Origin of the sequence: Paraburkholderia sp. GAS334, assembly GCF_050436625.1 — a bacterium.
Taxonomy (GTDB): Bacteria; Pseudomonadota; Gammaproteobacteria; order Burkholderiales; family Burkholderiaceae; genus Paraburkholderia.
Window position 1 is genome coordinate 1 of sequence record NZ_JBNDMO010000030.1, and the last position, 52,151, is coordinate 52,151.

The 52,151-nt window shown below is 60.5% G+C and carries 37 protein-coding genes and 3 pseudogenes; 26 read left to right on the forward strand and 14 right to left on the reverse strand.

What is annotated here, in order from left to right; genetic code table 11:
* Positions 1-220 precede the first annotated feature (220 nt).
* On the reverse strand, positions 221-1,186 hold the full coding sequence (locus P3T21_RS32315; protein ID WP_429260012.1) for a LysR family transcriptional regulator: 966 nt from the start codon (positions 1,184-1,186) through the stop codon (positions 221-223).
* A 163-nt stretch (positions 1,187-1,349) separates the two neighbouring features.
* Between P3T21_RS32315 and gltP the strand changes: the two genes are divergently transcribed.
* From gltP to P3T21_RS32330, 3 genes are all read left to right on the forward strand, one after another.
* Positions 1,350-2,675, forward strand: a complete 1,326-nt coding sequence (gene gltP / locus P3T21_RS32320) for a glutamate/aspartate:proton symporter GltP (RefSeq protein WP_429260013.1) — start codon at positions 1,350-1,352, stop codon at positions 2,673-2,675.
* A gap of 58 nt (positions 2,676-2,733) precedes the next feature.
* Positions 2,734-4,008, forward strand: coding sequence for an aminotransferase class V-fold PLP-dependent enzyme (locus P3T21_RS32325; protein WP_429260014.1), 1,275 nt, complete (start codon positions 2,734-2,736; stop codon positions 4,006-4,008).
* Positions 4,009-4,516: 508 nt separating this feature from the next.
* Positions 4,517-4,993 carry a GlcG/HbpS family heme-binding protein gene (locus P3T21_RS32330; protein WP_429260015.1) on the forward strand — a complete coding sequence of 159 codons (477 nt, stop codon included), beginning with the start codon at positions 4,517-4,519 and terminating at the stop codon, positions 4,991-4,993.
* Between the two features lie 88 nt (positions 4,994-5,081).
* On the opposite strand, the gene P3T21_RS32335 is transcribed toward P3T21_RS32330, so the two are convergent.
* The gene (locus tag P3T21_RS32335; protein WP_429260016.1) at positions 5,082-5,504 is read right to left on the reverse strand and encodes a VOC family protein; all 423 of its coding nucleotides are present in this window, start codon (positions 5,502-5,504) and stop codon (positions 5,082-5,084) included.
* Positions 5,505-5,762: 258 nt separating this feature from the next.
* On the opposite strand from P3T21_RS32335, the gene P3T21_RS32340 reads away from it, so the two are divergent.
* The 4 genes and pseudogenes from P3T21_RS32340 (at position 5,763) to P3T21_RS32355 (ending at position 8,100) form a co-directional block, all read left to right on the forward strand.
* Positions 5,763-6,068 (forward strand): DUF4148 domain-containing protein, encoded by a 306-nt coding sequence (locus tag P3T21_RS32340; RefSeq protein ID WP_429260017.1) that lies wholly within the window; start codon positions 5,763-5,765, stop codon positions 6,066-6,068.
* A gap of 216 nt (positions 6,069-6,284) precedes the next feature.
* Complete coding sequence (locus P3T21_RS32345) at positions 6,285-6,713, forward strand: (R)-mandelonitrile lyase (RefSeq protein ID WP_429260018.1); 429 nt, start codon at positions 6,285-6,287, stop codon at positions 6,711-6,713.
* A 72-nt stretch (positions 6,714-6,785) separates the two neighbouring features.
* Positions 6,786-6,980, forward strand: a pseudogene (locus P3T21_RS32350) (hypothetical protein); the annotation flags it as partial.
* Positions 6,981-7,158: 178 nt separating this feature from the next.
* Complete coding sequence (locus tag P3T21_RS32355; RefSeq protein ID WP_429260019.1) at positions 7,159-8,100, forward strand: aldo/keto reductase; 942 nt, start codon at positions 7,159-7,161, stop codon at positions 8,098-8,100.
* A gap of 104 nt (positions 8,101-8,204) precedes the next feature.
* Here the strand turns inward: P3T21_RS32355 and P3T21_RS32360 are convergent.
* The 3 genes and pseudogenes from P3T21_RS32360 to P3T21_RS32370 all read right to left on the reverse strand — a co-directional run bounded on the left by P3T21_RS32360 (position 8,205) and on the right by P3T21_RS32370 (position 10,351).
* Positions 8,205-8,504, reverse strand: a pseudogene (locus P3T21_RS32360) (ArsR/SmtB family transcription factor).
* Positions 8,505-8,521: 17 nt separating this feature from the next.
* Entirely contained in the window at positions 8,522-9,112 is a 591-nt protein-coding gene (locus P3T21_RS32365; RefSeq protein WP_429260020.1) for an AraC family transcriptional regulator, read from the reverse strand.
* A 306-nt stretch (positions 9,113-9,418) separates the two neighbouring features.
* Entirely contained in the window at positions 9,419-10,351 is a 933-nt protein-coding gene (locus P3T21_RS32370) for a LysR family transcriptional regulator (protein ID WP_429260021.1), read from the reverse strand.
* A gap of 442 nt (positions 10,352-10,793) precedes the next feature.
* Between P3T21_RS32370 and P3T21_RS32375 the strand changes: the two genes are divergently transcribed.
* The 3 genes from P3T21_RS32375 to P3T21_RS32385 are packed head-to-tail and all read left to right on the forward strand — an operon-like array spanning position 10,794 to position 15,046.
* Positions 10,794-12,419, forward strand: coding sequence for an MFS transporter (locus P3T21_RS32375; protein WP_429260022.1), 1,626 nt, complete (start codon positions 10,794-10,796; stop codon positions 12,417-12,419).
* Between the two features lie 12 nt (positions 12,420-12,431).
* Positions 12,432-13,508 (forward strand): HlyD family secretion protein, encoded by a 1,077-nt coding sequence (locus P3T21_RS32380; protein WP_429260023.1) that lies wholly within the window; start codon positions 12,432-12,434, stop codon positions 13,506-13,508.
* Positions 13,505-15,046, forward strand: coding sequence for an efflux transporter outer membrane subunit (locus P3T21_RS32385; RefSeq protein ID WP_429260024.1), 1,542 nt, complete (start codon positions 13,505-13,507; stop codon positions 15,044-15,046). The genes P3T21_RS32380 and P3T21_RS32385 overlap by 4 nt, the downstream gene beginning before the upstream one ends.
* Before the next feature lie 361 nt (positions 15,047-15,407).
* Here the strand turns inward: P3T21_RS32385 and P3T21_RS32390 are convergent, their stop codons facing one another.
* Positions 15,408-16,067 (reverse strand): response regulator transcription factor, encoded by a 660-nt coding sequence (locus P3T21_RS32390; protein WP_429260025.1) that lies wholly within the window; start codon positions 16,065-16,067, stop codon positions 15,408-15,410.
* Positions 16,068-16,700: 633 nt separating this feature from the next.
* Between P3T21_RS32390 and P3T21_RS32395 the strand changes: the two genes are divergently transcribed.
* The 5 genes from P3T21_RS32395 to P3T21_RS32415 all read left to right on the forward strand — a co-directional run bounded on the left by P3T21_RS32395 (position 16,701) and on the right by P3T21_RS32415 (position 23,010).
* Complete coding sequence (locus P3T21_RS32395) at positions 16,701-19,526, forward strand: 2-oxoglutarate dehydrogenase E1 component (protein WP_429260026.1); 2,826 nt, start codon at positions 16,701-16,703, stop codon at positions 19,524-19,526.
* Positions 19,527-19,615: 89 nt separating this feature from the next.
* On the forward strand, positions 19,616-20,458 hold the full coding sequence (locus tag P3T21_RS32400; RefSeq protein WP_429260048.1) for an oxidoreductase: 843 nt from the start codon (positions 19,616-19,618) through the stop codon (positions 20,456-20,458).
* Between the two features lie 330 nt (positions 20,459-20,788).
* On the forward strand, positions 20,789-21,730 hold the full coding sequence (locus tag P3T21_RS32405; RefSeq protein ID WP_429260027.1) for a LysR family transcriptional regulator: 942 nt from the start codon (positions 20,789-20,791) through the stop codon (positions 21,728-21,730).
* A 45-nt stretch (positions 21,731-21,775) separates the two neighbouring features.
* Complete coding sequence (locus tag P3T21_RS32410; protein WP_429260028.1) at positions 21,776-22,255, forward strand: hypothetical protein; 480 nt, start codon at positions 21,776-21,778, stop codon at positions 22,253-22,255.
* A 353-nt stretch (positions 22,256-22,608) separates the two neighbouring features.
* Positions 22,609-23,010: a DUF3331 domain-containing protein gene (locus P3T21_RS32415; protein ID WP_429260029.1), complete on the forward strand. Its 402-nt coding sequence runs from the start codon at positions 22,609-22,611 to the stop codon at positions 23,008-23,010.
* Between the two features lie 229 nt (positions 23,011-23,239).
* Here P3T21_RS32415 and P3T21_RS32420 read toward each other — a convergent pair whose 3' ends face one another.
* Genes P3T21_RS32420 through P3T21_RS32430 form a run of 3 tightly spaced genes read right to left on the reverse strand, consistent with a single transcriptional unit; the run spans position 23,240 to position 27,489 of the window.
* A complete protein-coding gene (locus P3T21_RS32420) occupies positions 23,240-24,778 on the reverse strand; it encodes an efflux transporter outer membrane subunit (RefSeq protein WP_429260030.1) in 1,539 nt (512 codons plus the stop codon).
* Complete coding sequence (locus P3T21_RS32425; protein WP_429260031.1) at positions 24,775-25,851, reverse strand: HlyD family secretion protein; 1,077 nt, start codon at positions 25,849-25,851, stop codon at positions 24,775-24,777. The genes P3T21_RS32420 and P3T21_RS32425 overlap by 4 nt, the downstream gene beginning before the upstream one ends.
* A 12-nt stretch (positions 25,852-25,863) precedes the next feature.
* Positions 25,864-27,489, reverse strand: a complete 1,626-nt coding sequence (locus P3T21_RS32430; RefSeq protein ID WP_429260032.1) for an MFS transporter — start codon at positions 27,487-27,489, stop codon at positions 25,864-25,866.
* 678 nt (positions 27,490-28,167) lie between these two features.
* Here P3T21_RS32430 and P3T21_RS32435 point away from each other — a divergent pair.
* Positions 28,168-28,368 (forward strand): copper chaperone, encoded by a 201-nt coding sequence (locus P3T21_RS32435; RefSeq protein WP_429260033.1) that lies wholly within the window; start codon positions 28,168-28,170, stop codon positions 28,366-28,368.
* A 238-nt stretch (positions 28,369-28,606) separates the two neighbouring features.
* On the opposite strand, the gene P3T21_RS32440 is transcribed toward P3T21_RS32435, so the two are convergent.
* The 5 genes from P3T21_RS32440 to P3T21_RS32460 all read right to left on the reverse strand — a co-directional run bounded on the left by P3T21_RS32440 (position 28,607) and on the right by P3T21_RS32460 (position 33,128).
* Positions 28,607-29,116, reverse strand: a complete 510-nt coding sequence (locus tag P3T21_RS32440; protein WP_429260034.1) for an OmpA family protein — start codon at positions 29,114-29,116, stop codon at positions 28,607-28,609.
* A 98-nt stretch (positions 29,117-29,214) separates the two neighbouring features.
* Positions 29,215-30,483: a diguanylate cyclase domain-containing protein gene (locus tag P3T21_RS32445; protein WP_429260035.1), complete on the reverse strand. Its 1,269-nt coding sequence runs from the start codon at positions 30,481-30,483 to the stop codon at positions 29,215-29,217.
* On the reverse strand, positions 30,480-31,178 hold the full coding sequence (locus P3T21_RS32450; protein ID WP_429260036.1) for a YfiR family protein: 699 nt from the start codon (positions 31,176-31,178) through the stop codon (positions 30,480-30,482). The genes P3T21_RS32445 and P3T21_RS32450 overlap by 4 nt, the downstream gene beginning before the upstream one ends.
* Before the next feature lie 1,051 nt (positions 31,179-32,229).
* Positions 32,230-32,541 carry a high-potential iron-sulfur protein gene (locus tag P3T21_RS32455; protein WP_429260037.1) on the reverse strand — a complete coding sequence of 104 codons (312 nt, stop codon included), beginning with the start codon at positions 32,539-32,541 and terminating at the stop codon, positions 32,230-32,232.
* A 338-nt stretch (positions 32,542-32,879) separates the two neighbouring features.
* Positions 32,880-33,128: a pentapeptide MXKDX repeat protein gene (locus P3T21_RS32460; protein ID WP_429260038.1), complete on the reverse strand. Its 249-nt coding sequence runs from the start codon at positions 33,126-33,128 to the stop codon at positions 32,880-32,882.
* Positions 33,129-33,671: 543 nt separating this feature from the next.
* Here P3T21_RS32460 and P3T21_RS32465 point away from each other — a divergent pair.
* The 10 genes and pseudogenes from P3T21_RS32465 to P3T21_RS32510 all read left to right on the forward strand — a co-directional run.
* Positions 33,672-35,252, forward strand: a complete 1,581-nt coding sequence (locus P3T21_RS32465) for a multicopper oxidase domain-containing protein (RefSeq protein ID WP_429260039.1) — start codon at positions 33,672-33,674, stop codon at positions 35,250-35,252.
* A gap of 10 nt (positions 35,253-35,262) precedes the next feature.
* The gene (locus P3T21_RS32470; protein WP_429260040.1) at positions 35,263-36,918 is read left to right on the forward strand and encodes a multicopper oxidase domain-containing protein; all 1,656 of its coding nucleotides are present in this window, start codon (positions 35,263-35,265) and stop codon (positions 36,916-36,918) included.
* Positions 36,919-36,935: 17 nt separating this feature from the next.
* Positions 36,936-45,461 carry a choice-of-anchor Q domain-containing protein gene (locus tag P3T21_RS32475; RefSeq protein WP_429260041.1) on the forward strand — a complete coding sequence of 2,842 codons (8,526 nt, stop codon included), beginning with the start codon at positions 36,936-36,938 and terminating at the stop codon, positions 45,459-45,461.
* Between the two features lie 15 nt (positions 45,462-45,476).
* A complete protein-coding gene (locus P3T21_RS32480; protein ID WP_429260042.1) occupies positions 45,477-45,995 on the forward strand; it encodes a hypothetical protein in 519 nt (172 codons plus the stop codon).
* 42 nt (positions 45,996-46,037) lie between these two features.
* Entirely contained in the window at positions 46,038-46,856 is an 819-nt protein-coding gene (locus tag P3T21_RS32485; protein ID WP_429260043.1) for an outer membrane lipoprotein-sorting protein, read from the forward strand.
* A 27-nt stretch (positions 46,857-46,883) separates the two neighbouring features.
* Positions 46,884-47,720: a hypothetical protein gene (locus tag P3T21_RS32490; RefSeq protein WP_429260044.1), complete on the forward strand. Its 837-nt coding sequence runs from the start codon at positions 46,884-46,886 to the stop codon at positions 47,718-47,720.
* Positions 47,721-47,722: 2 nt separating this feature from the next.
* On the forward strand, positions 47,723-49,417 hold the full coding sequence (locus P3T21_RS32495; protein ID WP_429260045.1) for a cytochrome C: 1,695 nt from the start codon (positions 47,723-47,725) through the stop codon (positions 49,415-49,417).
* A 289-nt stretch (positions 49,418-49,706) separates the two neighbouring features.
* Positions 49,707-51,092, forward strand: coding sequence for a cytochrome C (locus P3T21_RS32500; RefSeq protein WP_429260046.1), 1,386 nt, complete (start codon positions 49,707-49,709; stop codon positions 51,090-51,092).
* A 78-nt stretch (positions 51,093-51,170) separates the two neighbouring features.
* A complete protein-coding gene (locus P3T21_RS32505; protein WP_429260047.1) occupies positions 51,171-51,842 on the forward strand; it encodes a c-type cytochrome in 672 nt (223 codons plus the stop codon).
* 97 nt (positions 51,843-51,939) lie between these two features.
* A pseudogene (locus tag P3T21_RS32510) lies at positions 51,940-52,151 on the forward strand (c-type cytochrome biogenesis protein CcsB); the annotation flags it as partial.

The window sequence follows — 52,151 nt, forward strand, 5'->3', positions numbered from 1 at the left end:
AAACCGCAATGAGCCATGCTGCTCGTTGGACCATGCTGTGGATAAACCCCACAACGCGGCGGTCGCCATGATGCAATCCGTTTGGATGCACTTCGTCCGGGAGTCGAGCGTTGGCGCTATGTCTCATCGTGCCGACACGACGGTGAAAGCCGGTCGAAACAGTTGGCTCGTTGCTGAGGAGCAGCAAACGCGCGGGCGCGCGTCAAACGTTGAAATTTCCCTACGACGACTTCCTGGCTGGCGTGCTCCTCTTGCGCAGCGCGAACGTAGTCCCCGTTTGTCGGCCCGAATCGAGCAAGTTCAAGCTGAAATCGCAACACTGGGCAGCGAGTCGCGCAACATCGGCATTAAGCGAGTGCGACTGGCCCGCGCGGTGTAACGCCACATACGAGACGGGCGGCAGGGCAGGTTGAGTCTGAACGATCCTCAGCGCGCCACGCGTGACCATATGGCTCAGGCACGACTTGGGCAGGTAGCTCACGCCAAGGCCCGACAGAGTGAGTCCAATCTGCGCAATCAGACTGTTGCTCGCGAGAATTCGTTGCATGCTCACGCCGTGTTCCTGCAGAAAGCGCGTGTAGATAAAGCCCGTTCCAGACAGGCCGCCCTGCAGGATCAGTGGGAACTGAACAATGTCCGCGAGCGGAATCGCGGTCTTCCTGGCGGTAAGCGAAGGGGCACACATCCACGCGTTGTCGACTTCGCCAACCCGCGTAGTCGCGAAGGATTCCGTGCTATGGATTTGCGGGACCACGATGATATCGATCGTGTCGGCGGCGAGCCGCTCGCGGAGCGTTGCGTTTAAATCCACCTCGGCTTCGACGGTAAGCTTCGGATACGCTCCCTGGATCGCGGAGATCAGGCGCGGTAACCACGTCAGCGCCGTCAGTTCGGTCACGCCGATCCGGATTTGTCGTACCAGCGCTTCCTTCGAGACGACCTGTTCGACGATCTGGTCGCGCCGGTCGAGCAGTTCCTTCGCGTACCCGAAGAACTGTTCACCTTTCTCTGTCAGCCTCGCGCTGCGGTGCACGCGGTCAAACACGGTCAGGTCAAACGCGCGTTCAAGTTCCTGGATCCGCTTCGATACCGCTGACTGCGTCGTATTGAGCCTGTTTGCCGCTGCCTCGAACGATCCCAACTGAACGATCCAGTAGAGCGCTTCCATCTGTTTGAACGTCATCATTGCGTCGTTTCTCGCGCATGAGGAAAAACGATAGTTTCTCATACAAAAAAATCGCTTTTTTTGCTTCTTTTGGCTACTTATGGTTTGTCTCATCGCGTGGCTCGGGATGCCTGCTGTCCGCGACGTCAGGTTGCACAGATTTTGACCCCAGTCTGGAGAGAATATGGATTCCGTCGTCGAAAACCCGCCTGCCGTGCACGTCGCTCGCAAGCCGCGAGTCAGCCTCGCGTGGCAGATCCTTATCGGCCTCGCAATCGGCATCGTGGCCGGCCTCCTGCTGAACCATTACCCAGACATGCGCGAAGAGGCGATTACAGGGTATTTGCAACCCGCCGGCGACATCTTCATCAAGCTGATCAGGATGATCGTCGTGCCGATCGTTTTCACGAGCATGGTGATCGGAATCGCCGGCGTCGGGGACGGCAAGTCGTTGGGACGAATTGGCCTCAAAACTCTCCTGTACTTCGAGGTGGTCACGACGATCGCGATCGTGCTCGGGCTCGTCGTCGGCAATGTGCTGCAGCCGGGCGTCGGCACGGACATGTCGCAACTCGGGCATACAGACATTTCGCGGTATCAGCAGGCGACGCAGCAGGTGCAAGGGCATCACGGACTGATGGCCCTCGTGCTCGGCATCATTCCGGACAACGTGATCGCTTCAATGGCGAAGGGCGACCTGCTCCCGGTGATCTTCTTTTCGGTTCTGTTCGGTCTCGGCCTGCAGTCCGTGCCGGGAGAGTTCCGCAAGCCGGTGATCGCTACGCTGAAGGGCGTGTCGGAAGCGATGTTCAAGGTCACGAACGTGGTGATGCGTTATGCGCCGATCGGGGTATGCGCGTTGATCGCGGTCACGGTTGCGAGCTTCGGTTTCGGTTCGCTGCTGCCGCTGCTGAAACTGGTCGCTGTGACTTACCTTGCGATCGTCCTGTTCGCACTCGTCGTCCTCGGTGTGACAGCGCGGCTGTTCGGCTTTCGTCTCTTCACGCTACTACGGGTCATCAGGGATGAACTGATTATCGCGTTCTCGACGTGCAGCTCGGCAACGGTGCTGCCGCAACTGATGAAGAAGATGGAAGACTTTGGCGTCCCGAAGAGCATTACGACCTTCGTCGTGCCGACCGGCTACACGTTCAATCTCGACGGCGCGTCGATCTACCTCGGCATCGGAACGCTGTTTGTCGCGCAACTCTATGGCATTCATCTCGGCTGGCAGGAACAGATCGTCCTGACGCTGACGATGGTGGTCACGTCAAAGGGTGCGGCTGGCGTGCCGGGCTTCATGTTCGTGATTCTTCTCGCGACGCTCGCGAGCGCAGGTCTGCCGCTCGAAGGGCTCGCATTCATAGCCGGCGTGGACCGTCTGATGGACATGGGACGCACGGCGCTGAACGTGGTCGGCAATGCGCTTGCACCGCTCGTCATTGCGAAGTGGGAACGACAGTACGACGCGGAGAAGGGCAAAGCGTATCTCGCGTCGCTCGACGCCTGAACGCCGGCGACTTCGGCCGCATGACAACTATCCAGCAGGAAGATCAGGAGCGTTGCAGATGAGCAGCAGCCAGGGCGAGTTCTTTCCCGAATCGTTAATGCAGGCGATCAACGCACGTTTTCATCACGTCGATCGCGATATCGATGGACGTAAGCGCCTCTTCTTCGACAACGCGGGCGGGTCGTTCCGTCTGAAAACGGCCGTCGACACTTACGCGCGAATCGACGCGATGCCCGATTGCCCGGAGCGCATCCACGACCGGTCGCGCTACCTTCAAGACATCCAGGCCCAAGGCGAGTCGGACATCCGTACGATCCTGAACGCGCGCGATGGCAGCATCTACACGGCGCTGACGGCGTCGGGGGCGATGTTCGATATGGTGCGCGCGATCATGGAAAATGTGCCCGGCACAAACGTGGTCACGACGATTCTCGAACACCCGTCGTCTTACGATGCGATGACGCTTTACGCGCAACGCACGCACAAGACACTGCGCGTTGCGCCCAGCAATCCCGAAACGGGTGGCGTGGACGTCGATGCGATTGTGTCGCTGATCGACGCCGACACGGCATTGCTCAGCGTGATGTACGCCTCGAACATTTCCGGCGCGAAGTTCGACATAGAACGGATCGTCGGGCGGGCGCGTGCGAAGAAGCCGGGCCTCTTTATCATCGTCGACGCCGTCCAGCACGCGCCGCACGGTGTCATCGACCTGGAGAAGACGCCCGTCGACGGCATCAATTTCGCGCCCTACAAGTTCTTTGGCTGCCGCGGCTCTGGCATCGCGTGGCTGTCGCCGCGCGCGGCCATGCTGCCGCATCACCGCCTCGCTGCAAAACACGAGTCCGCGTGGGAACTCGGCAGCCCTGCGCCCGCGCAATTCGCGGTCGTTACCGAGATCGTCAATTACGTGACGTGGATCGGCGGCCATTTCGGCGATGCGAGTGATCGTCGCGAGCTGTTCGTGCAGGGGATGCATCGCATCGATCGGCATGAGCGCGCACTGCTCGGCGCACTGCTCGATGGTCATGGGGAGCAGCGCGGTCTCAGGCAGATCGGTGGCGTCAGCGTGTTCTGGGATCATCCCGATCTGACGAAGCGCGACCTGATCATTGGTATCGGCTTCGAGAATCTGAGCCCGACCGATGCCGTGCGCGAATACGAGAGGCGCGGCGTCATCGTATATGAGCGCATAGCGTCGAGCCTGTACTCCGGGCGGATGCTGAAGTCATTCAAACTGGCAGGCGCGGTGCGGATATCCCCACTCCACTGCAATGCGCCACATGATGTCGAGCGCTTTTTGGCGATCACCGAAGAACTGGCGAGTCTTTAAAGCGGTTGCTCGGACCTCTCGTGAGGTGGCGCGTGAAAAGGATGCGCGTCTAACGCCAAAAACAAAGAATCGCATCAAATGCGGTTTGATGCTGCGCCCCGCAAAGAGCAAGACTGCGAACGGCATCGTGCCGTTAAGCAGAAGTACGTTTGCTGGGCCAATGCCGAGCAGTCTAAGCCCGTTATTAAGGATGGTAAGAACCAGCGCGCCGCATGCCAATTGGAGAGCCGACACCTCCGCTCAGTTCACGCCGCGCCTACCGGCCATCCCGGCACGCGGCTTGTTGCGCAACGCGAACAACTCTTTTTAATAACAGGGTGTGTATGCGCGTGACGTTTGAAGCTAGAGTGGGGTGGCCCATGATCTATTGGATCTGCAGCCCACATGTACCAGGAGTCCATGTGCGCACTACTCCCTTACCGATCTCTCACAACGGCCCATCGCGGCGCCACACGGTGTAATCATGAAACGTCTTTGTCTGACCGCGTCACTATGCGTTGCGTCGCTAATGTCGCCAGTAATTCAGGCACAAGAACCGCAGACGTCCGGCTACCACTACACATTGCCGCTCGACGTCGCTCTCGATGCAGCGAAAGAAGCGATTCGCGTGTGCGAAGCGAAGCATTATTGGGTGACCGCCACGGTGCTCGATATGGATGGGGTACCGCAAGTGGTACTACGCGGAGACAGGAGCACTGTACACACTGCTGAATCGAGCATGCGTAAGGCGTTCACCGTCGTGACGCTTGGGCCGGAATTCGGCTTCGACCGGTCGAGTGGCTTTTTCGAATTGATGAAGACGAGTCCGTACGCACCGCAGCTCGCGACCGTGCACAACGTCATGGCGTTGCCGGGTGCAGTAGCGTTCAAGGTAAACGGAGAGATGGTGGGCGCGCTCGGTATCGGGGGCGCACCCGGCGGCGACAAGGATGAGGTGTGCGCTGCCGCGGGCGTAGCGAAGGTCGCGGACCGCCTGCCGCACTGAGTCCGCTGCGCGGTACTTCTCACTGGGCACATCGCGCACCACGACGGCGATGTTGCGCGTTCTTTTTGAGCGCACAACGTGTCCGCGTTCAGGCGGCCGAGACGCGCGGATCGAAGTCAAACTCGAGCCGAATCCCGCCCGGTTCAAAAATCATTGTGTGCCGCTTTGGGCCAGCCCCCAGGTTTTCTGGTGCAAACTGAACTTCGACGCCGGGCCATTTGGACACCTTCGAGAATACGTCCTCGAGCGCTGCTTCACTGCCGACGCGCAAGGCCAGGTGATGCAGGCCCACGTTCGTTTTGCGGTCGAATTCCACGCGGCCCAATTGATTCTGCACTTCCCACAGCGTCAGCATCACCTGCCCGTCGGACACGAATGCAGCCGGATAATCCGGTTTCTCTCCAATTTGCGTCCATCCCAAACAACTGATGAAAAAGTCGCGAGTGAGGTTCAGATTGCGAACGGTCAAGCCAATGTGATCGATGCCAAGCGTTAGTGGTTTCGTAGTCATTCGAACCTCCAGGTTGTGGCGATGATGCTACCGCACAAGGAGATTGCGCGCAGGCGGTGCGATCAGATCGCGATTGATGTAGTTGGGCGCACATTCGCCCATTGCGAGCCAGTCGTTGTCTGCATTCGCGCGCGCTCGGTAAACAATGCCTTGATCGATCAGGGGTTAACCCCGACAACGTTGAAGCATAGACTTCATTCACCGCTTCAAACAACTGAGTTTGTTGCAGGCCATCCAACATTAGTCGAGGTGTTTGCCATGAAGTCAATTATCCGTGCAGCCATTATTGCCAGCGCTCTTGTGATTCCAGTTGCGTCGTTCGCTCAATCGACGGGACACACCACCCGTGCGCAGGTCCGCGCAGAACTCGTGCAACTGGAGAGTGTGAGTTATCACGTCGGTGACGGCGATGCGACGCACTATCCTGATGCAATTCAGGCCGCCGAAGCGAACGTGACGGCACGCGATGCATCGGCGAGCAGTTACGGTGGCGCGTCGAGCAGCACATCGCAATCGGGCAGCCGCGTGTCGGCTGCCGGCTGGAATGCAATGTACAGCCGCTGAGCGCCGCCAGGCGCGAGGGACGGTTGCTATCGGTCATCGTGCAACCGTCCTGATTCAGGTTGTCGGTAGTTGAGCATTGATATGGCTAGTCGTCGTTCGCCGTGTGTCTGATATCTAGCTGATCGAAAAACACCTTGTTCACGAGATATTGCCGCTCGTTGAGAGGGACCACTACTGTGAAGTGCCGGGTAATTCCCATACCGAAACGGATCGACCATGAATCTCAAGCGTGTAGGCTCGCAACCTTCAATGAAAGGCTCTGAAGCGCAATTTACGGGTGCTGTTCGCATCGACCCTTTAAACCTTCCTCCAGAGCCGGCGCGCGTTTCAGTGGTGAGCGTGACGTTTGAACCTGGCGCACGGAGCGCCTGGCATACTCATCCTCTCGGACAGACGCTTATCGTCACCGCAGGCTGCGGATGGACTCAGTGCGAAGGTGAAGCCATCGTCGAAATTCGTGCTGGCGACGTGATCTGGTGCCCGCCGGGTCACAAGCATTGGCACGGAGCATCTGCTACTGCCTCCATGACCCACGTCGGAGTTCAGGAAGCTCTGGATGGCGTGAGCGTCGTCTGGATGGAGAAGGTTACCGACGAGGAATATCAGGTCGGACCTACTGGCGGTGAGCATGCCCACGATCACTAATAGCGCTGCGAAGCATTTCTTGTTTGCATCGATGAGCTTGCGCGTGTGACGAACGAGCTTGGCCCCGAGCAGGCGCCTACGGGAATGATCTTCATTCCTTGCATCGGCGGACTGAGTCACAACGAGGGAGAAGCGATAACCGCGGAATGGGCGACTGCGGGAGCCGATGTGTTGCTCCACGCCGTACTGGACAGTGCCGGTTGTTTGGGAGCGTCACGACGACCGGAGGCTAATAAGGCCTTGATGCGTGCGGGCGAACTCGCCTAACATAAATAACGAGACTCAGTGCAGGCGGTTCATAAACGCTTTAGCCAGGGATTCGCTATGAAGCGGTTAGCCGACTCAATGCGTTGACGTTTTTTCTGGTCATGGACCTGGCGCCACAATCGCACGCTCAAGCGTCGGTCCTTCATCGCTGGGCACGACATAGTGCGGAGGTTTCGTCATGATTGAGTCTTCCGATTTTCGGGTCAGAAGGATAGGGCTTAATCACGGAGGCGGCCGTATGCCCGCAGTCGGATTTGGCACACTGATTTCTGATGCAGCCACGACTACAAGCGCTACCCGATACGCGCTGGAAGCCGGCTATCGACACTTCGATTGTGCGGAGCGATATCGGAACGAGCGTGAGGTGGGCGAGGCCCTGCAGGCAGGACTTGCAGTCGAAGGGATCGCGCGCGAAGAAATCTTTGTGACCACCAAGCTATGGAATTCAAATCACAGGCCCGAGCGTGTCGAACCGGCATTCGAGGCAAGTCTTGGAAGACTTGGGCTGGACTATCTGGATCTTTATCTCATTCATACGCCGTTTGCATTTCAACCAGGAGATGAGCAGGATCCGCGCGACGAAAATGGAGATGTCCTCTACGATAAAGGCGTGACTTTGCTCGATACGTGGAGGGCGATGGAAGATCTCGTCGACCATGGAAGATGCCGGGCCATCGGACTGTCTGACATTAGCCTGAACGAAATTCTGCCCCTCTATGAATCGGCGAGAATCAAGCCGGCCGTGGTCCAGGTCGAAGCACATCCTTATCTTCCAGAAACGGAACTTCTGGAATTCTGCAAGGCGAAAGAGATAGTGTTCTTGGCTTTTGCGCCATTGGGTCACGGAATAAGGCCTGGGCCGCTCGAGGACCCGGTCATCTCGCAGATTGCCGCGCGAGTTGGAAAGACGCCAGCACAGGTGCTGCTCGCCTGGGCGGTGCAGCGCGGCACAGCTTTGCTTACAACGCCCAAGACTGCGGCCCGTGCGCAGGAGAATTTCAACATCTCTGCCCTCCCGGCAGACGCGTTTGACGAGATCAATCGGATTCAGACCAGGCAGAGGTTCAACGAAGTTGTGAAGACCGGCAGCCCTGGTTTTATTCCGCGAAGTAGTCAGTAACCATCATCCACGACGGCTATCTCGCCACGATCGAAGTGAGCATGGACCGCCGCACTGTAGAAGGCCTGCCTGGGTGACCGACACCCGGTCGATAAAGCTAGTGGCTACAGATGCAACCTGATCTGTGTCGCGAAGGCGCGAATGACTTCTTCATTTCGCGCAAGAAACATTCACTGACTAACACGGGTGGAAACAAGCAGTCTCGCCTCGACCAACACCGCGACGTGCGCTGATACAGTCGATTGAGATAGCCCACCGCGCGCATGGATTGCATTTGACGGTACACCGCAGCCAAGATCGACGTATCCCTTTGCAAAGTACTTGTTCGGCACCTTTAACCACTTCAGGATCTCGCGCCGGAACGGGTTTGCGAGTGCCTTATAAATTAAATTCTCGTCAACCATGGAATTCGACAAACACCTTAACTTTGCGCCCGGTTGCGCTGCCCCGACAATGACGCTGCAATGCTTGCGGCGAACTCTTCGCCAAGGTCCTCCTTGACGAGAGCCAAGGCCACCTGGATACCGTCACTTACACCGCGCGACGAGTACAGGTTGCCATCCTTCAAGCAGCTTTGATTGCTTACGACGTCTACTAAGGGATACGCGGTGGAGAGCCGTTGCGCGTCGCGCCAATGCATGGTCAATGAGCGATGGTCGGCAAGACCGGCGCGCGCGACTAAAAAAGCACCGTTGGACACCGACGCGAGCCTTCGCACGCCACGTCCGGCATCACTGAGCCAGTCCACCAGTTCGCGATGCTCACGTCCCGAGCCGATGATCGGGGAACCAGGCACTACGACGGTGTCGAACGAAGTATGCGTATCCGACAGACATTCCGTCGTGGCCACCGCTACGCCATTCGAGCACAGGACGGGCCCCGGGAACGGTCCCACGAGATGCTGTTCGTACAGCGTTCCTCCGCACAGGCGGTTTGCTTCGTGGAAAACATCCATCGGGCCCGTCACTTCGAGTAGCCGAAATCCCGCGTACAGCATCATCGCAACATGCATGCGGCGACTTCGCAAATCCACTGCGCACGAGCGACCGTACCCGGTTATCACCTGGCGCGAGGTATGGCGTTCTTTCCGCATGATGAATCTGCCCTTGGTTATCGTCCCGTATCAACGTAGGCCACGACTTTGAAGAGGCGGCTGTGCCGTATCCACGAGACCAAGTCTAATCAGCCGAAATCTGGGAGGAAACACGTGGATGTCGCCATGCGTGGCCAATCAACGTGAGATTTGGGCCAAGGGCGCAGCTGCAGTAATGTCGTACATTGTGCTGCGCCGGAGGGTCAATGTCCGTTGAGTGGCCACCTACGGGGAAGTTCGCACTGCAGTAGCGTCCACGCCCTGAAGGTGCGCGTTTTTGCGTAGTGTTTCGGTGACGAATTCCACGAAAGCGCGAATCTTACCGCTGGTGCTTCGCCGCTCTACATGAAGCAGGCTCACCGGGGTCGACTCGGGCTCGAATGACGTCAGGACAGGTTGGAGCCTGCCATCGGCTAACTCAGCAGCCGCCTGATACGACAGCAACTGGGTTATCCCCACGCCGTCAACGGCGGCGAGAACGGCAGCGGGACCCAGGTCGACGATCATCCGCGGCCGAAGCCTGACAGGCAACCTCGAACCGTTCTCGTTGAACACCCACTCAAGTGGAAGCGAGACGCCAGTGAAGGACACACAGCGGTGATGGGCCAGATCCCTGGGGTGAAGGGGTTCCCCATGCGCAGCGAGATAAGAGGGCGCCGCGTACGTTCGACGCCGCACGAAACCCAACGGAACGGCGAATGTCGAGGAGTCTCCGAGGTGGCCGACACGGATAGCAATATCCACCCCTTCCTCTAGAAGCCGCGTGGTTCGATCGACGTACACCGCATTGACGCTGACGTCCGGATAACGCAGCGCGAAGGCGTTGACCAGAGGAGCAACATATCGCTGGCCAAACAGGACCGGTGCAGAAATGGTCAACGTACCTACAGGATTGAGTTGATCGGCCGCAATGTTTGCTTCCGCATCCGTGATGGCGTCTAACACCTTCCTGCAGGCTTCGAGGTATGTCATACCTGCATCCGTCGGACGAACCGTTCGAGTCGACCGGGCAAGCAGATGTGTGCCGAGACGGGATTCTAGCGAATTGACCGCCCGCGAGACCGCGGCGGCTGAGATTCCGACTTTGTCGGACGCGCCAGTAAAGCTGCCTCGCTCGACGATGGCTACGAAAATCTCCATCTCACGCAATTTGTCCATTCCACTTCCCACCTTGATCACTGCGTCCACACATCGCGATTCTATGCATTGTGATACGCATGGTGACGATCCGCATCGACGAATGGCTCAAAGAAGACACTCATTGTCCAACGCCGAACGCTTTCTAGATAGCAGGAAGCGGCCTTTTATGATTTTTCTGGTCGGAAAGTTCGCCTTGTCGGTTTGAAAGGGACTCTTTCAGATAGTGATGGTTATCACGACGTCCATGGCCGGTTGGCAAAATTCGCGAACTCATTGGCCCAATACCTGACTAGCCTGGGCTCCAATGAATTGGGCCTATCCTGGACAATCACACGGTCGCCAGGTATCGGTGATGCGGCAACCGCATTCCGTTATCGATGTTGGAGGATCTCCGCTTTTCAGGCAACCGCCGACCGACATATTAGATGCCCTATCGAACATGAGTAGCAACGGGATTCCTATGAATACAGGCAACCCTTTAACACGTGAAGCGGAAGCGCCGGCCGTCGCGCAGTCGCCGGCACTCTCTTCTGTGCCGGGGGCAGAGGCTCAAGCGCCGCCGACGTCCAGACAATCCGCGCTTTCGCCTGGTCTCGCCGTCGGCCTGGTTGGGATGCTGCTTGCGTCTCTACTGGCCATTCTCAACGAACAGGTCACTGCACTGTCGCTGGCGGACATTCAGGGCGCGCTCTCGATCGGGCATGACGATGGAACCTGGCTGACCGCGCTGTTCGAGGCGGCTAATGTCGCTGCGATGGTGTTTGCGCCGTGGTTTGGGATCACGTTCACGCTCAAGCGATTTACGATCGGCGCCGTGATCGCGACGATGTTCCTCGGGATCCTTTGTCCCTTTGCACCGAACCTGCTTACGCTTTACGTGTTGCGTGTGCTGCAGGGGATTGCCGGCGGATGCCTTCCCCCGATGCTGATCATCGTGGCGCTGCGCTATCTTCCGCCCAAAGTGAAGCTATACGGACTCGCCGGGTACGCGCTCACGGCGACCTTTGGACCGGCGCTCGGCACACCGCTTGCAGCTTTATGGACCGAGTATGCCGGTTGGCAAATGGCATTCTGGCAAATCGTGCCGCTTGGCATCGTAAGCTGCGTGGCGATCCAGCAGGGGCTTCCGCCAGATCCGGTCAAACTCGAACGACTCGGGGCATTCAACTGGACCGGCTTTCTGACCGGGTTTCCGGCCGTCGCCATGCTCGTGATCGGCCTTCTGCAAGGTGATCGTCTTGACTGGCTCGATTCCGAATTCATTCGCGTGATGTTTATTGGCGGAGGGCTGCTGTTGGTGACATTCCTCGTCAACGAGTGGTTTCATCCGCTTCCTTTTTTCAAGCTGCAGATGCTGTCGCGCAGAAACTTTGCGCACGGACTTACGACACTCGCGGGCGCGGTCATACTCCTGGTTGGCGTGGCTGCGATACCCGGCCAGTATCTTGCGCATATTCACGGTTACAGGCCGCTGCAAACCGCGCCGCTGTCTTTGCTGGTTGCCATTCCCCTGGTGATTGCGCTGCCTGCGACCGCCGCCGTCCTGAACCTCCGGCAAGTCGACCACCGCTGGGTCATGGCCATTGGACTGTGCCTCATGGTTACCACGTGCCTGATGGGGAGCTTCATCACGTCCGAGTGGATCCGCAACAATTTCTACTGGCTTCAATCGATACAGATCGTCGCGCAACCGATGGTGATCCTGGCAATCCTGATGGGCGTCACGACGGGCTTGCCACCGACAGACGGTCCATTTGCTTCGGCAATGTTTAACTCGCTAAAAACGTTTTCCGCGGCTGCGGCAACGGGTCTCTTCGAAGGGTTGGGTACAGATCGCGAACGTCTTCATTCGAACATGCTCGTGGACCACTTGGGCAATCACGCGCTTGTGGCGAGCCAAAGCATCGACGCGGCGCATGGTCTCGGCGAACTTGCACACCGGATCCACGTGCAGGCAGTGGTACTGACCTCGGCGGATCTCTATCGCGTGATGGCAGGTGTTGCCATCGCCCTTGTTTTCCTGGTGTCAGTGTTACCCGTGCGTATTTACCCGCCGTGGTGCGCTACGCCCCCTTCTTCCCATTAAGAGACGGTATTTATGTCATCCGTTGCTCGATCACCCCTCAAAATTGTTCGTGTTGCCGCTCTGGTTGTCGCAGTCGGCGTTGGCGCCTTGGCTTGCTCAAGACTGTTAGGCGGCTCGAATACCGAATCCACAAACGATGCTTATGTAGAGGCCGATTTCACCCTCGTGGCGCCGCGGATTGCCGGCGAAATATCCGACGTATTCGTCAACGACAACCAATCAGTAAAGGCCGGGCAATTGCTGATACGTATTGATGACCGTGACTTCCGGGCGGCATTGATGAGTGCGGAAGCGGACGTGGCTGCGGCAAAGGCGTCCGTCGCGAACTACGACGCCGAGATCGCGCGGCAGCCCTCGCTCGTCGAGCAGGCGCGCGCGACGCTTAGATCCGACGACGCATCGATCGCGTTTGCGCGAGCAAACGCCTCGCGGTACCAGAACCTCTCGGAAGCCGGCGCGGGAACGACTCAGGAGCAGCAGCACGCTTCGAGCACGCTCGCCGAGCAGCTCGCGCAGCAGGCCCACGATGAGGCCGCGCTGGCGTCGACTGGACAGAACCTGAACGTATTGCATACCCAGCGCGATAAGGCGGCCGGCGGGCTCGCACGCGCCGAGGCGGCGCTCGAGCAGGCAAAACTCAACCTGTCCTATACGGAGATCCGCGCGCCGGTCGACGGCAGGGTTGGACGGCGTTCTGCGCGGGTTGGCGCATTCGTGACGCCAGGTGCAGCGGTTCTCGCGATCGTGCCACTTTCCGAAGCCTATGTCGTCGCTAACTTCCAGGAAAACCAGCTCGCCAGGATGCGGCCAGGCGAAAGCGTGCGGATCAAGGTCGACAGCTTTCCTGGCGTGGTGATTCGAGGGCATGTCGATAGTCTTGCCCCTGCTACGGGTGTGAGCTTCGCGCCTATCGCGCCCGACAACGCAACGGGCAACTTCACCAAGATCGTCCAGCGCGTGCCTGTCAAGATCACCATCGACCACGGACAACAGGCCGCGTCTGCGTTGAGCGTGGGGCTTTCTGTCGAAACTGAGGTCGCCGTCGGTCAGCATGGTGATACGCCGGCCGAATGGGGAGATGGAAAATGAATGCGAACGACTTTTCCTTCCGCGCGTTCGTATTGGGGATATTGGCGTGTCTCGCGATGACAGGCTGCACCGTCGGCCCGAACTTCGAACGTCCAACAACGTCTACGCCGCCGGAAGTCTTTGATCGTACCCAATCTGCGCAAGCATCAAGCAAGGCCGTCGAATCTGAATTCGCTCCGGAATGGTGGACGCTGTTCAATGATCCCACGTTGAACGCGCTTGAGCAGCAACTGGCCGATGCGAACCTCGATGTGGCGGCGGCGTCGGCGCGTCTGCGGCAAAGCCGCGCCGGGCAACGCATTGCCGGTGCTGAGGAATACCCGACACTGGATGGCGCCGCATCCTATGACCGCGAGCGTGGAAGCCCGAACGGCATCCTGTCGTTGCTCGGAGTCACCCCGACGGGAAGTCAGGCGCAGTCGGCTTCGGGTGGCGCGCCGCTTGGCGTGGCGCCGTTGCCAGGCTCCAAGGGCTCGCCCGCGTACGATTTGTACCAGTTCGGCTTCGATGCATCGTGGGAACTCGACATCTGGGGTCGGGCTCGACGTGGTGTCGAGGCTGCGACGGCGCTGGCCGATGCCTCATACGAGGACCGCAACGCAGTTCTGTTGTCCGTACGCGCTGAACTCGCACGAGACTATATCCAGTTGCGTGACACGCAGGCTCTCCTTCAGATAGCGAACCAGAACCTTGAGATTGCTCGCGATACCACGAAGCTCACACAGATCCGGGTGCGTGAAGGCGTCACGACGGATCTGGATGTGGCCAACGCTTCCGCGCAGGTGGCGTCAATCGAAAGTCTGATTCCGACGCTCGAATCGCGACGCGAAACTACGATCAACGCGATTGGCGTACTACTGGCCAAGGAACCGGGCGCGCTACGGCAAACGCTCAGCGAGCCGCATGACGTGCCGGCGCTGCCTGCACAGGTGCCCATCGGATTTCCGTCGGAGCTGGTGCAGCGCAGACCCGACATCAGGAAAGCAGAGGCTCAGCTGCACGCAGCCACGGCATCGATCGGCATGGCAAAAGCCGATTTTTATCCACGCATATCGCTCAACGGCAGCGCAGGGTTCCAGAGCCTTCAGCTCTCGAACCTTGCCAACTGGGCGTCGGGCCAGTTTGTCGTCGGACCATCGATCACGCTTCCCATCTTCGAGGGCGGGCGCCTGAAGGGGACACTGCACCTACGCGAGGCGCAACAGCAGGAGGCTGCGATCGTCTACAAACACACCGTACTTGAGGCCTGGCGAGAGGTGGACGATGCGCTCGTCGTCTATGACGCTGAACAGAGGCGGCGCGATCGGCTGACGGCGGTGGTTGCTCTAAACCAGCGCGCGCTCTCGATCGCGCAGCAGCGCTACAAGGGTGGGGCGGTCGACTTTCTCAACGTACTTAACGTGCAGAAGCAACTACTGGACGCCCAGAGCAACTTCGAACAAAGCAAGGCGACCGCTGCCGCGAATCTCATCACCCTCTGTAAGACGCTCGGCGGCGGGTGGGAATCGACTTACGCCAATCCATCCGTCTCGCGTTGACGGGGGCACTGGGGCGGACAGGTGTGGCGTCTCTCGCATGCGTTCAAGGTTGCGTAGTTGCGGCGAAGTGTTACGTGTATTTTTGCCGAGGCGCCCCGCACATGGAAGGCGCGCGTGTGGTACGAGTCGCGACCTGATACGCCCGTCCACCACCCCAATAACTGCGGAAGAGCGCTTTGATTTCATCTCGAGTCCGCAGGCCAGCGAAAGGATTCAGAAAAATTGAATCCTCCAGACAAATTACAGGCCTGCAGACAGGGAGACAATAAGACCTTCGAATGATTTTAGTGACAGTTCGTATTAGTCGGGATCGATCGCGACGCTGAAGATGGCGGCCCCAGCGCAGCGAATGCAGAAACGTCTACCTGGCGCCCTGGTGGAGAGGCAGCACCTGCTGCAACTTCCTGACGACATCAGGCACTGAGCGCGCATTCAGCTTGTGCATCGCTTGCGCCCGATGGATCTTGACCGTCACCTCGCTAAGACAGAGAAGGTCGGCAATCTGCTTGTTCAACAGTCCATCGGCGACCAACCTGATGACTTCCCGCTCGCGCGCTGTCAGCGAATCGTATGTTTGACGGATGCCCGCAACGATCCTTTCCTGGCGCTTCAATTCGCTATCCCTTTTCAGGGCTGCGGCGATCGTATCGATCAGATCCTGATCCTTGAACGGCTTTGTCATGAAATCGAAAGCGCCCGCCTTCATTGCCTTGACGGACATCTCAATGTCACCGTGCCCAGTCAGAAATATGACCGGAAATCGAACACTTTCTTTAAATGGCGCCTGCTGCAGGGTCAGGCCGCTCGTGCCTCGCAGCCGGACGTCAAGAATGAGACAACTCGGCACGTCCGGCATCTCCGCGGCCAGAAAATCGTCGGCCGATTCGAACGCCCGCACGTGAATTCCGACTGACATGAGCAGAGAGGTTAGCGCGCCGCGAATAGACTCGTCGTCGTCGACCACATAAACAAGCGAGTCCGGCAATGATTCACTTCCCGTCCCAACGTTGTCGTGTTTCATCGCTCGATCTTCGAAAAGTTCGTTACAGCATGCTGACGCCGATACTCTCCGTATGGTAAGCAATGCTCGAACTTATCGCTACATATTGCGCACGGTTTTTCCTGGCGTCATTGCGCCTCAAGGAATACCTTTGCCTGGTAGCCTGACCGGCGCTGACGCGAACACCTTGAGTGGGCAGAGCGGCTGCACCGTCGCTCCGCGCCTGCCCCAATTTGCAGTCGTATTTGGCCGTATGACGAGCGCAGTCCGCTATCGGAGCCCGTGACAAAACTGTTCGACCGTGCAGATACACGAGATTCTGGAAATTTTGACGTGATGGCCGAAAATCGGCAGGAAATGTCCCCAAACCATCAAAGCTAGAGCGTCGGTGAAGACCCGTGAAGCGTAAGCTGATCTCATCGGCGATCAGAAGATCGCTGGTCCTGGCGGGCACAGGGACCTGGTGACTGGAGTCATGGGGTCTTGCACAAATTGACGCGGACTGGATGGCGCTGAACCTTGCCTTCTTTCGCATTCGGATCTTTGTCTTCGTGTACCTGTGGACGCGTTGGGTTGACCACGGCGGTAAAGGTACTGCCTTGGGTAAATTCGTGGCAGATACCGGGCATGAGCCCGACTGAGGACAGAGTCATCATGATGATGCGGAACCGGAATACCTCCTTCCTGTTTGGAGGCAATGCTCCTTATGTCGAGGAGCAATACGAGGCATACCTTGCCGACCCGAACACGGTGTCGGAAGAGTGGCGCGGCTATTTCGACGCGTTGCAGGGCGTGCCGGCGGTTGATGGATCAGACGCAGGCGATGTTGCACACGCACCGGTCGTGTCTCGCTTTGTCGAGCTGGCCAGGCAGACGCGAACTGGAGGGCGCTCAGAGAGCGACGTACTGAGTTTCGCCCGCAAGCAGGTCGCCGTACAGGCCTTGATTTCAGCCTATCGCATGGTCGGCACCCGCAATGCTCATCTGGATCCGCTGCGCTGGACGGCGCCGGTGCCGGTGCCTGAACTGAGCCCGGGCTACTACGATCTGTCCCATGCGGACATGAACACGAAGTTCAGCATGTCGGGCGCTTATTTTTCGGACGAAGATACATCGCTCGGCAATCTGATGCAGGCGCTCACAGAGACCTATTGCGGGACGCTGGGCGCCGAGTTCATGCATCTGGCCGATCCAGTTCAGCGTAACTGGTGGCCAATGCATCTCGAGGCTTCGCGTGCAAAAGCCACGCTGGATACCGGTGACAAGCTGCACATCCTCGAACGGCTGACGGCCGCCGAGGGCCTCGAAAAATACCTGCATGCGCGCTACGTCGGCCAGAAGCGCTTTTCGCTTGAGGGTGGCGAGTCGCTCATCGTCCTGCTGGATGAGCTGGTTGCATACGGTGCCACGAGGGGAGTCAAGAGCTCAATTCTCGGCATGGCACATCGTGGACGCCTGAACGTTCTCGTCAATATTGTCGGCAAGCCGCCGGCTGCGTTGTTCGACGAGTTCGACGGGAAAACCGCGCATCTTCTTCCGGCAGGCGACGTCAAATATCACAAGGGCTTTACCGGCCTGCTCCCGACAGCAACCGGGCCGGCAGAAGTAACCCTCGCGTTTAACCCGTCGCACCTGGAAATTGTGAACCCGGTTGTTCAGGGGATCGCTCGTGCGCGCGCCGAAGTATTGGGGCTAGGTGCGAGCGCTGTGCTCCCCGTGGAGATCCACGGGGACGCTGCTATTTCGGGGCAGGGTATCGTCATGGAGACGATGAACCTTTCGAACACCCGGGGCTACGGCACGGGCGGCACGATCCATGTGGTCGTGAATAACCAGGTTGGCTTCACCACTTCCCACCCGGAAGATGTCCGGTCGTCTTTCTATTGCACCGACATCGCCAAGATGATCGAGGCGCCGATCCTGCACGTGAACGGCGACGACCCTGAGGCAGTTGTTGCGGCAACGCGCCTGGCAATCGATTTCCGTGCGACGTTCAATAAGAGCGTCGTTATCGATCTGGTTTGCTTCCGCCGCCACGGCCACCAGGAACAGGACACGCCGAACATCACGCAACCGCTGATGTATCGTTCCGTTGCGGGCCACCCTGGTGTCCGTACTCTCTATGCAAGGAAGCTTGTGGACGAGCGGGTCGTGACGGCGGACGACGTGGAGAAGTATGTCCACGACTACCGTGAACGTCTTGACGCTGCGCAGACCGTCGAAGAGAAGAAGCCCGTCGATCAAAAGAGCGAAGAGGTGAGCTGGCCGCAGCTGCTCGATGGAAACGTTGGCCGTATCTATTACGCGGCACCCTTGCCGGACCACGTTCAAGAACTCGCACTCAGGATCACAAGCGTTCCCGAGCAGTATTCGTTACATCCGCTCGTCGGAAAAGTGATGACTGCCCGTCGCGAGATGGCGGAAGGCAAGCGTGCGCTGGACTGGGGTATGACTGAGCATATGGCCTTCGCCTCTCTACTCTCCGCGGGTATCGACGTGCGCTTGAGCGGCCAGGACAGTGAGCGCGGTACGTTTAGCCATCGTCACGCGGTACTCCACGATCAGAAACGGTCGATTCGGGGAGAGGGCACGTACATCCCGCTGGACAACGTGTCGGAGACCCAAGGACGATTTTCGGTGACCAACTCGGTTCTGTCGGAGGCAGCGGTTCTCGGCTTCGAGTACGGATACTCGGTTGTTCGACAAAACTCACTCGTATTGTGGGAAGCGCAGTTCGGCGACTTCGCGAACGGGGCGCAGGTTGTTATCGACAACTTTCTGTCTGCAGGCGCTGCAAAGTGGGGGCAACACAGTGGTGTCACGATGCTGCTTCCACACGGTCAGGAAGGGGAGGGGCCGGAACACGCGTCCGCCCGACTTGAGCGCTACCTGCAACTGTGTGCACAGGAAAACATGCGGGTTGTTCAGCCCACGACACCGGCTCAGCTTTTCCATCTGTTGCGGATGCAGGCAGTGCTCCCCGATCGCGTTCCGCTTATTGTGATGACGCCCAAGTCACTTCTGCGCCACCCGGAGGCTGTCAGCAGCCTCGATGATCTCGCCAGGGGGCGCTTCAAGGAGATTCTTGCCGAATCGCCTTCTAAGGAAGCGGCGTCCAGGGTCGACCGGGTCATTCTGTGTTCGGGCAAGGTCTACTTCGAACTTCTGGAGCGTCGGCGTAAGGCGAAGAAGGACAACATCGCATTGATTCGCGTTGAACAGTTGTATCCGTTCCCCGCAAAGCAGATCAGTTCGGAACTGGAGCGCTATCCGAATCTGAAGAGCGTCGTCTGGTGTCAGGAAGAGTCGAAAAACCAGGGTTCGTGGAATTTCGTGCTGGAACAGCTGCTGGACATCGTGAAGGCGCCTGCAGCGCTGCGCTATATCGGCCCTGAGGCAACCGCATCGACTGCACCGGGTTACAAGTCGATGCACCTTGCGCGTCAGGAAAAGTACCTGCATGCAGCGATCGACGAGTAAGAAGGCAGCAAGGGCGAGTCGGAGACGATGTCACCGATTCGCCCTAGGCATGAAGACGGTAGTGGGTGGAAGAAGAGGAGGTCAATATCATGGACAAACGTGCCGGGCGGGTGCTGTTGATTACGGGTGTCAGCTCTGGCTTTGGCCGCGCGCTTTCTGAAGCCGCTTTGCTTGCGGGACACACCGTGATCGGCACCGTCAGAAGCGAGGCAGCAAAAGCTGAGTTCGACAGGCTGGACGGAAAACGGGCGCACGGCGTGATCCTCGATGTCACTGACTTCGCAGCGATCGAGACGGTCGTCAAGGACGTTACCGGGCGCACGGGACCGGTCGATGTACTTGTGAACAATGCTGGCTACGGCCATGAAGGAACCCTTGAGGAGTCACCCCTCAACGAACTGGTACGTCAGTTCAACGTCAACGTGTTCGGCGCCGTGGCCATGACCAGGGCCGTGCTGCCGTCAATGCGAGTGCGACGTGCGGGTCATATCGTCAACATCACGTCGATGGCTGGGCTCGTGACGTTTCCCGGCGTCTCTTACTACTGCGGCAGCAAATTCGCGCTCGAGGGTATCTCTGAAGCGCTGGAGAAGGAAGTGCGCGGTTTCGGGATCAAGGTAACGATCGTCGCGCCCGGCTCATTTCGAACCGATTGGGCTGGCCGCTCGATGATTCGTACAGAGCGTAGCGTCGACGACTACAACGCCGTTTTTGAACCGATTCGCCGTCTTCGCAAGGAAAAAGACGGGAAGCAGGCAGGCGACCCCGCCAAAGCGGCGCAGGTCCTGCTGGACATCATCGAGCACGACAACCCACCTGTCCATCTGCTGCTCGGCAACGACGCGCTTGGCCTTGTGCGCAAAAAGCTAGCCGACCTGAACGATGAGATCGATGCGTGGGAATCAGTCTCGAAGTCGACCGATTTTTCATGACCGGGCATGCGCATGGTTGCCTTGCCTGCCTCAAGGCAAGCGGTCGCGATGCCGCGCCATGTCCCTGACTTCTGTCTCGATCTTCATCATTTACCCAAGGGCGTCTTTCCGGGTAACTTGCTCTAACGCGGAAACAATCGGGGATTACTCCGGCCAGCAAGGGCGCAACGCTCGGAGCACGGATTGTCTGGAGGATTGAGCAGCAGAATCTGGACGTGGTTCGGGCTATGCTGCGAATGAAGCGTTAGAGGCAGCATGTCGAATTCAGGCAAGATGCCGGGGCGGAGATAAGTGTGCTGTCTCCGTTCAATCTGGATCAATCGGAGCAGCATGGACACGTTCCGCAACATGAAGATTTTCGTCGAAGTGGCCGAGGCAGGAAGCTTTACGGCGGCCGCGAATCAACTGGGTACCACAACGGGCTATGTGTCCCGGTCGATTTCCGAACTCGAAACTCATCTGCGTACCCGCTTGCTCAACCGCACGACGCGGCGCATCGCACTGACAGAGGCAGGCGAGCGGTATCTGCAACGGTGCTACGCGATCACCGCGTCGGTTGCGGAGGCAGAGGCCGAGGCATCGGACGCGCATGCGAACCCGGTGGGAACGCTGCGAGTCCATGCGTTGTCGAGCCTGGGGCAAAACTATGTGGTCCCCGCGGCTGCGGCCTACCAGGAGCGCTATCCCGCAGTAACCGTGGATCTCACGCTCTCGCAGAACGTTCCCGACCTGCTGGAAGAGGGCTACGACGTGGCCTTGCGGGTCACCCAGGGGGCGCTGCCCGACTCGGCCTACATCTCACGGCGGCTCGGCACGTTCTACGGCATTCTGTGCGCGTCTCCAAAGTATCTCGAGATACACGGTGTGCCGCAGACAGTTGAAGATTTATCGAATCACACCTGTCTTCAGGTCGCCATGCCGATTTTTCCGGCGGACCGCTGGCATCTGGAAGATGTGAGCGGAGAGCACGAATTCATGCTGCCTGATGGCCGCTTCAAGGTGAACGTCCCCGATGCCATGGCGGTTGCGGTGCTGGAAGGAATGGGCATTGGGGCGTTACCGACGCTCACGGTGCGATCCATGCTGCGCTTGGGCTCGCTGAAACGCGTGCTGCCGGACTATCAGCTGCAAACGCTGAATGTTTTCGCGGTGTATGCGTCGCGTCAGTATCTCGACGCGAAGATCAAAACATGGATCGAATTCTTGCGCGACTGGACGGATGGCGCGCTAAGTACCGATGGTCTCGCAATGGGAGGTACCTCAAACGGCTGAGGCGTGGTGCCCGGTGAGCGCCGTCGAGGTAGCGCATTGATCAGGATGCTCCCCAGACCAAGGAGCAGGCACGACTACAACCTCAAGTATCTGATCGCGGCGGCGCTGCTCGATGACGAGGTGGGGCCGGCTCAGCTCGAACCGGAACGCGTCCAGGCGGCTGACGCGCAGGCACTGCTCAGGAAGGTCGTGGTGCGGCCGGACGCTGCATTCAGCGCGCAGTATCCGCACGCGTTGAACACCCGGGTGACGATCCGATGCAAGGACGGGCGGACCTTGACAAAGGAACATGTCGGCTTCGAAGGTGGGCTCGAGAATCCGTTGACATGGGAGCGGACGGTCGAGAAATTCCACTGGCTGAGCGAGCCATACGCGGATGAAGCGCTTCGAGACCAGATCATCGATCTGGTCTCCACGCTGGATGAACATCCGATTGAGGACTTGATGCAACGCCTGGCGAAGGTCAATCCGGAACCGCTATACCCGGCGAAACATCCGGGATTCAGTAATCACAAAGGTCCTTAGGAGATATGTCGGCCCGATGGTGAGTTGGGATTTGCATCGCAGCGCCATTCGCGACCGGATCGCCGCGTCGCAAGCGGAAATAGTGATCAGATTGCAGTCTTCCTTGCGCTCGGGGCGGGTGGCGTTGAGCCTATTCGAAAGTATGACCACGTTGAACGATGAGGTGCATCGCACATCTGCTTGAACGACTAGCGTCGGTGCGAAACATTGGATACCTTAACGTAACGCGGCGGCCGTTCATGGGCACTTGAGTCATGGCACATCCGTTCGGCACGCTTAACGTATTGTTACCGGCGCGGCGTCCTGTTCAGTGAGAATGAAACGTCACGTTTCGATTCGTAAGGAGCGCGACCATGCTGGTTAGCCAAGTCGATCCGTGGGTTCAGACCATACGACTTTTATCATCGGGATCACGATGCGCAGATGCCCGCGCTGATACGACGCCCGTGGCGAAACACCGGACATCCAGTATCAGTCGCTCGCCTCACTTGAAGGTGAGTCTGATTGAGCGGACCACCTCGTTAACCGTGACAATCGCGTGGTGGGATCCGACGAGCTGCTTCTACGGCGCCCAGATCTGGCGGGTCGCAAGCGCCAAGGTATCAGGGATATGCGCGTTGAGCGGGCAACGCATCAGGCGCGGGGACCGTATCTTTCATCCGCAACGTTCGAAAGCTGCACCGGTCAATGCCCGCGCGATGATCCTCGAATCGGCCCTAAACGCGATTGAACCGTTGCAGACAAGCCGGGTGTAGATATTCTCCTGGAAGGCGCGACGTCTTTTTCTTCATTGAGATAACGACGACAAGCGTGCGAACAAAAGACTTCATGATGACGGCTATAAACCGCCCGATGAGAAGGTGGGTCCGCAGCGCTTGAAAACAATTCCACGTATGGGGCTAATCAACATTCAGGTCGATGCGACGGGGGCATGCGCCATTACACACATCTTCTCCATTCACGGGCTCGCAACAGCATGCCGCGTCAATGAAGACTGTCCTGGTTGGCATAGGTTGACTCCCACCCGCCGCCGAGCACCTTGCACAGCGTGATCAGGTTGGCGGCGGCGTCGGCCTTGCTTTGCTCAAGCTTGCTCTGCGCGTCGAGCAACTGTTTCTGCACGTTAAGTACGTCGAGAAAGTCGACTGCGCCTGCCTTGTACCGTTGCCGCGCAATCGAAAGCGCGCGCTGGTTCAGGCTGACGACCGCCGTCAGGCGATCGCGCCGCCGCTGTTCAGCGTCATAGACGACAAGCGCGTCGTCCACCTCCCGCCAGGCCTCAAGTACGGTATGTTTGTAGACGATTGCGGCCTCCTGCTGTTGCGCCTCGCGTAGGTGCAGTGTCCCCTTCAGGCGCCCGCCTTCGAATATGGGAAGCGTGATCGATGGTCCGACGACAAACTGTCCCGACGCCCAGTCGGCGAGATTCGAGAGCTGAAGGCTCTGGAACCCTGCGCTGCCGTTGAGCGATATGCGTGGATAGAAGTCGGCCTTCGCCATGCCGATCGTCGCCGTGGCCGCGTGCAGTTGAGCCTCTGCTTTCCTGATGTCGGGTCTGCGCTGCACCAGCTCCGACGGAAATCCGATGGGCACCTGTGCAGGCAGCGCCGGCACATCATGCGGCTCGCTGAGCGTTTGCCGTAGCGCGCCCGGTTCCTTGGCCAATAGCACGCCAATCGCGTTGATCGTGGTCTCGCGTCGCGATTCGAGCGTCGGGATCAGGCTTTCGATCGACTCCGCCTGTGCGGTTGCGTTGGCCACGTCCAGATCCGTCGTGACGCCTTCACGCACCCGGGTTTGCGTGAGCCTGACGGCATCGCGGGCGATTTCAAGGTTTTGCCTTGCTATTTCAAGTAGAGCCTGCGTGTCACGCAACTGGATGTAGTCTCGCGCGAGTTCAGCGCGTGCGGACAATAGCACTGCGTTGCGGTCCTCGTATGAGGCATCGGCCAGCGCCGTCGCAGCCTCGACACCACGTCGAGCCCGACCCCAGATGTCGAGTTCCCACGATGCATCGAAGCCGAACTGGTAGAGGTTGAAAGCTGGCGAGCCCTTGGAGCCCGGCAACGGTGCCACACCAAGCGGCGTGCTGCCCGAAGCCGACGCCACCTTACCTCCGGTCGGGGTGACGCCGAGCAACGACAGGATGCCGTTCGGGCTTCCACGCTCGCGGTTGTACGACGCCACGCCGTCCAGCGTTGGATATTCCTCTGCACCGGCGATGCGTTGCTCCGCACGGCTTTGCCGCAGACGCGCTGACGCCGCCGCCACATCGAGATTCGCATCCGTCAGTTGTTTTTCCAGTGAATTCAGCATGGGATCGTTGAATAGCGTCCACCATTCCGGACCGAATGCGGATTCGACTGCCTTGCTCGATGCTTGTGCAGCCTGAGTGCGGTTAAACACGTCAGGCGTACTCGTCTGCGGACGTTCGAAGTTCGGGCCGACCAGACAGCCCGTGAGCGCGAAGCAGAGCAATACCGCGAGCGCCGACATGCGGATGGAAAAATCGCACGCGTTCATTTCGCGTCTTCTCCTGCGATCCGCGTATCGGCATGCTTGCCAACGGCGACCTCCGTTTCGACAGAAAGCCCCACGCTCAATGCGGACGCGGCCTGTTGTCCGTGGTCGATGGTGATCTTGACAGGCACGCGCTGGACGACCTTGGTGAAGTTGCCCGTCGCGTTGTCGGGCGCGATAGGCGCGAAGCTCACACCCGTAGCGGGAGCAAGACTATCGACATGCCCTCGAATCACGACGCCCGGAAAAGTGTCGACCTTGATACGCACGGCATCGCCGGGCCGCATCCTGGTGAGCTGGTTTTCCTGAAAGTTGGCAACGACATAGGCTTCTGACAGCGGGACGATCGCGAGCAGGGGCGCGCCGGGTGTAACGAATGCGCCGACCCGCGCCGAACGTCGTCCAACCTTGCCGTCGATAGGCGCGTGGATCTCCGTATAGGACAGGTTGGGCTTCGCCTGCTCGAGCGCCGCCTCGGAGTGGGCCAACGCGCCCGCTGCCTTGTCGCGCTGGGTTCGCAGAACGTCGAGGTTCTGCTCAGTCGCAACGAGCGCGGCCCGGTTGCGGGCCTGCTGCGCGAGTTCCTCGGCGAGCGTGCTCGAAGCGTGCTGCTGCTCCTGAGTCGTTCCCGCGCCGGCTTCCGAGAGGTTCTGGTACCGCGAGGCGTTTGCTCGCGCAAACGCGATCGACGCGTCATCTGCCCGAAGCGTGGCACGCGCCTGATCGACAAGCGCGGGCTGCCGCGCGATCTCGGCCTCGTAGTTCGCGACCGATGCTTTTGCCGCCGCCACGTCCGCCTGCGCACTCATCAATGCCGCCCGGAAGTCGCGGTCATCGATACGGACCATTAACTGCCCGGCTTTTACCTGCTGGTTGTCCTCTACGAGTACCTCTGAAAGCTGGCCAGCGACACGCGGTGCGACCAGCGTGAAATCGGCCTCTACATAAGCATCATTGGTGGTCTCGCTATTTGAGTCGGCAAATAGTCTTATGCAAGCCCATACAGCGACGCCGAGTATGATCACATACGCCGCAAGACGAATTGTTTTGGGAGCAAATCGGATGACAGATGACATATATATCGTCGCTTAGCGGGGAGAAGGCGGCGTAGTGGTCCAGGGCGGATAAACGCGCACGGGTAACACCGGAACAACGAAAAGAAAGGCGACGGCGATACCTGCCATCACGCAATAGAGATCCGCCGATGTCAGTACTACGGCCTGCTCGTGGATCCGGTGTGCGAGTTCGCCGAGACCATGAACAGCATCGATGCTTTGACCCGTAACCAACGCGTTGTTGCCTAACTGGTCCACGAGCATGCTCGAATGAAAATGCTCGCGCGCAGTACCCAGCCCTTCAATAAGGCCGGTTGCCGCAGCAGCCGAAAATGTTTTGACCGTGTTAAACATGGCCGAAGCAAACGGGCCTTCCGTTGGGGGCAAGCCTGTCGTGACGCCCATCAGGATCGCCATGATCACCATCGGTTGCGCAACGCTCTGTAGCGCCGCAAGCCAGTAAAAGTTCTCGCGAATCCACTCGGAGGTCATGAAACTCCCCATCAGGCACGAGGTGGCCATCAGGGAAAGTCCAATGGCCATGACCCAGCGGTGGTCGACCTGCCGGAGGTTCAGGACGGCGGCGGTCGCAGGCAGCGTAATCACCAGGGGAATGGCGACCACCAAAAACAGCGGCGTGGTTTGCAGCGGCCTGTAATCGTGAATTTGTGCGAGAAATTGGCTGGGTATAGCGGCAACGGCATCCAGCAGCACAACCGCGCCTACCAGTGTTAGTAACCCGTGTGAAAAGTTCCTGCGGAAAAGCAGTTGGAGCTTGAAAAACGGCAGCGGATGAAACCACTCGTTGATAAGGAACGCCACCAATAACAGCGCCCCGCCACAAAACATCGTGGCGATAAACGTGGAATTCAGCCAATCAAGGCGATCGCCCTGCAGAAGGCCAATGACGAGCATTGCGAAAGCGGGGTATCCCAGTATGAATCCGGTCCAATTGAATGAATGGAACCGTTCGAGTTTAGTGGGATCCTCCGGAAGTCCCTTGTAGATTGCCACGCAGCTCAGCAAACCAAGCGGCACGATTTGCCAGAATGCCATTCGCCAGCTGACATATTCTGTCCACAAGGCGGCAAGAGGCGTGCCGAGCACTGGCCCGAAGGTCGCGGTGAGTGCGTACCCGGCGAGCCCGTATAACTTGACTTTCGGGGGAAGATAGCGCAGCGCCACAATGATCAACATCGGGGGCAGACATCCGCAGGCTACGCCCTGCAGCGTACGCAGCACATATAGCGAAAGCAGGTTCGGCGCAAAGGGGCAAAGGAATCCAAGGAACATCACGCCCAGCACGGCGCCGATCGTAAATCGCTTCAGCGTGAGCGTCACCCCAAACCACGGAGCAAACGCCATCGTGGCCACGTTCGTGGCCTCGAAGAGAGCGGTCAGCCAGGTCCCATCGTCACTTCCAATCGAGAACGCGCCGCGAATATCAGCCAGCGCCACTGCGGTGACCTGTTCGTTCAATATGGCCAGTAGCGATGCCAGCAACATTCCGATCAGGCCGATAGCGAGGCGAAGCGGTAGCTTCTCTTCAGTGGACGTTTGCTGTACAGGAGTCTCTACCTCGCGCGCAGAAATCTGCGCCGACGATCCGGGCGGCTTGTGTTCTGGCGTTCCGGCTGTGGGCAGGTTGGCGGTGTTCATAAGAGTCCGCGAGGCTACGCGCATTTAATGGGTACTGGATCGGAAAGTATTCCTCTCACGCGCAGTGCTCGCGAAGATCCCGGATGCGCCGCGAAAGCGCCTGGTCCAAGGACCCTATGGTTTTTCCTGCAGTCATTCGAACCGGGCCACCCACGTATCGCTGCCGCGCAATGGATTGATCTCATTCTAGGAGACGGGGCCGCGTTCTTAAAGCTAACAAAGGTCGCGTATCGGTTCATCCCATTCACAAATCTGGCCAATGTCACCACAGCTGCCGGGACAAAGCGCCCACCTGGAAATGATCCTTTTCCATTCGGTTAACAGAACTAATTTCACCGAGGTGAAGCGGCGCGAGCGGCGACGTCTTTTCTTGCACGCTTTAGCGATTCCCGGGCAATGAGTAACCGCGCCTGGCCGGCGGTTTAACACGGTGGTTCCTGCCGCTACGACGCGTTTGGAGCGGCGAGGGTATCTGCAGATCAATGGCGCAAATACCAAAGCGATGTATCAGGACGCCACCGAAACAGACTGCCTGTCGGGATCAACAACTGGCGCGACGCTTCATCGACAGCCGAACGGGTAGTGGCTACAGTGGCTACAATCGATATGCGAACCCACTGACGCTGATGCGTCGACAGGTTCTGCTTTATTCAAGCGTTGTTGACTGGGGAAGCGACAATGAAATTCTCGATGAAAAGTGAAATCCGCTCAGACGATGTTTCAACGATTGAGCATGCGATGAAGACCGTCGATGCCGACGCGAAGGTCAACGTTGACATTGACGCGAAGACGGTGAGCGTCGATTCATGGCTGATGCCTGAAGAGTTTCTCGTCGCTTTCGAAGACGAGAACTATGACGTGGTCATTGTCGAAGCCTAGAAGGCTTGACACACGACCCGGTGGCGCTTCAGCGTTGATGGCATGGCCGGGCAAGGTGGAGCAGCAATGAAACGGTGACGCATGTTACGCGTACAGTTGACTTGCCCCGGAATCTTTCGGCCAGCTGACTGCCTGGCGCATCTGGACCAACGTTGTGACTGGATAGTCCAATCATGAGGATCGGGTCTTGTGCGAGCTTTGAAAACAATCCGTTGCCAACCCGATTGGCCCCGCGGGCTCAACGCGGCGAGACGACGATCGCCGCGCGGCGGTTCTGCGCCTGGCCGGCGGCCGTACGGTTGTCGCCCACCGGGTCGCGCTTGCCTTTCCCTATGGTGTGGACGTGGTCCGCAGCAAGGCCCGTGTCGACCAGTTCGTTCGCCACGGTCTCGGCACGGAGCCTCGACAACCGGATGTTGTAGGCGTCTGTGCCCACCCCGTCGGTGTAGCCATAGACGCGCACGCTGTTGAGCCCCACGGACACGAGCGTGTGGCCGATGCGCTCGACGACCCGGCGGACCTCGGGCTTGAGGTCGTAGCGGTCGAAGTCGAACAGGATCGGTTCGTTCGAGCCGAACTCGAAGCCCTGCTCGGTCTCCTGGAATCCTTCTGACTTGAGCGCCTTGACCTGCGTCTGGGTCAGACCGCGGTAAAGCGGCGGCGTCTGGCAGCCCGCGAGCAGCATGCAAAGGAGCAGTGCGCTCCCAATACACATCCGCCAGATGCCTGCAGGAAACGAGTGTCTCATCATCGCATTCCCCTCGAGTGCGCCCGCTTTGCGCGCGCTGTTTCGAACCCTTGCGACGGCCCCGGCTGCGCCTCGGCTGCTGCGCCAGGGCCATCCCGTCAAGCCGGTCCTGCGACGCCTTCGGCAAACTCCCACGAGCCCGGCCGCGCGCGCTTGGCCCGGTACATCGCTGCATCTGCGGCGCGCAGCAAACTGATCGCGTCACACGCGTGATCGGGATACAGCGCAACGCCGATGCTCATCATGGTGGCCACTGTACGGCCATCGGGCAAGACGATTGTCGGCGTCATGCTGGCCAGTACGCCCTCGGCGATACGGCCGGCGCTGGCCGCTTCGCGCATGGGCGCCAGCATCACGGCGAATTCGTCGCCGCCCAGGCGCGCGACCAGATCGGCCTCGCGCAACTGCGCGCGCAGCCGCGCCGCAATGCCGATCAGCACCGCGTCGCCGGCTTCATGACCGAGGCAGTCGTTGATCTCCTTGAAACGGTCGCAGTCGAGATATAGCACGGCGACGCGCTGGCCCGTCTCCGCAGCCTCGCGGAGGGCGCCCGCGAGGCGCGACTCGAACTGCACGCGGTTGGGCAGGCCCGTGAGGGCATCGTGGTTGGCCTGGTGTTCGAGCGAGGCATTTTCTTCACGCAGGCTGTTTTGCCAGTTTTCGAATTCGTCGAGCAAGGCGTTGAAGTCGTCGCCAAGCTGATTCAGTTCCGCGATCGCCACGGGCTCGACCCGCTGCTCGAACGCGCGCTCGCGCCGCACCGCGTGGGCGACGCCGGCCAGCGCGCGCAGCGGCGCGACGATGTTGCGCAGCAGGCGCTGCGAGCTGACATAGGCGCCGAGCACGCTGACGGCGAGGCAGGCCAGGATGCCGCCGACGCCGCCGAGCAGGAATCCGAAGAACTGGTGACCCCGGCCGCGCACTTCGACGTGACCGACGACGATGCCGTCGTGCAGCACCAACGTGGTCACGGGCCCGGGTAGCGCAATGCCGGCGACCTCCCGCTCGAGCCTGGCGATCGCACTGCCGGCGGGCAACTGCCACGCCGCGAACGGCAGGCCCTTGCCATCGGTGACGACGACCTCGGCCACGTCCTCTTCGCTGGCGATCAGCCCGATTGCCTCGGCCGCTGCGATGCGGTCGCCGAACACCAGCGCCGCCTCGACCGTATAGCCGAGCGAGCGGGCCAGCAGGTTCAGATTGTTGCCGGCATAGGCACGCAGCGCGATCACGGCGACCACGATCAACGACACAGCGGCCATCGCGACGGCGACGAACGCCAGGCGCAGGTGCGCGCGGCGCAACACGCTTTGCAGCGTCGGGCGCGGCGCGCGAGGAGGGGAAACGGGGGGCGCGGGCTGTCTCATGGCGTCAGCGGCCGCCGGGCGAGCTTGAGCACATTCGGGTGAACCCGTACGCCGCTGCGCGCCACGGCGTCGAGATTGATGTCGAACGTGACGCGTTCGTCATCGACATTGAGGCAGAACATGCTGCCGGCGGTGCAGGACGGGTTGTGCTCCGAGATGGTCAAGACCGGATGGCCGGCCACGGCGGCCCTGACCTGCTGTTTCTCATCGTCGCTCAGGTTGCCGAAATAGACGACGTCGCAGGCTGCGCCGATGGCGGGATCATCAAAGGCGATGCGCTGCACGTCGAGCGGCGTCGAGCCGGCCTGCAGCGTGTCGACCAGGCCGTGCGCGTAGTCGGGCTGGCCCGTCACGCACAGGCGCAGGCGCGCCGGTGTCGTCGGCCAGTGTGTGAAGCTGACAATGCCTAGCACGACCTGGCGCACGGCGGCGTCGCCCGGCGAAATGGCGGGATCGGCGCGGCTCGCGGTGCTGACGGCGGGCGTGGCGTCGGCTGGACCGGCTGCATTGGCGGGTGTTTCGGCGAGTGCGGCTGGTGCCGCGCCCAGCGCGCAAGCCACTGCGAGCAAGGCGTGGCGAAGCGGCGCGGCCCAGCCACGCCGACCGGACGTCGTCTGTGTGGCGATAGCTGCCGCGCCCCCTGGCTTCATTGCGGCCGCATGACAGGCAGCCGCGGCGCACACCGTCGCATGCATGATGGAAACATTCGTTGGCGTCGATCCCGGCGCTGCCTCCTGCCACCCGCCATTCGCGGGCCTGCACCGTATCACGCGCACCGATCAGTTCATCTTACGCACAAAGCCGCGTGATCAACCAGTGGGAAACACCCGCGAGCACCTTGGGGGCGAACTGGCGGATCGAGTTGGCGATGGCAGCGTGCGGGGTCATCAGATTGTTCGGCACGCCTCCGCGCACATCCGGCACGCATCGCTGCATGCACCGCAGTGCTCGGGTGCATGACCTGCGCATTCGTCCGCGCACTCGTCGCAGATCCGCGCGCAAAGCGCACAGAACTCAGGAGCGAAACGGCTCTGCCGCGCCAGCGCGGCGGACGTAAGCCGGCATAGCGACGCGCAATCGACGTTGAGCCGGATGCACTTTGCCAGGACCGCGACGCCGGGTTCTCCAAGGCACGCGGATGCGCAGCGGTCGCAAGCGGCGGCACATGCATCGCATGCATCGATACACGGTTGATAGGCTTCAGGGTTCATCGTATCGAGCTCCAAATACGAGAAAGGTGGGCGGGCTTCGGGTGCCGGTCCAGACATACGGGTTGCGCAGCGGCAGGCCATTACGCGCATATACGTGTAGCCAAGTGTAGTCCACCGCAAGTAGCGTCGGCGACGTCATCATGTTGACTTACCCAACACCCGCGTGGCCCCGAATCCGGCCAGTTTGTTGAGTCAGGCTCGTACGCGCGCATTCGGACTGCGTCCCGGGGTACTCGTACGTTTCGTGCGAAAACTGGCGGTTACCGTGAATCGATGTCCGCTTCGTAGAACGGTGAGCGGCAGGCCCAGCGTCGATCGGAAACTGTCTAACTTGAATGGAAAATCACCCGCGAGCCCGCGCCAGAACCTGCGCGATTTTTAGTCTACAAGTTAGACAAAATCGCGTAAGTCACCCATTCTTATGTCGATGCGCAGTGACATGGGCGCGAATCGCTGCGTCTGTGGCACAACGATGCGACAGAGCAGCGAGATCTGTCGCATTCGGACCCGCTCGAATTCCTGCATCGATCGTGCGCTATGCTTTTCTCGTGTACACGCTGCACCAGCCTGTCGCGTTGACCTCCTTGCCGTTGTAGATCTGACACGGTCCAGCCGCGTCGCCGGCTTTGCCCTGAAAATACTGGCAATTCACGCAAGCCTGCCCGGTCTGATATTTAGGATATTTCACCGTGTCGACTTTCGTCGCGTCAGCCTTGTATCCGAGCGCCTGTGCGGTCGCATCCGAATCGGAGACGGGCTCGGCGCCGGCCAGCGCGCTGCGCGAGAGGACGAGCGAAGACGCAAATACACTAGTTGTGAGCATGAAGCTACGGCGGGACGATTTCATGATGCCACTCCTAACCGCTTTCGAATAAGCCGGCACGGGTGTCGGCATGAATGAACACCCGTACTCGCGCCGGATGGTAACCACGCGCCTGTTCATGAAAGTCTTCCTGTTCCGAATTCGCCAGCTCAGCGCGAAACGTCAATGGACTCTCTTCATTACGTAGGATCGCTATTGATAAATTCCGCCGCCGACTGCAGCAATCACTTTATCGTCAGCAGACCGGCCCGCGCCTTCCGGAACGCATCTGCCTGATGTTGCGGGATGGCAGGCGCGCGCGGGTTGAAGCTGGCTGGCTATACAGGGGCCCTCACGGAGGCGCACGCGGATCAGGTGAACTACTACTTCACCTCGTCACCCTTCGCTTCATCTTTGGCCATGTTCTCGTGACTCATCGTGTCTTCTTTCATCCCGTCTTTGGCCATATCGGCCGCGCTCATCGCGTCATGCGGCGTTGCGTCCATTGTCGGGGTTTCCTGACTCACTGCGTCTTGGGCAGCGGGGTCGTTTGACGGGCTATCGGCAGCGAAGGCGCCCGCAGTCGCGAGCGTCATGCAGGTGGAAAGAATGGTGGCAGTGAGCTTGTTCATGATGTCATCCTTCGGCGATCCAATGGTGAGGCCATCGCGCATATCAAACGGAACATGCGCGTCGTCCTGGGTCGCGGCTGGGCCAGCGCGCGCCCAGGATTCTTTTCATTCTTGTCGGGACAGACAGGGAAATGAAGTAGGGACCCCCCGCCGAACGGCATGGGTAAATACCCGCTCAACATCCCGGAGCGGAGCCAACGTGCCGGTCAACGCATCATTCGGCCGGCACCAGGCTTCAAGTTGTTCGCCCTGCGCGAATCGATCTCGCTGGAATCGAAACTGCACCTCAGGCTGGCCTCGGCAAACGCACCGGATGGGCGCTGCACGCGCCCGCCGCAGCCCTCCTGTCTGGCAAGGACTAATTTGAAGCGCGTGACTGGGTTTGCCCTACCGCAAGTGTAGGGAGGTAACCCATCGCAGGCCCCGTCGCGCATATGCAGAATCCAGATACGGGTCAGTGTCAAGACGTCACCAGCCCGCATTCGCAGTAGAGCATGACGTCCAGTGCGCATCGCGCTGGCTGACCCCTGGGACGGAGGTCATATGTTCAGTACCCGCACCTATCGCAGCAGTGTTGCGGCACTGCTGTTTCTGCTATTCACGCTTCCTTCATTCGCCCAGTCGTTCCGGGTGCAATGTCCACCAACGACGCCGCTGCATCCGACGGCACTCCCTCTCGGAGCGTCGGAGCCGGCATACACCGGGCCGTCCGTGACCGGACAGAACTCCACCCCGACCAACGTCGTCAACGGCGCGATCAAGTGCCAGCAGATCTCGGGCGGCGATGGTTACGCAACGATGGGTAACGGCGTGCAGACCTACCTGTTCGCTTTCGGCCCGTTGTCGGGGCTCGCCGACATCAAGGCGGGCCTGCCCGGCACAGAGTTCGCCTCGGTGTTCAACACCGTCGGCGATCCGACGGCGGACCCGGCCTACAACGGCGCGGTCGGTCTCGTGCCCGATCCGAATTCCGTGCCTCCGGGTCTGCTGACCGGCCACGTCGATCCACGGGCGATCATGGATATCGGCGTGATGAACGGCAACGAGCCGGCACCGACGATGGCAATCGACGAGGACGACGAGTTCTTCCTCACGCTGACGAACGTCGGGATGATCATGCGCCCCGACCTGTTCGAGAAGCACACGGTGCACTTCCACGGCTATCCGAACGCCTCGTCGTTCTATGATGGCGTGCCGGACGCGTCGGTGGCGATCAATATCGGCGCGAGCTTCACGTACTACTACCTCGCGCCGGATGCGGGCACCTACTTCTGGCACTGCCACATCACGCCGCCGGAGCACCTGCAGATGGGCATGGTCGGCCAGATCTTCGTGCGGCCGCGCCAGAACCGCGTACCCGGCGGCGCGTCGTTGTACGACTCGCTGGTGATGCAGCAAAAGGATCTGCGCACGGCGTGCGGCAACGACATCCTGTGTACGACGCCGCTGCCGCCGCAGAACAGCGTGCTCCACGCGAATAACAAGAGCGGCACGCCGACGCTCTACGCGTACAACGACGGCGACGGCTCGACGGCCTACGACGTCGAGTATCCGGTGCAGATACACGGCTTCGATCCGAGCTTCCACTTCATAGGCATGACATTCAATCCGGAGCCGTTCACCGACATGAAGGACAAGTTCTTCATGTTGAACGGGCGCAGCTATCCGGACACGGTGAACACGGTGACTCCGGGCGACCCAGGCTCGATGCAGACGCCGGCGGCGGACGGCACCATGCATTTTTCACAACCGCTGCCGACGCTGATCAACATTCCGGCCGGCGGCAGGGCGCTGCTGCGGATCTCGGACCTCGACGTCACCGAGTATCAGACGCTGGCGTCGCTCGGCATTCCGATGCACGTGGTCGGTGTCAACTCCCGCCTGCTGCGCGACATGTCCGGCAACGACCTGACCTACAACACGAACTCGATCACGATGGGCGGCGGCGAATCGATGGACGTGATCCTCGACGCCAGCGACAAGAGGTATCAGCCGGGCGCGATCTATTACCTGTACACGCCGAATCTGGATCACCTGGCGAATGACCAGGAGAACTTTGGCGGCTTGATGACCGAGGTCCACATCTGCAATACGGTGGATCCGACCTCGAAGTCCTGCAACTAGGAGAAGAGCCGTGGCCCACATCACTCACCACATAGGGTTCGCGACGTTCGCGCGCCTTGGACGGCTTGCATGGTTCGGCGCGGCGACGCTCGCCGCGCTTGCCTGCATGCATGCGCAAGCCGCCGCGCCCGGCATCACGGGGACGCACTTCGATCTGAGAGCCGAGGCGAACCGCATCACCCAACCCGACGGCGCTAGCGTTTATTCGTGGGGCTATGGATGCAACACGGCGCCGGCCGGCTTTTCGCCGTCCACGATCGCGGGCGCGACCTGTCCGACCATGCAGATTCCCGGTCCGACGCTGATCGTCAAACAGGGCGATGTCGTCACGGTGACGCTCACCAATAACCTGCCGGCGGCGGCGGGCAACACGTCGATCCTGTTTCCTGGATTCCAGGTCTGCGCCGCGGTGTTGAACCAGGATGGAACCTGTCCCACCACGCTGACCGGTACGCCGGGTTTGCTGACGCGCGAGGCCGCTTCCAACGGCGGCACGGTCACGTATAGCTTCGTCGCGGCGACGCCCGGCACGCATGCCTACTACAGCGGCACGCAGGGCGACCTGCAGATCGAGATGGGCCTGTATGGGGCGCTCATCGTCTTGCCGACCTCGGCGCCCGGCACGGTCGCGGTGCCGACGGCCTGCCGCGCCGTCGGACCGACGCTGCCCGATGGCCAGCCGGACTTCCGCAACGCCCCCGCGGCCTATAACCACAACGCGGCCTGCTACGACCGCGAGTATCTGTTCCAGTTCTCCGAAATGGATCCGCGCATCCATGCGCAGGCGGAACAGCAGGCCGCGAACGCGTGCACGCTGCCGAACGGCTGCATGACCGTCGAGACCGAGCCCTATCATCCGGCCTATTTCATGGTCAACGGCCGCTCGATGCCGGACGACATGGACCCGAACTACGCGCTGCAGTATCCGCACCAGCCCTACAACGGCAATCCGCACATGCACCCCGGGGAACTGGTGCTGTTGCGGATCGTCGGCACCGGCCGCTGGCAGCATCCGTTCCACGAGCACGGCAATCACGTGCGGGTGCTTGCGCGCGACGGCAACATGCTGCTGAGCCAGACAGACCCGACCAAGGTGGCCGGCCCCTTGCTGTTCACGACGACCACGACGCCGGGCCTCGCGATGGACGGGATTTTCTACTGGACGGGCAAGGGCCTGAACTGGGACGTCTACGGGCATAAGCCGGGGGACCTGTACACCGATTCCGATCCGAAATACGCGGCTTACCTAGGGAAGCCGGTCGTCTGCACCCCGGACGCGAACGGCTATTACACGGCCGACCCGCACGCACCGAATTACTACGAGTGGTGCGCCGATCACGGCAAGGCGCTCGAAGCGCATCCGTTCGGCAACGTCGGCAGCGGCGGGCCGGTCACGCTGCCGGACTCGCACGTGCTGACGAACGGCTTCTGGTACGGCGGCAGTCCTTATCTCGGGCCGGACGCGACCATACGCGCCACCGCGCCCACCGGGACCACGCCGCCGAGCGGGACGGTCGTGAATCCACCGGGATCCGAAGCAGGCTTCGCATTCATGTGGCACTCGCATAACGAGCGCGAGATCACCACGAACAACATCTTCCCTGGCGGAATGATGATGATGATGCTCGTCGATCCACAGGTTTTCCTGATTGATGAATCCAATTAGAGGCGGGGAGAAGCGCGATGAGATCCACCAATTTTAAGGCGACGCTCTTCGACTTGCTCAAGGCAGGTGTCGCTGCGTCCATTCTGCTGACGGCCAGCGGCGTATCTTTCGCCCAGGTCGTCAATCTGACAGCGAAGGCCACCACCGCCGTGTTGCCCGACGGACAGTCTGTGCCGATGTGGGGCTACAGCTGCACGCCGCCGGCCGCGGGGGCTCCCGCCAATGCTGCCACCTGCGCGACGGCGAATCCGCACGCCGGCGCGAACTGGTCGCCGGTGGTGATTACCGTGCCGTACGGACAACCGCTGACGATCAATCTCACCAATAACCTGCCGGGCGCCGTGCCGACCTCGCTCGTGATCGTGGGACAACTGGGTGGCGGTCTGGGGACGACGGCGACGACGATGGCGAGTCCCCCACATCCGACGCAAACCGCGACCACCTGGCCGATTGCCACTGCAGCGACCGGTGCATCGTTCACGCCGCCCGCGCAGGCTCCGCGTGTCCAGTCGTTTGCGACCGAGGTGGGGACAGCCAAGACAACGGCGCTGACCTGGAATAACCTGAGCCCCGGCACTTATCTGATCGAGTCGGGAACGCATCCGTCGATCCAGGGGCCGATGGGGCTTTACGGCGTGCTGGTAGTGAAGATCCCGGTCGGCGGCGTTGTGACCTGCCCGGTGGCGTCGCAAACGTATCAGGCTTATCCGAATATCTGCTATGACGCGGACGTGCCGCTCGTGCTGAGCGAAATCGATCCGCTGCAAAACACCGCGGTCGCAGCGGCGGTAACGACGCCTGGCTTTAGCGAAACCATGGCGTGGTCGGGCCAGCCCGGCGGCTGCGGCGATTCGAAGTCGGCGTCGTTCGGCACCTGCTATCCGCCGACGGTGAACTACGATCCGCGCTACTACCTGATCAATGGCGTCGCCTTCGACCGGACCAATGCCGGCGGGTCGTCTTTTACCGCCTCCGCTCCCGCAGCGACGGGCCGTGTGCTCATGCGTTTCGTGAACGCGGGTCTGCGGATGCACGTTCCGTCGTTAGTCGGTGCGCAAACCGGCAATCCTGCTGTTTCCGGTATCTCGCTGATCGCCGAGGACGGCAACGTGTTGCCCGGCAATACGCGGGTCCAGTCGGAAGTGTTTCTGGCAGCCGGCAAAACCTACGACGTGATGATGAACGCACCGGCTACAGGCGCATCGGCGCTTCCGGTGTATGACCGTGAGCTGAGTCTGTCCACCAACAATCAGCGCGACGGCGGGATGCAGGCGTATATCAGCGTCAATGGCGGCGCACTGCCGACGGCGGGGGCCGCCAATCAGAATGCGATTGCCAATCCCGACAAGTACTTCCTGATCGCGGGCAACACGTTGACCGTGTCGGACCCGGCCAAGGGCGTGATCGCCAATGACGTCGGCGTGTACGGGGTGAAAGTCCTGGCAGCGCCAACGGGCGCGGGCAGCACACTCACCTTGAATCCTAACGGCACGTTTACCTATGTACCGGGGACGGGCGTTCTCTCGGACTCTTTCACCTACTGTGGTAACGGTGCCACCAGCGGACCGCTCTGCGCCACCGTCACCCTGGCGCAGTGCACGACCGGCTCCGGCTGCCTGGGTGGCCAGCCCACGGCCAAAAATGCCAGCTTCACCAGCAACATCGCGTCCCACCTGCAGATCAGCCCAACCGGCGTGTTGGCGTACGCTAACGACCCTTCAGGCTTGCCACTCACCGCCGCTCTTGTCGGCAGTCCCACTGGCGGCACAGTCACGCTGAATGCGGACGGATCCTTCACCGCGGCCCCGACCACCGCTCCCGCTGGTGCGTCTACTGCCACGGTGATCTTCAAGTACAAGGCGGTCAATTCGCAAAACACCGCGAGCGCCCCCGCGACCGTGACCGTGACGTTCAAGGGCGCCAGCTTACTGGCCGTTACGGTGAAGGATCCAAAAAATGGCGTAGCGATTAACGACTACCGCTGGATCATCGAGGAAGACCGCACCTTCCTGATTGACCCTGCCTGCCAGGTCAATTCAACCGACCCGAAAGTGAGGCCAACCACTTGCCCGCCTTTGCCTGTGCAAAGCCTCGGCACCAACTTCCATTCCAGCTACATGCCCGTGGTTGCTTCGGGCTGCGTCGGCACCGTCGCCTGCGAGTCGGGGCAGACCGTGTACGACCCTGGGACCAACTCTCACAAGCCGGCTGTTTGCGACGTCGGTAACGGCGCGTGCCGCGCCATCACGAACCCTGCCGATGCGCACCAGGCGCCGGTCGATCCCAGCCAGGTGTCGCTCGACCCGAACAAGCGCTATTACATCTCGATTCTGCCGGGCGATGCTGGCAACACATTCGCTTCCGGTGCGGGCGCGCCGGTGACGGATCCGGGTCAAACGAAAGCGAGACCGTTCAGCATCGATAAGGACTGCGGGCCGTATGGCCCGACCCTGTCGCATTGGGCACCGGGCGGGTTACCGAACCAGAGCGTTGTCTTGTGCGGCCACACCATGGGCGGCGCACCGATCCCGGCCGGGAGCGGGCCGAAGGCCGTCACCGTGGCGCCGCAAGAGACGCCTCCCCAGACAGCGAAGATCGCGGTGTTTGTGTTCGAGGATGACTTCCCGCTCAACGGCGAAAACGATGCTGGCGGCGGAGCTGACACAGCCTTGGCAACCCAGGAACCCGGTCTGGGCGGGTTCCAGATCACGCTCAATGACCAGGCTGGTGCCTTTGGCGATGCGACCGGACAGCCGACGTATGACATGTTCAATATGCCGTTGTCGAATAGCCTGGCTGGCACAAAGGATCCGCGCACCGGGTGGGATGCGTGCCCGATTGCAAAGAATCCGGACGGGCTGGTGGGCATGATCGTCACCTGTCCGCATTTTGAGTCGGACGGTAAGACGATTTCGCCACTCGAGGGGCAGGCGGTCATTGCCAACCTGTACCCCGGCCTGTACGAAGTGGTGGCCACGCCTGCCGCCGATCGGATTGCCCGCGGTGAAGAGTGGCTCCAGACCAACACCCTGGACGGTACGAAGGGGCACGAGGCTTTCATCAAGGCCGGCGAGCCGGCGTACTTCCAGGAGTTCGGGCCGGCGGGATACCACGTCTCCATCGGCTTCGCGAACCCGAAAATCATCAATGCCCGTTTGCCTGACGTCTGCGCCAGTGCAACGGCTCATTGCACCAATACGGTTAAGGGCAAAGTCACGATGGCGCGCATCAGCCGGTCACCAGACGAGAGGATCTATAGCAGCGGTTCGTACGATGCCTTTCGTTACACGCAGTGCTACGTGAGCCTGGGTGACCCGGATGCCGAAGATTTCGCGTTCACCAAGTGCAACGCCGATGGGACCTTTATGTTTAAGGGTATTCCTGATGGTAGTTGGAGAATCACTGTTTTCGACCAGTGGAACGACCTTCTCGTCGACGGCCTTTCGGTGCCAGTAGCGGTGTCGGGTGGCCTTGTCGACATGGGAGACGTTCCGATGCAGCAATGGCGCACGAATCTCTACACCCGGACCTTCATGGACAACCACGGGGACGGCGTCTCGCGCAGCGATGACCCGGGGCTGGGCTTGGTTTCGACCAACGTTCGGTACCGCGATGGCAGCATCTCCAACTTAAACACTACCGATCTGAACGGTTTCGCCAGCTTTAACGAAATCTTTCCGTTCTTCAACTGGCTTACGCTCGAGGCTGACACGACGCGTTTCAAACCGACGGGTACTCACGTGGTCTATGACGCCGGCGGGCCCGCGGACGGACATGGCGGGGGTAGCTCGACCATCGCCAGCGGCCTTGCGAACACGCTGGAAACCAACCATCTGCCCACCAACCTGCGGATACCTGGCGCGGTGTACTGCGACAATGCCGACTGCACCGGCTTTTCGATCAAAAATGGCCCTGGCAGCAGTGCCGCCAACCCTTCCACCGGCCGCATTGATCCCCCATGGGTGCCCAACGAGGCCTGGCAAGGGTTTATCGGCAACGCCGAGTTTGTGGAGTTTGGCAAGAAACCCTTCGCTACTGGCGAGAACGGCGGCATCAAGGGTGAGGTAATTTACGCCTCGACGCGGCCATTCGACGATCCCATGCTGCTGCTCCACACGAGATGGACGCCTGACGTGCCGAACGTGACTGTCAACCTGTATCAAAAGGGCACGGGTCCGGATGGAACCCCCAGCTTGACGCTGGTGGACACCACCATGACCAGCAGTTGGGACAAATGGGCGCAGGGCTTCCGCTCCGATGGCCACGGCGGCTTCGTTTCCGACGGCCACGGCGGCTTCGTTCCCAACATGAACTGCCCGGGCCAGGACGCCACCAGCCCCTTCTTCTTTACCTTGAAGGGCAGCACGCAGTGGCTCAATCCGGGCACTACGCTGGCGAACAACAGCCAGTTCAAGTGCTATGACGGCATGCACGCGTTCAATCAGGTACAGCCGGCGCCTTACGACGGCATGTACCACTTCCCGAGCATCGTTGACCGGGATCCAGTGAGCGGAGCACCCACGGGCGCCGGATCAGTCAACGGCACGCCCGGATCGCGCCCGGGTTCGAACTGCACGATTTGTGTTGCGAACCCGGACGACGGCACGCCGATGCTGCCTGCTGGCAAGTATGTGGTCGAAATCGTGGTGCCACCGGGTTACGAACTGGTCAAGGAAGAGGACAAGAACATTCTCATTGGCGACAACTTTATAGCGCCGGTGACCCAGCAGTTCGGTGGTTTGGGCGCCATCTTCATCCTGCCCGACCAGGCTGCGGTGAACTCCGCCTATAACCGGAACAATGCGCAGAATCCGACCACGAATCTCGGATCCACTACGTTCCCCCGGGGTGAGGGCGATACCGGGAGTGTCGAGCAGTACTGGCCGTGCGTGGGTCAAACGCGCGTCGTGCCCGACTACCTCAGCCTGTTCCCGGGCGCGCAGGAAGTCGCGCCATTCGCGGGGGCGTCGCGGCCCCTGTGTGACCGCAAGGAAGTCACGCTCGCGGACCAGGTGTCGGTGTTGGCCAAGTTCTACATCTTCAGCTCGACGCATGTGGCCTCCCATTTCACCGGCATCATCACGAACGACTTCGCTTCGGAATTCGACCCATTTTCGCCGCAATTCGGTGAGAAGTTTGCCATCCCCAACCTGCCGGTCTCATTCAAGGATTTCAATGGAAACGAAGTTGCACGCTTCTATTCCGACCAGTGGGGATTCTTCAATGGCTTGAATTACTCGACTTGGGAAGTCAATCCACCCAACCCAACCGGGTACGCGCCCACGATCATGGTCACTTGCATGAACGACCCGGGCCCGGTTCCCGATCCGCTGCATGCTGGCCAAACGATGACCGATCCTCTGTTCAACTCGAACTACAGCCAGTTCTGCTATGAATGGGCGTTTATGCCGGGTACGACCGCGTACATGGATACGCCGGTAATACCCACTGCGGCCTTCGCGGACAGCTATACCCCGCCGGACTGCAAGTACCCGGATGCAACGCCGGCCATCGCGCAGGTAATCGGCAACGACAGTATCGGTGCGGTTCCGGGAGTCAGTGGTAAAGGGCCTTGGGTGAGCGGGTTCGGTGCTGGCCACACCTTGACGATTACGGCACGAGGTGATGATAAGAATGTGCCTAATCCCGCCTACTCTGGGCCAACGGCGACGAAAGCTCCGTTTAACCAGAAGTTCATCACACGGCACTATGGCTTCGGTGCGCAGCAGGGATCGGGGTCGGTGACGATCGGGGGCGTGACTGCACCAGTCGTGCCGGGGTCATGGAGCGATACGCAGATTACGGTGATCGCCCCTGCGTTGCTTGGAGCGCAGTCGAGCTGCACGATCCAGCAAAGCGGCGTGCTGGCGCCTACGATGTGCGGTGAACTCGTCATCACGGCCGGCAACGGCAAGCGCTCGATCGACACGGTCACCGTCACGATCGGCGGCAAGCCTCCGACGTATGTCACGCCAACCTCCATCGTGAACAGCTCCGGCGGCCCTGTGACCGGCGGCGTGTCTGCCGACAACGCGATCCAGGTTGCCATCGACAAAGCTGCCTCGGGTGATCTGATCATCGTCGGTCCGGGTACCTACAACGAAATGTTGCTCATGTGGAAGCCGGTGCGGCTGCAAGGCGTCGGCGCGGCCTCCGTTACGGTGAACGCGAGCGCCCATCCCTCGGGCAAGATGGATCCGTGGCGGCGCCAGGTCAACTGTCTGTTTGGCTTGTCTTTGAATGGCGGTTTCATCAACACCAGCACGAATCCGTATGATCCAAACGGCGCTTTCTCTTGTTCCTCAACGATGCAAGGGAAGTCGGACCCGATACCGCTGGAGCCCCTGGTCGGCTGGGACCCCGGCCTCAACGGCAATCTTGCGGAACTGTTGCAGGAGCCCACTTTGATGGGAGCCTACGAAGGTGCGGCCATCACGGTCCTGGGGAAAGGGCTTAAGAACGCGAATACGCCTGGCGTCTGCGACTCGTTGAATGCCAACGGCTGTATTCAGCTCAACGCCAGTACTGCGGCTGTGCCCCTGGGCGACTGCAACAAAGCTTCCCCATTCTTCGGGAGCAATTTCCTCTGCAACCCATCGCGCATCGATGGCATGAGCTTCACCAACAGCTCAGCGGGCGGCGGCGGCGTCTTCCTCCACGGCTGGAACCATTCCACGGAAGTCTCCAACAACCGGATCTACGGAAATTCGGGGACTTTGTCGGGCGGTATCACCGTGGGCCAGATGGAAACTCCGGACGCGATCATCGGTGCGGATGGTGTGACTCAAATGCCGTTCGGGTACAACAGGAATGTGCGCGTGCATCACAACTCCATCACGCAGAATTCCTCCATCGGCGACGAATTGAATTCAGTCACGCCGGAGGCGGCCGGTGGTGTCACCATGTGCACCGGGTCCGACACCTACCGGTTCAACTACAACTGGGTGTGCGGCAATATGAGCGGTGGCGACGGCGGTGGTTTCACCCACTTCGGGTTCAGTGCCGACGGCAGGATCGCGGACAACTGGTTCCTCTTCAACCAGAGCTTCAACCCGACGATCCCGACCAATGGCGGTGGGCTGTCGATCATGGGCGCCGCCCCAGATGGAGCGATTTGTGAAAACATCACTGCGGATCAGGATTGTCCGCCACAGCTTTCGGATGGCATCGGGCCCAACCTTGTGATCGACTCCAACCTGATCGTGGGCAACAGCGCCGAGAGCGGCAGCGGTGGCGGCCTGCGGTTGCAGAGCGTCAACGGCACCGAAGTGGCCCGCAATCCCACCACACCGGCAAAGTGGTACGGCGTGACCGTCACCAACAACATCATCGCGGATAACGTGGCAGGCTGGGATGGCGGTGGGGTCTCGCTCCAGGATGCGTTGCGGGTGAGCTTCATCAACAACACGGTGGTTTCCAACGACACGACTGCTTCGTCGGGAGTGCTCTTCAATACGATCGGAGCCGCCAATGCCAACACGCCCCCGCCGGCTGCTGGAAGCGGGAACGGCTCTAGCTGCAAGCCGCAGCAGGATCCGAGCCAACCGCAAGATCCAAGTTGCGTCAACCCCGTCAAGACGTCGACGCCCCAGGCCGCAGGACTGGTTGCGATGAGACATACCTCGAACCTGATCGCGTCGTTGCCCGCGGCGGTAACCTGCCCCGCAGGCTATCCGACTGCTACGGCTTGCAGGGAGGTCTCCTACCCGACGCTGCAAAACGACCTGTTCTGGCAGAACCGAACGTTCAACATTACCGTGGGTCCCACCGGCTCCGGTCTCCTGAACCAGCAGAACCTGGTCACTCTGGTTCCGACCTTGAATCAAAGCTCCACAGGCAACTGTCCAGGAGGAGCGAACTATTGGGACATCGGCATCCGTGGCGACACGGGACCGACCAACCATAACTCAGGGTTCACGCTCCAGCCGGTGAGTTCGATCCTGACGAGTTTCAGCGGTACTACTTACAATAACAATGGGAACCAGGCGCCGAGCACCCCTGACTTTGCTAGCCAGTACTGCAACGGTTCGCGAGTCCCGCCGGAGAATGGAGGGCTAGGCTATAACGTGGCGCCAGGCATCTCGGACGCGACTCTGCCCAACCCGGTGTTCAACCTGACCCCGGCGGCGACGGTGGATGAAGGCAACAACTGGGTCAACATGGCCTACGGTCCGCTGTCGCTGAACAATGCCGCTGCTTACTCGAGCCCAGGGACGCCAATGCCTGTGCTGGGCAACTACTCAATCACGACGGGTTCGCCGGCGATCGATAAAGGCAAGGCGTTCGGTGCGCCAGACCATGACATCTTCGGCACAAGAAGACCGCAAGGCTTAGGGTTCGACATCGGCGCGGTCGAACTCCGCTTCCTGCCCGGCGGCGCTCCGATCGATCCGCTCGCATTGGGGAGCCAATCGGGCGGCCTGTTCGGCCTGTTGCCGGGACTGGCGCCGAACCTTGGCGGGATCCTGCCCGGTGGGGCGCCGCAGCTGCCCGCGACACCGCCGCTGAATCCGGCGCAAGTGCTGCCGGCGGTCATACGCTGAGGGGGGGACGCTGCAATGAAACTTCGATCCCTCTCGACGTCGCCGGTGGTGCTGTTCGCGAGCAGCGTGTGTCTGGCCGTGACCCTTGTTCAAGCGGTCGCGGCCCAGCAGAGCGCACCGGCGGCACCCAAACCGCCGGCGGCGTCCACGCTCAGGCGCTCGCCGTACTTGCCGGTGAATCTGCCGCAGCGCGCGAAGAACTACTACGGGCTGGTGAAGGGCATCGATAACCTGAGCGTGCGCCACACTGCATCGGGCAATCTGATTCGCTTCAGTTATCGCGTGACCGATCCGGTGACGGCGCGTGTGCTCGGCGAGAAGACCGCGACCGCCTATCTGTACGGGGAAGCGAGCCACGCGTTGCTCGAGATTCCGGTCATGGACAAGATCGGCCCGCTGCGCCAGACCGGCCCACTGGAAGCCGGTCAGGAGTACTGGATGGTGTTTTCCAATAAGGGCGATCCGATCAAGGCGGGGGACCGCGTCGACGTATTCGTCGGTTCGCTCCATATCGACGGACTGATAGTCAAATGATCGCGGAACAGCGATCTGCAACATAAACAGAGGAGGTGACTCATGACCCGGTTTCTTTTGATGGCGATCTCGGCGGCCTCGGTGGCGGGTGTTCTGGCATCCGGCCCGGCTGCGTTCGCGGCCTCGACGGCAGGAACGGCTCAGGCCGCGGCGGCGAGTCATCTGAGTGCGGCGCAGATCGTCGACCGGAACGTCGCGGCACGCGGCGGGCGCGAGGCGTGGCACGCGGTCAGTGCGATGACGATGTCGGGGCAGATCGAAGCCGGCGGCACGAAGAACACCAAGCTGCCGTTCGTGATGACGATGAAGCGGCCGCACAAGAGCCGCTTCGAGATTCGCTTCAACCAGCAGACGGCTTTTCAGGTCTACGACGGCGCACAGGGCTGGAAGGTCAAGCCCTTCCTCGGCCGCGATGAAGTCGAGCCCTATACGCCTGCGGAGGCCAGATCGGCCGCGGCATCGGCTGAACTGGACGGGCCGCTGATCGACTATGCGAGCAAGGGCTCGCGGGTCGATGTGCTGGGCATGGAACCGGTGGACGGGCACCGCGCGTACATTCTGAAGCTGACGACAAAAGACAATGCGTCACGCCGCATCTGGATCGACGCAGCCAGTTTTCTCGAACTGAAGATCGACGGCGAACCGCGCAAGCTCGACGGCCGGATGCACGACGTCGCCATCTTCTATCGCGATTACCGGAAAGAGAATGGGCTCGTCGTGCCGCATACGCTGGAGACCATTGTCACCGGTGTCAAACAGACGCACAAGTTGACGATCGAGCATGTCACGGTGAACCCGCCAGCGGACGACGCCCTGTTTGCGAAACCGCAACTGGCCATGGTCAAAGTGCCGAGCCACTAGCCGAATATCCGTGCGAGGTTCACGGCCATGACAAGAATTGTATTGTGGATGCTCGTCAGCTGCCTGACGGTGGCGGTGTTCGCGAGTGAGCAGATACCGGCGGAGCACAATCTGAGCGCGGACCAGATCGTCGAGAAGAACGTCGCCGCGAGGGGCGGCCTTGACGCATGGCGGAAGGTCCAGACGATGGCTTGGGTCGGGCACGTGAATAGTGCGAATGACCCTGCGCGCGATCTGCCGTTCGTCCTCGCGCTGAAACGCCCGAACAAGACACGTTTCGAGATCACCGTGCTCAACCAGAAGGCTCTCCGGGTATTCGACGGTAGGGAAGGCTGGAAGGTGAACCCGAGCGGCATGGGCAGCGGGAATATGCGGCCGTACACGATGGACGAATTGAAGTCCGCGCGTGACGAGCAGGTTATCGACGGACCGTTGATCGACCATGACGCGAAGGGCGTCAGCATCACGCTCGACGGTATCGATAAGGTCGACGGACACGATGCCTACCGCCTTGCTGCGAAGCTGCCTTCCGGCGTGATCCGCCACGTTTGGGTCGACGCTCAGACCTTTCTGGATGTGAAGTATGACCGCGAGGCGCGGGGCGCTCACGGGCCGGTCACAGTGGAAGTGAGTTACAGCAACTACACGAACGTCGACGGGTTGCAGATTCCGCTCGTGATCGAAAGCGGCGCAGCGGCTTCCGGAAAGAGAGACAAGCTGTCGATCGACAAGGTGTCACTCAATCCGCCGCTGGACGATGTCATTTTCGCCAAGCCCGCTTCGCAGGGTCGGCGCAATTCGGTGTCGGTCAACGTCAGTGCGTCGCCGCCGGCGCTTCCCGCCATGAGCCGGCCGACCCCCTAGCCATGGACTGCACCCGGGTCAGACGAGGAGCCATCGCGCGGGGACGGGCGCTTGCGGTGCGCACGCTCGCCCAATGCGTCCTGCTCGCCGCGCTGATTGCGCCGGTAGGCAAGGCGAACTGTGCGCCTTCGGCGGCTCCCGTCACGGGCGTGAGCACAGGGGAAGCGATTTTCCAGAAAGGCGTGCTGGGTTCGGGCGAACCGCTCGAAGCGATGCACGACGGCGGCGTGAACCTGCGAGGCGCCGCGGCGGCCTGCATGAATTGCCATCGTCGCAGCGGCCTCGGCTCCCGCGAAGGCAACAGCAGCATCCCGCCGATCACTGCGCGGTATCTGTTCCATCCTCGCGTAGAAACCCCCGAGGAATTCGACCTCCCGTACATTCCCGGCATGCGCACCAATCGCGAGCCCTACACCGATGCGACGATCGCGAGAGCGATACGCGAAGGGCTCGACTCGGAAGGCAGGCCGCTTGGCAACCTGATGCCGCAGTACGCGCTGAACGACACCGACATGGCAGCGCTGATCGGTTATCTGAAGCGCCTCGATCAACGCAGGTCACCGGGTGTGACGGACACGGTGCTGCACTTCGCGACGATCGTCACACCCGATGCGGACCCGGTGAAACGGCGCGGCATGCTCGATGTGCTCAAACAGTACTTCGATGACAAGAACGTGTTTCCGCTCGGCGCGACGCCGCCGCTGCGCACGTCGCGCAAGATGATGTTCATGGTCAATCGTCGCTGGGAACTGCATGTGTGGGAGTTGAGCGGCCCGCCGGCGACGTGGCATGAACAATTGAAGCGCTATCTGGCGGAGCAGCCGGTGTTTGCGGTGCTGTCGGGACTGGGCGGCAAGAACTGGGCTCCGGTCCACGCGTTCTGCGAGCAGGAGGCCGTGCCGTGTCTCTTCCCCAACGTGGAAGTGCCGGTCGAAACCGACCACGATTTCTATTCCGTGTATTTCTCGAAGGGTGTGCTGCTCGAGGCGGATCTGCTGGCAAAGCGGATTCTCGATGACGCCGGCGGCAAGCCGGCGAAAGCGATGAAAACGGTCTGGCAGGTCTATCGCGCAGGCGACAACGGCGAGCGGGGCGCCCAGGCGCTTGCCGCCGCATTGAGGGGTCATGGCATCGCGGTGTCGAATCGCGCTCTCGCGCCGGGCGACAACGTCGCAGGCGCCATGCGTGGTATTGCGCATGCGGACGTGCTGGTGCTGTGGCTGCGTCCGCCCGACATCGCGGCGCTCGGCCGTTTGCCGCCCCCGTCGGATACCGTGTTCATGTCGGGGCTGCTGGGCGGGCTGGATAACACGCCATTGTCAGCGAGCTGGCGCGGCGTGACGCGCCTTGCGTATCCGTTCGACCTGCCGGAGGGACGGCGTGTCCGTGTCGACTACGCGTTCGGCTGGTTCTCGATCCGCAAGATTCCGATGGTCGCTCCGCAGGTACAGGCGGATACCTATCTCGCGTGCGGCCTGCTTGCGGAGACGCTGAGCCACATGGTCGACGCGTTCGAGAAGGACTATCTGATCGAGCGCATCCAGGACATGCTGGAACGCCGCATCCTGACTGGCTACTATCCGCGCCTGACGCTGGCGCCGGGGCAGCGCTTCGCGTCGAAGGGCGGCTATATCGTCCGGTTTGCCGAGCCGGATCGCGTCAGGCTCGTTGCCGATGGGGACTGGATGGTGCCGTGATCGTGCCGCGAGGTTGCGGGTGAACGGCGGGGCCGTTTGCGCGGACAGGGTGACTTCGAGCGCTTTCACTACCACAAGAATAGGACATTGACCCATGTCGGTTCTTGTCGCCTGTTTGCACAATAAAGATGTGGCGAGAGGCGCGAATGCCACATCGGGAATGATCGCTGTAGCCGGAAAACGTCTTACTCGTCCCGTCTTTCACCGTCGGACGCAACCCGGAAATGCAGCCGTCGATCTTTGCCACTGCAGGTAAAGAGTGCGAAACACGGCGCAGGGAGAACCGGCCATGACAAAGGCTCTTATCAGCAACACCGCACTTCATCAGCTGCTTCACCGTGGCTGGGTAGCCGCCATCGTGGCGCTTTGTCTGTTTCAGGCTTCCACCGCACACGCTCTGCCGATATTCGCGCGCCAGACGGGACAAAGCTGCGTGGCGTGTCACGCCGGCGGCCAGTTTCCTGAACTCACGCCCTATGGACGCATGTTCAAGCTGAATGGATATACGCTCGGCGAACGCACCATTCCGATCGCCGTGATGGGAACGGTCGATGTGACCAAGACAAGACACAACAACGACGCCAACGGAAATCCCATCTCACCCAAGGACGGCAATATGACCTGGGATGCGGCGAGCATTTTTCTCGCCGGCAAGATCACCGACAAGATCGGCGGCTTCGCCCAATATACCTACACGAACTACGATCACCAGAATGGCGACGGCAAGTGGGTAGGTAAATGGGCATCGGACAACACTGACCTCCGTTACGTGGAAAGGATCATCGGTGAAGCGAGCGATTTCATACTGGGCGTAACGTTGCACAACAATCCGACCGTGCAGGACGTCTGGAACACCGCGCCTGCATGGAGCTACCCCTACCTCTCTTCGTCGACGAGCGCGGTGGGGTCTCCGCAGTTTACGCCTCTCATCGAGGGGGCATTGGCGCAGCAGGTCGTCGGCATTGGCGGCTACCTCTACTGGAACAAAATGGTATACGCGGAACTGACCGCGTACAAAACTGCCGACGGAATCTGGTCGTTTCTGAGCCATGGCAGCAAGGCTGGAAACCTGGCCCACCCGCAGACCTATCTGAAGGGCTACAACCCGTATTGGCGCGTTGCGCTGACTCGCGAATGGGGCCCGCATAACATCATGCTGGGGACGTTCGGGTTGTATGCCGACGTCTATCCCAACGATCCAAACACTTTCCCGATATTCACGCAGGGTGTGACCCGCTATCGTGATATCGGCGTGGACGCGCAGTATCAATACCTGCTGGATCCGCATACGATTACCGCACAGGCACGCTACGTTCACGAGAATATCAGTGATCCGAACAATTTCGTTTTAGGCGACAGCCAGTCGGCAAATCTCAAATCGATGCTGCTGAAAGTATCGTACGTCTATCAGGCCAGGTATGGCGTGAGCCTCGCCTTCTTCAATGTGACGGGCAGCACCGATAGCGTGGCTTACGCCAGCAGCGCGAACTTTTCTCCTGCCACGCAGGGATGGATACCCGAGATCTTCTGGATTCCGGTGCAGAACATCCGTATCGGCCTGCAATACACGCATTTCACCAAATACCTTGGAGCCCGATCCAACTACGACGGCACCGGACGCAACGCATCGGACAACGACACGCTGTTCGCCTACTTATGGGCCGCGTTTTGGTGACATTCATGGGGTGGCGTTCTCGCGCGGAACGAAGTCGATTCAAAGAGCGGCAAAAGCAGCGGTAAGGAGGATCGTGACATGAACAAACTGGCGCAGTTCGTCTCCCTTGGGATGTTGCTTGCCGGGTCGGGTTGTCACGACCTGGAGCGGTCCCGGGCTGTCGATAACCCGGCTGTCGCCGGCAAGACCATCGCTCTGCAAGTCTGCTCGAACTGTCATGGCGTGAACGGCGTGTCGGTATCGCCGACCTTTCCCAAGCTGGCGGGGCAACGGCGGGAATACCTTGTCGATCAATTGACGGACTTCAAGACGCATGCCCGAACCGACCCGAACGCAAAACGATTTATGTGGGGCTTTACTCACCTGAGCGAGGCGCAGATCGACGAGCTGGCGACGTATTTTTCGAGCCAGCAGCCGGCTATGGGTGAACCCGGCGATCGTGCGCTGATGGGCGAAGGGAAAGCGATTTTTGTGTCTGGGCTGCCAGACAAGGGCGTCGCGTCCTGCGCTTCATGTCACGGCCAGCACGGCGAGGGGACGAGCCAGTTTCCTCGCCTCGCTGGTCAACACGCTGACTACATCGTCAAACAGCTACTGGTTTTCCAGCGCACCGAACAAAGGCCTCGCGGTGGGCCCATGAAGGCGGTCTGCGCCAATATGTCGGACGAGGATATGCACGCCGTAGCCGCCTACCTGGAGGCGTTTCCGCCAGAGACGGAGGCAGCGGCCAACCCGCCGGCCGATCAATGAGCGAGCTGGCTTTTCACATCGCCAATGCGAGCATTGAACCCGGTCAATTGCATATGAGCGGCGTCTCGTCGACGCGATCTTCGCAACGGTGAAGACCATGAACCTGACACGATCGTCTCCGGGTGCCGGTGTATCGAGCCCAGAGCTTGCGCTTCAACAATCCCCTCGACTGGCCGCGTCTCAGGCGTCGTCGCTGTTCGACGAACGCCCGTTTCTGAAGCGCCTCGGCATCACCGACTGGCTGTTTGCGCTGGCGATGGTCGCCGGCGCGGGTTTCGCGCTGTCGCGCTATTCCCCCTTCATGAATGA

Coding starts and splice junctions, on each gene's coding strand:
- P3T21_RS32475 (WP_429260041.1), top strand. CDS start 36,936: ATGAGATCCACCAATTTTAAGGCGACGCTCTTCGACTTGCTCAAGGCA.
- P3T21_RS32425 (WP_429260031.1), bottom strand. CDS start 25,851: ATGTCATCTGTCATCCGATTTGCTCCCAAAACAATTCGTCTTGCGGCG.
- P3T21_RS32410 (WP_429260028.1), top strand. CDS start 21,776: ATGCTCCCCAGACCAAGGAGCAGGCACGACTACAACCTCAAGTATCTG.
- P3T21_RS32505 (WP_429260047.1), top strand. CDS start 51,171: ATGAACAAACTGGCGCAGTTCGTCTCCCTTGGGATGTTGCTTGCCGGG.
- P3T21_RS32485 (WP_429260043.1), top strand. CDS start 46,038: ATGACCCGGTTTCTTTTGATGGCGATCTCGGCGGCCTCGGTGGCGGGT.
- P3T21_RS32385 (WP_429260024.1), top strand. CDS start 13,505: ATGAATGCGAACGACTTTTCCTTCCGCGCGTTCGTATTGGGGATATTG.
- P3T21_RS32325 (WP_429260014.1), top strand. CDS start 2,734: ATGAGCAGCAGCCAGGGCGAGTTCTTTCCCGAATCGTTAATGCAGGCG.
- P3T21_RS32330 (WP_429260015.1), top strand. CDS start 4,517: ATGTCGCCAGTAATTCAGGCACAAGAACCGCAGACGTCCGGCTACCAC.
- P3T21_RS32465 (WP_429260039.1), top strand. CDS start 33,672: ATGTTCAGTACCCGCACCTATCGCAGCAGTGTTGCGGCACTGCTGTTT.
- P3T21_RS32395 (WP_429260026.1), top strand. CDS start 16,701: ATGATGATGCGGAACCGGAATACCTCCTTCCTGTTTGGAGGCAATGCT.
- P3T21_RS32420 (WP_429260030.1), bottom strand. CDS start 24,778: ATGAACGCGTGCGATTTTTCCATCCGCATGTCGGCGCTCGCGGTATTG.
- P3T21_RS32490 (WP_429260044.1), top strand. CDS start 46,884: ATGACAAGAATTGTATTGTGGATGCTCGTCAGCTGCCTGACGGTGGCG.
- P3T21_RS32495 (WP_429260045.1), top strand. CDS start 47,723: ATGGACTGCACCCGGGTCAGACGAGGAGCCATCGCGCGGGGACGGGCG.
- P3T21_RS32380 (WP_429260023.1), top strand. CDS start 12,432: ATGTCATCCGTTGCTCGATCACCCCTCAAAATTGTTCGTGTTGCCGCT.
- P3T21_RS32365 (WP_429260020.1), bottom strand. CDS start 9,112: ATGCATGTTGCGATGATGCTGTACGCGGGATTTCGGCTACTCGAAGTG.
- P3T21_RS32430 (WP_429260032.1), bottom strand. CDS start 27,489: ATGAACACCGCCAACCTGCCCACAGCCGGAACGCCAGAACACAAGCCG.
- P3T21_RS32345 (WP_429260018.1), top strand. CDS start 6,285: ATGAATCTCAAGCGTGTAGGCTCGCAACCTTCAATGAAAGGCTCTGAA.
- P3T21_RS32440 (WP_429260034.1), bottom strand. CDS start 29,116: ATGAGACACTCGTTTCCTGCAGGCATCTGGCGGATGTGTATTGGGAGC.
- P3T21_RS32340 (WP_429260017.1), top strand. CDS start 5,763: ATGAAGTCAATTATCCGTGCAGCCATTATTGCCAGCGCTCTTGTGATT.
- P3T21_RS32375 (WP_429260022.1), top strand. CDS start 10,794: ATGAATACAGGCAACCCTTTAACACGTGAAGCGGAAGCGCCGGCCGTC.
- P3T21_RS32460 (WP_429260038.1), bottom strand. CDS start 33,128: ATGAACAAGCTCACTGCCACCATTCTTTCCACCTGCATGACGCTCGCG.
- P3T21_RS32415 (WP_429260029.1), top strand. CDS start 22,609: ATGCTGGTTAGCCAAGTCGATCCGTGGGTTCAGACCATACGACTTTTA.
- gltP (WP_429260013.1), top strand. CDS start 1,350: ATGGATTCCGTCGTCGAAAACCCGCCTGCCGTGCACGTCGCTCGCAAG.
- P3T21_RS32335 (WP_429260016.1), bottom strand. CDS start 5,504: ATGACTACGAAACCACTAACGCTTGGCATCGATCACATTGGCTTGACC.
- P3T21_RS32445 (WP_429260035.1), bottom strand. CDS start 30,483: ATGAGACAGCCCGCGCCCCCCGTTTCCCCTCCTCGCGCGCCGCGCCCG.
- P3T21_RS32450 (WP_429260036.1), bottom strand. CDS start 31,178: ATGCATGCGACGGTGTGCGCCGCGGCTGCCTGTCATGCGGCCGCAATG.
- P3T21_RS32315 (WP_429260012.1), bottom strand. CDS start 1,186: ATGATGACGTTCAAACAGATGGAAGCGCTCTACTGGATCGTTCAGTTG.
- P3T21_RS32500 (WP_429260046.1), top strand. CDS start 49,707: ATGACAAAGGCTCTTATCAGCAACACCGCACTTCATCAGCTGCTTCAC.
- P3T21_RS32355 (WP_429260019.1), top strand. CDS start 7,159: ATGATTGAGTCTTCCGATTTTCGGGTCAGAAGGATAGGGCTTAATCAC.
- P3T21_RS32435 (WP_429260033.1), top strand. CDS start 28,168: ATGAAATTCTCGATGAAAAGTGAAATCCGCTCAGACGATGTTTCAACG.
- P3T21_RS32455 (WP_429260037.1), bottom strand. CDS start 32,541: ATGAAATCGTCCCGCCGTAGCTTCATGCTCACAACTAGTGTATTTGCG.
- P3T21_RS32400 (WP_429260048.1), top strand. CDS start 19,616: ATGGACAAACGTGCCGGGCGGGTGCTGTTGATTACGGGTGTCAGCTCT.
- P3T21_RS32370 (WP_429260021.1), bottom strand. CDS start 10,351: ATGGACAAATTGCGTGAGATGGAGATTTTCGTAGCCATCGTCGAGCGA.
- P3T21_RS32405 (WP_429260027.1), top strand. CDS start 20,789: ATGGACACGTTCCGCAACATGAAGATTTTCGTCGAAGTGGCCGAGGCA.
- P3T21_RS32390 (WP_429260025.1), bottom strand. CDS start 16,067: ATGAAACACGACAACGTTGGGACGGGAAGTGAATCATTGCCGGACTCG.
- P3T21_RS32480 (WP_429260042.1), top strand. CDS start 45,477: ATGAAACTTCGATCCCTCTCGACGTCGCCGGTGGTGCTGTTCGCGAGC.